Annotated in this window: 49 protein-coding genes and 1 pseudogene; 24 read left to right on the forward strand and 26 right to left on the reverse strand. The window is 74.4% G+C overall.

The annotated features are described in order from the left end of the window. The coding region (locus tag IE219_RS32620) for a biotin carboxylase N-terminal domain-containing protein (protein ID WP_308434054.1) at positions 1-81 on the reverse strand (81 nt) is incomplete at its 3' end. A gap of 373 nt (positions 82-454) precedes the next feature. Here IE219_RS32620 and IE219_RS30615 point away from each other — a divergent pair. After that, positions 455-892 (forward strand): hypothetical protein, encoded by a 438-nt coding sequence (locus IE219_RS30615; RefSeq protein ID WP_189983459.1) that lies wholly within the window; start codon positions 455-457, stop codon positions 890-892. Positions 893-900: 8 nt separating this feature from the next. Here IE219_RS30615 and IE219_RS30620 read toward each other — a convergent pair whose 3' ends face one another. The 4 genes from IE219_RS30620 to IE219_RS30630 all read right to left on the reverse strand — a co-directional run bounded on the left by IE219_RS30620 (position 901) and on the right by IE219_RS30630 (position 3672). After that, positions 901-1521, reverse strand: a complete 621-nt coding sequence (locus IE219_RS30620; protein ID WP_189983461.1) for a nucleoside triphosphate pyrophosphatase — start codon at positions 1519-1521, stop codon at positions 901-903. Between the two features lie 14 nt (positions 1522-1535). After that, on the reverse strand, positions 1536-1664 hold the full coding sequence (gene mmpB, locus IE219_RS32390) for a morphogenic membrane protein MmpB (RefSeq protein ID WP_268256871.1): 129 nt from the start codon (positions 1662-1664) through the stop codon (positions 1536-1538). Positions 1665-1834: 170 nt separating this feature from the next. Next, complete coding sequence (locus tag IE219_RS30625) at positions 1835-2047, reverse strand: acyl-CoA carboxylase epsilon subunit (RefSeq protein WP_189983463.1); 213 nt, start codon at positions 2045-2047, stop codon at positions 1835-1837. 20 nt (positions 2048-2067) lie between these two features. Further along, positions 2068-3672, reverse strand: coding sequence for an acyl-CoA carboxylase subunit beta (locus IE219_RS30630; protein ID WP_189983465.1), 1605 nt, complete (start codon positions 3670-3672; stop codon positions 2068-2070). A 134-nt stretch (positions 3673-3806) separates the two neighbouring features. Between IE219_RS30630 and IE219_RS30635 the strand changes: the two genes are divergently transcribed. The 5 genes from IE219_RS30635 (at position 3807) to hutH (ending at position 9954) form a co-directional block, all read left to right on the forward strand. Continuing rightward, positions 3807-4658, forward strand: coding sequence for a biotin--[acetyl-CoA-carboxylase] ligase (locus IE219_RS30635; protein ID WP_189983467.1), 852 nt, complete (start codon positions 3807-3809; stop codon positions 4656-4658). A gap of 200 nt (positions 4659-4858) precedes the next feature. Then, entirely contained in the window at positions 4859-6037 is a 1179-nt protein-coding gene (locus IE219_RS30640; protein WP_373298917.1) for an adenylate/guanylate cyclase domain-containing protein, read from the forward strand. 221 nt (positions 6038-6258) lie between these two features. Next, on the forward strand, positions 6259-7053 hold the full coding sequence (locus tag IE219_RS30645) for an enoyl-CoA hydratase/isomerase family protein (protein ID WP_189983468.1): 795 nt from the start codon (positions 6259-6261) through the stop codon (positions 7051-7053). Between the two features lie 101 nt (positions 7054-7154). Continuing rightward, positions 7155-8288 (forward strand): GGDEF domain-containing protein, encoded by a 1134-nt coding sequence (locus IE219_RS30650; protein WP_189983470.1) that lies wholly within the window; start codon positions 7155-7157, stop codon positions 8286-8288. 124 nt (positions 8289-8412) lie between these two features. Beyond that, positions 8413-9954: a histidine ammonia-lyase gene (gene hutH, locus IE219_RS30655; protein WP_189983538.1), complete on the forward strand. Its 1542-nt coding sequence runs from the start codon at positions 8413-8415 to the stop codon at positions 9952-9954. 47 nt (positions 9955-10001) lie between these two features. Here hutH and IE219_RS30660 read toward each other — a convergent pair whose 3' ends face one another. After that, the gene (locus tag IE219_RS30660; protein ID WP_189983472.1) at positions 10002-10277 is read right to left on the reverse strand and encodes a hypothetical protein; all 276 of its coding nucleotides are present in this window, start codon (positions 10275-10277) and stop codon (positions 10002-10004) included. Positions 10278-10390: 113 nt separating this feature from the next. Between IE219_RS30660 and IE219_RS30665 the strand changes: the two genes are divergently transcribed. The 3 genes from IE219_RS30665 (at position 10391) to IE219_RS30675 (ending at position 12794) form a co-directional block, all read left to right on the forward strand. Beyond that, a complete protein-coding gene (locus IE219_RS30665; RefSeq protein ID WP_229850236.1) occupies positions 10391-10807 on the forward strand; it encodes a hypothetical protein in 417 nt (138 codons plus the stop codon). Between the two features lie 202 nt (positions 10808-11009). Beyond that, entirely contained in the window at positions 11010-12281 is a 1272-nt protein-coding gene (locus IE219_RS30670) for a L,D-transpeptidase (RefSeq protein WP_189983473.1), read from the forward strand. A 114-nt stretch (positions 12282-12395) separates the two neighbouring features. After that, positions 12396-12794, forward strand: coding sequence for a DUF1330 domain-containing protein (locus IE219_RS30675; RefSeq protein ID WP_189983475.1), 399 nt, complete (start codon positions 12396-12398; stop codon positions 12792-12794). On the opposite strand, the gene msrA is transcribed toward IE219_RS30675, so the two are convergent. Further along, positions 12734-13396, reverse strand: coding sequence for a peptide-methionine (S)-S-oxide reductase MsrA (gene msrA, locus IE219_RS30680; protein ID WP_189983477.1), 663 nt, complete (start codon positions 13394-13396; stop codon positions 12734-12736). The genes IE219_RS30675 and msrA overlap by 61 nt on opposite strands. A gap of 174 nt (positions 13397-13570) precedes the next feature. After that, on the reverse strand, positions 13571-14677 hold the full coding sequence (locus tag IE219_RS30685; protein ID WP_189983479.1) for a hypothetical protein: 1107 nt from the start codon (positions 14675-14677) through the stop codon (positions 13571-13573). A gap of 72 nt (positions 14678-14749) precedes the next feature. On the opposite strand from IE219_RS30685, the gene IE219_RS30690 reads away from it, so the two are divergent. Further along, positions 14750-15904, forward strand: coding sequence for a cystathionine gamma-synthase (locus IE219_RS30690; protein ID WP_189983480.1), 1155 nt, complete (start codon positions 14750-14752; stop codon positions 15902-15904). Positions 15905-16012: 108 nt separating this feature from the next. On the opposite strand, the gene IE219_RS30695 is transcribed toward IE219_RS30690, so the two are convergent. The 4 genes from IE219_RS30695 to IE219_RS30710 all read right to left on the reverse strand — a co-directional run bounded on the left by IE219_RS30695 (position 16013) and on the right by IE219_RS30710 (position 17687). Beyond that, on the reverse strand, positions 16013-16204 hold the full coding sequence (locus tag IE219_RS30695) for a DUF1059 domain-containing protein (protein WP_189983482.1): 192 nt from the start codon (positions 16202-16204) through the stop codon (positions 16013-16015). Between the two features lie 56 nt (positions 16205-16260). Further along, entirely contained in the window at positions 16261-16509 is a 249-nt protein-coding gene (locus tag IE219_RS30700) for a hypothetical protein (protein WP_189983484.1), read from the reverse strand. Next, positions 16506-17027: a sigma factor-like helix-turn-helix DNA-binding protein gene (locus IE219_RS30705; protein WP_189983486.1), complete on the reverse strand. Its 522-nt coding sequence runs from the start codon at positions 17025-17027 to the stop codon at positions 16506-16508. The genes IE219_RS30700 and IE219_RS30705 overlap by 4 nt, the downstream gene beginning before the upstream one ends. A gap of 144 nt (positions 17028-17171) precedes the next feature. Then, positions 17172-17687 carry a MarR family winged helix-turn-helix transcriptional regulator gene (locus IE219_RS30710; RefSeq protein ID WP_189983488.1) on the reverse strand — a complete coding sequence of 172 codons (516 nt, stop codon included), beginning with the start codon at positions 17685-17687 and terminating at the stop codon, positions 17172-17174. Positions 17688-17834: 147 nt separating this feature from the next. Here IE219_RS30710 and ilvA point away from each other — a divergent pair, with 147 nt between their 5' ends. The 3 genes from ilvA to IE219_RS30725 all read left to right on the forward strand — a co-directional run bounded on the left by ilvA (position 17835) and on the right by IE219_RS30725 (position 21113). Beyond that, entirely contained in the window at positions 17835-19064 is a 1230-nt protein-coding gene (gene ilvA / locus IE219_RS30715) for a threonine ammonia-lyase (protein WP_189983489.1), read from the forward strand. A 175-nt stretch (positions 19065-19239) separates the two neighbouring features. After that, complete coding sequence (locus IE219_RS30720; RefSeq protein ID WP_189983492.1) at positions 19240-20268, forward strand: ATP-binding cassette domain-containing protein; 1029 nt, start codon at positions 19240-19242, stop codon at positions 20266-20268. Then, positions 20265-21113: an ABC transporter permease gene (locus IE219_RS30725; protein ID WP_189983494.1), complete on the forward strand. Its 849-nt coding sequence runs from the start codon at positions 20265-20267 to the stop codon at positions 21111-21113. Before IE219_RS30720 ends, IE219_RS30725 begins: the two co-directional genes overlap by 4 nt. A 78-nt stretch (positions 21114-21191) precedes the next feature. Here IE219_RS30725 and greA read toward each other — a convergent pair whose 3' ends face one another. Together greA and IE219_RS30735 are read right to left on the reverse strand one after the other, a co-directional pair. Continuing rightward, positions 21192-21689: a transcription elongation factor GreA gene (gene greA, locus IE219_RS30730; protein ID WP_189983496.1), complete on the reverse strand. Its 498-nt coding sequence runs from the start codon at positions 21687-21689 to the stop codon at positions 21192-21194. 188 nt (positions 21690-21877) lie between these two features. Continuing rightward, positions 21878-22279 (reverse strand): DUF4307 domain-containing protein, encoded by a 402-nt coding sequence (locus IE219_RS30735; RefSeq protein ID WP_189983498.1) that lies wholly within the window; start codon positions 22277-22279, stop codon positions 21878-21880. Between the two features lie 99 nt (positions 22280-22378). On the opposite strand from IE219_RS30735, the gene mca reads away from it, so the two are divergent. The 5 genes from mca (at position 22379) to IE219_RS30760 (ending at position 28035) form a co-directional block, all read left to right on the forward strand. Further along, complete coding sequence (gene mca / locus IE219_RS30740) at positions 22379-23260, forward strand: mycothiol conjugate amidase Mca (protein ID WP_189983500.1); 882 nt, start codon at positions 22379-22381, stop codon at positions 23258-23260. Position 23261: 1 nt separating this feature from the next. Next, positions 23262-23495 carry a hypothetical protein gene (locus IE219_RS30745; protein ID WP_189983502.1) on the forward strand — a complete coding sequence of 78 codons (234 nt, stop codon included), beginning with the start codon at positions 23262-23264 and terminating at the stop codon, positions 23493-23495. A 434-nt stretch (positions 23496-23929) separates the two neighbouring features. Further along, complete coding sequence (locus tag IE219_RS30750; protein WP_189983504.1) at positions 23930-24565, forward strand: ABC transporter ATP-binding protein; 636 nt, start codon at positions 23930-23932, stop codon at positions 24563-24565. Then, positions 24562-25986, forward strand: a complete 1425-nt coding sequence (locus IE219_RS30755) for a hypothetical protein (protein WP_189983506.1) — start codon at positions 24562-24564, stop codon at positions 25984-25986. The genes IE219_RS30750 and IE219_RS30755 overlap by 4 nt, the downstream gene beginning before the upstream one ends. Before the next feature lie 27 nt (positions 25987-26013). Continuing rightward, positions 26014-28035, forward strand: coding sequence for a thioredoxin domain-containing protein (locus IE219_RS30760; protein ID WP_189983508.1), 2022 nt, complete (start codon positions 26014-26016; stop codon positions 28033-28035). A 78-nt stretch (positions 28036-28113) separates the two neighbouring features. Here IE219_RS30760 and IE219_RS30765 read toward each other — a convergent pair whose 3' ends face one another. From IE219_RS30765 to IE219_RS30775, 3 genes are all read right to left on the reverse strand, one after another. After that, positions 28114-28512, reverse strand: a complete 399-nt coding sequence (locus tag IE219_RS30765) for a rodlin (protein ID WP_189983510.1) — start codon at positions 28510-28512, stop codon at positions 28114-28116. Between the two features lie 97 nt (positions 28513-28609). Next, on the reverse strand, positions 28610-29638 hold the full coding sequence (locus tag IE219_RS30770; protein ID WP_189983512.1) for an LCP family protein: 1029 nt from the start codon (positions 29636-29638) through the stop codon (positions 28610-28612). A gap of 422 nt (positions 29639-30060) precedes the next feature. Further along, the gene (locus IE219_RS30775) at positions 30061-30471 is read right to left on the reverse strand and encodes a rodlin (protein ID WP_189983514.1); all 411 of its coding nucleotides are present in this window, start codon (positions 30469-30471) and stop codon (positions 30061-30063) included. 221 nt (positions 30472-30692) lie between these two features. Here IE219_RS30775 and IE219_RS30780 point away from each other — a divergent pair, with 221 nt between their 5' ends. After that, positions 30693-31103, forward strand: a complete 411-nt coding sequence (locus IE219_RS30780; protein WP_189983542.1) for a rodlin — start codon at positions 30693-30695, stop codon at positions 31101-31103. Between the two features lie 197 nt (positions 31104-31300). Then, on the forward strand, positions 31301-31534 hold the full coding sequence (locus IE219_RS30785; protein ID WP_189983516.1) for a chaplin: 234 nt from the start codon (positions 31301-31303) through the stop codon (positions 31532-31534). Positions 31535-31607: 73 nt separating this feature from the next. Here the strand turns inward: IE219_RS30785 and IE219_RS30790 are convergent, their stop codons facing one another. Then, a complete protein-coding gene (locus IE219_RS30790) occupies positions 31608-32915 on the reverse strand; it encodes a carboxylate--amine ligase (protein WP_189983518.1) in 1308 nt (435 codons plus the stop codon). Positions 32916-33114: 199 nt separating this feature from the next. Between IE219_RS30790 and IE219_RS30795 the strand changes: the two genes are divergently transcribed. Further along, the gene (locus IE219_RS30795; protein WP_229850238.1) at positions 33115-34491 is read left to right on the forward strand and encodes a glycoside hydrolase family 26 protein; all 1377 of its coding nucleotides are present in this window, start codon (positions 33115-33117) and stop codon (positions 34489-34491) included. 4 nt (positions 34492-34495) lie between these two features. Here the strand turns inward: IE219_RS30795 and IE219_RS30800 are convergent, their stop codons facing one another. From IE219_RS30800 to IE219_RS30835, 8 genes are all read right to left on the reverse strand, one after another. Beyond that, a complete protein-coding gene (locus IE219_RS30800) occupies positions 34496-35623 on the reverse strand; it encodes a GNAT family N-acetyltransferase (RefSeq protein ID WP_189983520.1) in 1128 nt (375 codons plus the stop codon). Further along, entirely contained in the window at positions 35620-36276 is a 657-nt protein-coding gene (locus IE219_RS30805; protein WP_189983522.1) for a YveK family protein, read from the reverse strand. The genes IE219_RS30800 and IE219_RS30805 overlap by 4 nt, the downstream gene beginning before the upstream one ends. A 140-nt stretch (positions 36277-36416) precedes the next feature. Beyond that, entirely contained in the window at positions 36417-37580 is a 1164-nt protein-coding gene (locus IE219_RS30810; protein ID WP_189983546.1) for a glycosyltransferase, read from the reverse strand. A gap of 5 nt (positions 37581-37585) precedes the next feature. Then, positions 37586-38371, reverse strand: a complete 786-nt coding sequence (locus tag IE219_RS30815; RefSeq protein WP_189983524.1) for a polysaccharide deacetylase family protein — start codon at positions 38369-38371, stop codon at positions 37586-37588. After that, positions 38286-40166: a murein biosynthesis integral membrane protein MurJ gene (gene murJ, locus IE219_RS30820; RefSeq protein ID WP_373298919.1), complete on the reverse strand. Its 1881-nt coding sequence runs from the start codon at positions 40164-40166 to the stop codon at positions 38286-38288. The genes IE219_RS30815 and murJ overlap by 86 nt, the downstream gene beginning before the upstream one ends. Before the next feature lie 94 nt (positions 40167-40260). Then, positions 40261-41664, reverse strand: coding sequence for an O-antigen ligase family protein (locus IE219_RS30825; RefSeq protein WP_189983526.1), 1404 nt, complete (start codon positions 41662-41664; stop codon positions 40261-40263). Positions 41665-41666: 2 nt separating this feature from the next. Continuing rightward, complete coding sequence (locus IE219_RS30830; protein ID WP_189983528.1) at positions 41667-43127, reverse strand: exopolysaccharide biosynthesis polyprenyl glycosylphosphotransferase; 1461 nt, start codon at positions 43125-43127, stop codon at positions 41667-41669. After that, positions 43124-44260: a glycosyltransferase gene (locus IE219_RS30835; protein ID WP_189983530.1), complete on the reverse strand. Its 1137-nt coding sequence runs from the start codon at positions 44258-44260 to the stop codon at positions 43124-43126. Before IE219_RS30835 ends, IE219_RS30830 begins: the two co-directional genes overlap by 4 nt. A gap of 429 nt (positions 44261-44689) precedes the next feature. Between IE219_RS30835 and IE219_RS30840 the strand changes: the two genes are divergently transcribed. The 3 genes and pseudogenes from IE219_RS30840 to IE219_RS32140 all read left to right on the forward strand — a co-directional run. Continuing rightward, positions 44690-44929, forward strand: a complete 240-nt coding sequence (locus IE219_RS30840) for a chaplin (RefSeq protein WP_189983532.1) — start codon at positions 44690-44692, stop codon at positions 44927-44929. Between the two features lie 540 nt (positions 44930-45469). Next, positions 45470-45748 carry a hypothetical protein gene (locus IE219_RS30845; protein WP_189983534.1) on the forward strand — a complete coding sequence of 93 codons (279 nt, stop codon included), beginning with the start codon at positions 45470-45472 and terminating at the stop codon, positions 45746-45748. Positions 45749-45910: 162 nt separating this feature from the next. Continuing rightward, positions 45911-46414, forward strand: a pseudogene (locus tag IE219_RS32140) (hypothetical protein); the annotation flags it as partial.

Here is a 46414-nt window from a genome sequence, read left to right on the forward strand (position 1 = left end):
GCTCGCGATCCCGGCGTCCCGGCAGGCACGGGCGACACGAACAGCGATTTCGCCACGGTTGGCGATGAGCACCTTGCGCACGATGGCTCCCTCCTTGAAACAAGCTGAGTTTAGGGACTGCCGACACGGCGTCTCGACCCGTCCCCAATGGTGAGCTTGCCCACACGGAGTGTGAATCGAGGCTCGCTCGGGTCGTGAAATCCCTTGTCGCACCACGGTACGCAGGGTTCCTTTACGGCACAGTAGCCCCGAGGTGTGGCACAGGTCTCTGTTCGTGGGGCCAGTCGCCGTTCGGGTTTCTTTGTCGGGTCCCTACGAACAGGGTCAAGATTCTTTGCTCCACCAGCGGTCTTGGGGCTTCCCGTGAGAACCCTTGTCCGGCCGTTTACCGACCAGTAGCCTTCCCGCTGTCGACCGTACTGTCGGTAACAAGCGAATCCAGGGGGTGGCCGAGGTGGCCCGCAGACCGATCGCGTTCATCACGGCCGCCGTGCTCCTCGTCGAGGCGCCCGCCGTCGTCGGCCTCAACGCGGTCATGGCCCGCTTCGTGGAGATCCAGTCCATGTCGCTCGACGGCCTCGACCCCGACCACATGGTCACCGGCACCTGGGCGCTCGGCATCGGCTCCGGCGCCGCCCTGCTCCTCTGCTCCCTGGTCGCCCTCGTCACCGGCGTCCGCGACCGCCGCCCCGGCCGGCTGGGCCGGGGCCTGCTGATCGGCTGCGCGATCGTCCACGCCGTCCTCGGCGCGGTCGTCGTCGGCCTGGTCGGCTGGGCCGCCTTCGCCGTCCTGATGACGGTCGTCGGCCTCGTCGTCCTCACCCTGGTGGCGTACGGGAAGGACCCCGAGGCGCCCGAAAAGGCCGAGGAGGCGCGGCCGCTGACGGTCTGAGGACCGGCTCAGACCGTCCAGAGGTCGGTGATCCGCACGTCCAGCCGGGCCAGCAGCCGCCGCAGCAGCGGCAGCGACAGGCCGATCACGTTCCCCGGGTCGCCGTCGATGCCGTCCACGAACGGCGCCGACCGCCCGTCCAGGGTGAAGGCCCCGGCCACGTGCAGCGGTTCGCCGCTGGCGACGTACGCGGCGATCTCCTCGTCCGACGGCTCGCCGAACCGCACCACCGTCGACGCCGTCGCCGACTCGTACCGCTTGGTCTCCGTGTCGTACACGCAGTGACCCGTCTGGAGGATGCCGACCCGGCCGCGCATGTCCTTCCAGCGGGCCGTCGCCTCCGCCGCGTCCGCCGGCTTGCCCAGCGCCCGGCCGTCCAGCTCCAGGACCGAGTCGCAGCCGACGACCAGCGCGCCGGACGCCTCCGGCCGGGCCGCCACGTGCGCCGCCTTGGCCTCCGCGAGGGCCAGCGCCAGCTCCGCCGGGGTCGGCGCGTGGACCTTGTCCTCGTCCACCCCGCTCACGATCACCTCGGGCTCGATCCCGGCCTGCCGGAGCAGGCCCAGGCGGGCGGGGGAGGCGGAGGCGAGGACGAGCCGGCGGGGCGCGGCCGGGTGATCAGCAGTCATGGGGGGCAGCGTACTCAGCGCGCGCCCGCCACGAGCATCAGGACGACCATGGCCAGCGCGAGCAGCACGCCCGACCGCCGCAGCATCTCCTGCGTCTCGCGCAGGAACTTGGGCGTCTTGTTCTCCGGGTCGGACCACAGCATGGTCCCGATGGTGCGCCGGGCGGCCCCCGGGACGCCTGAGTACGCGTACTCAACCGCCCCGTGACTCCCGTGACACCCCGTCCCACCTGCGGTTCCCCGCCCGGACACGGCGGAGGGCCGGACCCCCCGCACACGGGGTCCGGCCCTCGGGACCGCGCCCGTCCGGCCCGTCAGACGGGCCAGGCGGACCGGGCCCAGGCGCGCGGGCCCGGCCGGGGGTGGACCGAGCGGGCGATCCGCGCCGGGTCCGACCAGCCCTCCGGAGCCGCCGGCCCGCCGCCGCCCGCGGCCGCCGCCGCCAGGACCGCGGCCCGTGCCCGCACCACCGCCAGCGCGGCGGCCAGCTCCTCGGGCGTCGGGTTGCCTCGTACGACCTTGATCATCGTGCTGTCCCTCCCGAGGGCTAGAGCGGGATGTTGCCGTGCTTCTTCGGAGGCAGGGATTCCCGCTTGGTCCGCAGTTGGCGCAGGCCCTTCACGATCTGCGACCGGGTCTCCGAGGGCGGGATCACCCCGTCGACGTAACCGCGCTCGGCCGCGATGTACGGGTTGAGCAGGGTGTCCTCGTACTCCTGGATCAGCCGTGCCCGCACCGCCTCGACGTCCTCGCCGTTCGCCTCCGCCTCCGCGATCGTGCGGCGGTGCAGGATGTTGACGGCGCCCTGCGCGCCCATGACGGCGATCTGCGCCGTCGGCCACGCCAGGTTCAGGTCGGCGCCCAGGTGCTTGGAGCCCATGACGTCGTACGCGCCGCCGAACGCCTTGCGGGTGATGACCGTGATCAGCGGGACCGTCGCCTCGGCGTACGCGTAGATCAGCTTCGCGCCGCGCCGGATGATGCCGCCGTACTCCTGGTCCACGCCCGGCAGGAAGCCCGGCACGTCCACGAAGGTCAGGACCGGGATGTTGAAGGCGTCGCAGGTGCGGACGAAGCGCGCGGCCTTCTCGGAGGCGTCGATGTCCAGGCAGCCCGCGAACTGCATCGGCTGGTTGGCGACGACGCCGACCGGGAAGCCCTCCACCCGGCCGAAGCCGGTCAGGATGTTCGGCGCGAAGAGGGCCTGCGTCTCCAGGAAGTCGCCGTCGTCCACGACGTGCTCGATCACCCGGTGCATGTCGTACGGCTGGTTCGCCGAGTCCGGGATCAGCGCGTCGAGCTCCAGGTCGTCGCCCGAGACCCCGGTGTCGGCCTCCTCCGGGAAGGACGGCGGCTCGGAGAGGTTGTTCGACGGCAGGTACGAGAGCAGCTGCTTCACGTACTCGACGGCGTCCTTCTCGTCGCCCGCCATGTGGTGCGCCACGCCCGACGTCGCGTTGTGCGTGCGGGCGCCGCCCAGCTCCTCGAAGCCCACGTCCTCGCCCGTCACCGTCTTGATGACGTCGGGGCCCGTGATGAACATGTGCGAGGTCTGGTCCACCATCACCGTGAAGTCGGTGATCGCGGGGGAGTACACCGCGCCGCCCGCGCACGGGCCGACGACCAGCGAGATCTGCGGGATCACGCCCGACGCGTGGGTGTTGCGGCGGAAGATCTCGCCGTACATGCCGAGCGCGCTCACGCCCTCCTGGATGCGGGCGCCGCCGGAGTCGTTGATGCCGACGACCGGGCAGCCGGTCTTCAGCGCGAAGTCCATGACCTTGATGATCTTCTGGCCGTAGGTCTCGCCCAGCGCGCCGCCGAAGACCGTGAAGTCCTGCGAGAAGACGGCCACCGGGCGGCCGTCCACCGTGCCGTACCCCGTCACGACGCCGTCGCCGTACGGCCGGTTCTTCTCCAGGCCGAAGTTGGTCGACCGGTGCCGGGCCAGCTCGTCCAGTTCCACGAAGGAGCCCTCGTCCAGCAGCAGGGCGATCCGCTCGCGCGCGGTCAGCTTGCCCTTCGCGTGCTGCTTCTCCACCGCCCGTTCCGAACCGGCGTGCGTGGCCTCGTCGACGCGGCGCCTCAGGTCCGCGATCTTGCCCGCGGTCGTGTGAATGTCGATCTCGTACTGCTCTGCCGGCTCGGACATCGGGATGCGGCTCCCTGCCTGGTCACGGGGGGTTCGTGGACTGCGAATGGGCTACTGACGGCCTACTGACCCGTAGCGTATCGGCGCCGGTACGGCGGCGCAGTGCGGTCTATCCCACACCTAGTCTGGCTTGCATGACGTCCTCCCACGGCTCCGGCAGCCCCTGGTCCGACCTCGGCCGGCCCCCGCTCAACGCGCGCGTCCTGCGCCAGGCCCTGCTCCTCCCCGACGGCCTGTGGACCTCGCTCGACGTGGTGCCCCGCACCGGCTCCACCAACTCCGACCTCGCCGCCCGCGCCGCGGAACTCCCCGAGGGCGCCGTCCTCGTCGCCGAGGAGCAGACCGCCGCGCGCGGCCGGCTCGACCGCACCTGGAGCGCCCCCGCCCGCTCCGGCCTCTTCCTCTCCGTCCTCCTCAAGCCGGACGTCCCCGTCCACCGGCTCGGCTGGCTGCCGCTGCTCACCGGCGTCGCCGCCGCCGACGGCCTGGCGAAGGCCGCCGGCGTCGACGTCTCCCTCAAGTGGCCCAACGACCTCCTGGTGAAGGTCGACGGCGAGGAGCGCAAGGCCGGCGGCATCCTCGCCGAGCGCGCCGGGGACGACGGCGTCGTCGTCGGCCTCGGCCTCAACGTCTCCCTCGCCGCCGACGAGCTCCCCGTCCCCGGCGCCGGCTCCCTCCTCCTCGCGGGCGCGGTCTCCACCGACCGCGACACCCTGCTGCGGGCCGTCCTGCGCTCCCTCGCCGACCGGTACGGCGCCTGGGTCCGGGCGGGCGGCGACCCGGAGGCGTCCGGCATCCAGGCCGCCTACACGGACGGCTGCGCCACCCTCGGCCGCCGGGTCCGCGCCGAACTGCCCGGCGAGCGGACCCTGGAGGGCGAGGCGATCGGCGTGGACGGCGACGGCCGCCTGGTCGTCGCCACCGAGGGCGGCGGCACCGAGGCGGTCGGCGCGGGCGACATCGTCCACCTCCGCGCGGCCGGCTGACCGGACCGGCGGGCCGGGCGCACCGGCCGCGGGCGGGGGTGACCCGGCTGTGACCGGGCGTTTCCGGGGCGCGACCGGCCGGGACTCCCCGGGCCGTTCCGGCGTGAGCCAGCCCACACCTGTCGTATCGTGGAGCGCGATCCAGGCGAACAGATCGGCAGGACAGTGGGCAGCGGCAGGGAACGGGCAGGAGGCGGCCGGTGACCGTCGACGACGCGAACACGGGCGACGACCGTCCCGGGAAGCCCGAGCCGTCCGCGGCGGACGGCCCCGCGGAACCCTCGGTGTACCCGACGCCGCACCACGCCGTCGACCACACGGCCGAGCCGACCGACGACCCGCTCGCCATCCGGCTCGAACAGCTCATCCTCGGCGCCGACCGCCGCTACACGCCCTTCCAGGCCGCCCGCACCGCCGGCGTCTCCATGGAGCTCGCCTCCCGCTTCTGGCGGGCGATGGGCTTCGCCGACATCGGCCAGGCCAAGGCGCTCACCGAGGCCGACGTCCTCGCCCTGCGGCGGCTCGCCGGCCTGGTCGAGGCGGGGCTGCTGAGCGAGCCGATGGCGGTCCAGGTCGCCCGGTCCACCGGGCAGACCACCGCCCGGCTGGCCGAATGGCAGATCGACTCCTTCCTGGAGGGGCTCACCGAGCCGCCGGAGCCCGGCATGACCCGCACCGAGGTGACGTATCCGCTGGTCGAACTCCTCCTTCCGGAACTGGAGGAGTTCCTCATCTACGTGTGGCGGCGCCAGCTCGCCGCCGCCACCGGCCGCGTCGTGCAGGCCGCCGACGACGAGGAGATGGTGGACCGCCGCCTCGCCGTCGGCTTCGCCGACCTCGTCGGCTTCACCCGGCTCACCCGCCGCCTGGAGGAGGAGGAGCTCGGCGAACTGGTCGAGGCCTTCGAGACCACCTGCGCCGACCTGGTCGCCGCGCACGGCGGCCGGCTGATCAAGACCCTCGGCGACGAGGTGCTGTACGCGGCGGACGATGCCGGCATCGCCGCCGAGATCGCGCTCCGCCTGATCGAGACCCTCAGCGAGGACGAGACGATGCCCGCGCTGCGCGTCGGCATCGCCTTCGGCACGGTGACGACCCGGATGGGCGACGTCTTCGGCACCACGGTCAACCTGGCGAGCCGGCTCACCTCGATAGCCCCCAAGGACACCGTCCTCGTCGACAGCGCCTTCGCGCAGGAGCTGACCCGCACCGGCGAGGTGCCGGTCTCGGAGGCCCAGGCGGCCGAGGAGGCGGCCCGCGCCGAGAAGGAGGGCCGGACCCCGGACGCGTACCGCTTCGCCCTCCAGCCGATGTGGCAGCGCTCCGTCCGCGGCCTCGGCACGGTCGAACCCTGGCTCCTGGGCCGCCGCCCGACCTAGGGCCTGTCTGACGATTCCCGCTGGGTCCGGCCCGCCCGGCACGCACTCCCCCAGAGGGGGGACCCCCAGCCGCACGGCCGAAACGCCCAAGTAGCTCCGCTACAAGGGCGCCCCGGCCGCACGCCGATCGCACGCACCGAACGACCCGGCCTGATCCGACGCGAATTATCAGACAGGCCCTAGGATCCCGGTGAACAGTCGTTAACCGGGAGGGTCGAGGTATGTCCGAGCAGCGTTTCGGCGAGTTCGTGGCGGTACGCAGGGACGGGGACGGGCACGTCGCCGAGTTCGTCCTCGACCGGCCCAGGGCCATGAACGCGGTCTCCTCCGAGATGGCCCGCTCGCTGGCCGCCGCCTGCGCGGCCCTGGCCGCCGACCCCTCGGTCCGGGTCACCGTCCTGACCTCCTCCCACGACCGGGCCTTCTGCGTCGGCGCCGACCTCAAGGAGCGCAACTCCTTCACCGACGCCGACCTGGTCCGCCAGCGGCCCACCGCCCGCGCCGCCTACACCGGCGTCCTGGAGCTGCCCATGCCGACGGTCGCCGCCGTGCACGGCTTCGCCCTCGGCGGCGGCTACGAGCTGGCGCTCGCCTGTGACCTGATCGTCGCCGACGCCAGCACGGTGGTGGGCCTGCCGGAGGTCTCCGTCGGCGTCATCCCCGGCGGCGGCGGCACCCAGTTGCTGCCGCGCCGGGTGGGCGCGGCGCGCGCCGCCGAACTGGTCTTCACCGCCCGCCGGGTGGAGGCCGCCGAGGCGCACGCCCTGGGCCTGGTGGACGTGGTCGCCGAGGACGCCCGGGAGGCGGCCCTGGAACTGGCCGGCCGGATCGCGGCGAACTCGCCGGTGGGGCTGCGCGCGGCGAAGCGGGCGATGCGGCTGGGCCAGGGCCTGGACCTGCGGGCGGGCCTGGAGGTCGAGGACGCGGCCTGGCGCTCGGTGGCCTTCTCCGGCGACCGCGCGGAGGGCGTGGCGGCCTTCAACGAGAAGCGGAAGCCGCAGTGGCCCGGCGAGTGAGGCACCCGCGCCGCCGTCACCGCGCGTGACGTTCTCACTTTCCGTGAGCTTCGGTGACGTCCCGGAAGGGAAAACGGATCATTCGTATCTAAGCTGGAGGAATGGGAGAGGACGGACGGCTGCGGGCCGTAGTGGCGCTGGCGCAGGGGATGGCCGCGGCGCACACTCCGCGCGAGTTCTGGTGGGCCGCCGCGCTCGGCGCCTGCCGGGGCCTGGACGGGAGCTTCGGCGCCCTGTCGGTCTGGGAGCGGGACCACGGGCGGCTGCGGGTGCTGGTGAACGCCGGGGAGCGGGCCGAGGGGGAGGAGGAGTTCCCGGACGCGGAGACGTATCCGGTGCACCAGTTCCCCGAGATCACCGAGTTCCTGCACGAGCGGTGGGCGGTCGGCGGCGGCCCGAGCGCGTGGGTGGAGAGCGCCGACGCGCCGGTGGCCACCGGCCGCGTCCAGGGCCTGCGGCGGCGCGGCCGGGCCTGCTGCGTGGTCGCCCCGGTGGTCCTGCACGGACGCGCCTGGGGTGAGCTGTACGTCGCCCGGAGGCCGGGGCAGAAACCTTTCCTCCGGGCCGACGCCGAGTTCGCGAACGTCCTCGCGGCGGTCGTCGCCGCCGGCATCGCCCAGGCCGAACGGCTCGAAGAGGTCCGCAAGCTCGCCTTCACCGACCCGCTCACCGGCCTCGCCAACCGCCGCGCGGTCGACGCCCGCCTCGACGAGGCCATCGAGCGCCACCGCGCCGACGGCGCCGTCGTCAGCCTCGTCGTCTGCGACCTCAACGGCCTCAAACGGGTCAACGACACCCACGGCCACGCCGTCGGCGACCGCCTCCTCGAACGCTTCGGCTCCGTCCTCTCCCGCTGCGGCGCCCGCCTCCCCGGGGCCCTCGCCGCCCGCCTCGGCGGCGACGAGTTCTGCCTCCTGGCGGTGGGGCCGCCGGCCGACGAGGTCGTCGCGGTCGCGGAGGAGCTCTGCGTCCGCGCCGCCGCACTCGAACTCGGCGAGGGCGTCGCCTGCGGGGTCGCCTCCACCGGCGACCCCATCGGCCCGCTCCGCTCCGCCCGCCGCCTCTTCCGCCTCGCCGACGCCGCCCAGTACCAGGCCAAGGCCGCCCGCTCCGCGAAACCGGTGGTGGCCGGCCGCGACGGCACCGTCGTCCGCCTCGCCGACGCCCCGCCCGGCACCCGCGACCGCCGCCGCTTCCGGGACGCGCCGCCGGCGGAGCTCCCGCCGGAGCCGTGACGGCGCACCGGGCCGCCGCCGGTGCGCCCCGGTGCTCCCGGTAAGGGGCCCACCACCGCCGGGACGGTGACGGAGTCAGCTAGTGACAGGTTCGTCTTCAATCCGTAGGGTGCTGAATATGGATATGCAGACAGTCGTGCTCGGCACGTCCGGCACCACCCCCCAGGACGTCATCGCCGTCGCCCGCCACGGCGCCCGGGTCGAGCTGTCGACCGAGGCCGTCGAGGCGCTCGCCGCCGCCCGCGCCGTCGTCGAGGCGCTCGCCGCCAAGCCCGAGCCCGTCTACGGCGTCTCCACCGGGTTCGGCGCCCTCGCCACCCGGCACATCGACCACGAGCTGCGCACCCAGCTCCAGCGCAACATCGTCCGCTCGCACGCCGCGGGCATGGGCCCCCGCGTCGAGCGCGAGGTCGTCCGCGCCCTGATGTTCCTGCGGCTCAAGACCGTCGCCTCCGGCCACACCGGCGTCCGCCCCGAGGTCGCGCGGACCATGGCCGACGTCCTCAACGCCGGCATCACCCCGGTCGTCCACGAGTACGGCTCCCTCGGCTGCTCCGGCGACCTCGCCCCGCTCTCCCACTGCGCCCTCGCGCTCATGGGCGAGGGCGACGCCGAGGGCCCCGACGGCACCGTGAGGCCCGCCGGCGAACTGCTCGCCGCCGCCGGCATCGAGCCGGTCGTGCTCCGCGAGAAGGAGGGCCTCGCCCTCCTCAACGGCACCGACGGCATGCTCGGCATGCTGATCATGGCCCTCGCCGACCTCGACACCCTCTACAAGTCGGCCGACGTCACCGCCGCGCTCTCCCTCGAAGCCCTCCTCGGCACCGAGAAGGTCCTCGAACCCGAGCTGCACGCCATCCGCCCCCACCCCGGCCAGGCCGCCTCCGCCGCCAACATGCTGGCCGTCCTCAAGGGCTCCGGCCTCACCGGCCACTTCCAGGCCGGCGAAGCCCCCCGCGTCCAGGACGCCTACTCGATCCGCTGCGCCCCGCAGGTCGCCGGCGCCGGCCGCGACACCATGGCCCACGCCCTCCTCGTCGCCGAGCGCGAACTGGCCGCCGCCGTCGACAACCCCGTCGTGCTGGGCAACGGAGAAGTCCGCTCCAACGGCAACTTCCACGGCGCCCCCGTCGCGTACGTCCTCGACTTCCTCGCCATCGCCGCCGCCGACCTCGGCTCCATCGCCGAGCGCCGCACCGACCGGCTCCTCGACAAGAACCGCAGCCACGGCCTCCCGCCGTTCCTCGCCGACGACGCCGGAGTCGACTCGGGCCTCATGATCGCCCAGTACACGCAGGCCGCCCTGGTCAGCGAGATGAAGCGGCTCGCCGTCCCGGCCTCCGCCGACTCCATCCCGTCCTCCGCCATGCAGGAGGACCACGTCTCCATGGGCTGGTCCGCCGCCCGCAAGCTGCGCACCGCCGTCGGAAACCTCGCCCGGATCATCGCCGTCGAGCTGTACGCCGCCACCCGGGGCATCGAGCTGCGCGAGGGCCTCACCCCCGCCCCCGCCTCGCGGGCCGCCATCGACGCCCTGCGCGCCGCCGGTGTCGAGGGCCCCGGCCCGGACCGCTTCCTCGCCCCCGACCTCGCCGCCGCCGACGCCTTCGTCCGCGAAGGCCGCCTGGTCGCCGCCGTGGAGCCGGTCACCGGCCCGCTCGCCTGACACCCGCGCGGGCCGTCCCCCTCACGAGGAGGGGCGGCCCGCCGCCGTCAGGACGCGCGTCCGTGCCGCCGCAGCGCCAGCGCCACGAAACCCGCGCCGACCCCGAGGAAACCCGTCCCGCCCAGCACGTACGCCGTCGTGTCCGGGCCCCCGGTCTCGGCCAGCCGCCCGTCGTCCGGGTCCGCCGGAGCCGACGTGCCCCCGCCGCGCACGAGGCCGACGCCGGGGCCGTCGGAGGCGTTCGCCGAGGGGACGAACCACAGGGCGCACAGCAGGGTGCCCGCCGCGACGGAGGTCAGCAGGGGGCGTCGGGCGGCGGACACGTGGATCTCGTTCTCCCTAGAAAGGCCCAGCGGGAAGCCCGCGGTGGCCAGATGCTAGTGAACCCAGCGGGTCGTGGGAAAGCCGGACCCCCGCGACCCCTACGCTCCCAGCCATGAGCACCCCCGAATCCGTCCCCGCCGCCGACGGCGCCCCCGCGTCCGAGCCCGGCACCGCCTCCCGCCACGTGCGGCTCCGCGTCGACATCGTCCTTGAGATCGACGACCCCGCCGCGCTGACCGCCGCCGCCGAGCGCCGTATCGACGCCGACGAGTTCATGCCGGCCGAGGAGCGCGCCCACGCCCGCACCGCCGTCCAGGACGACCCCTCCGAGGCCCTGTCCTACCTGGTGGAGCCCTTCGACCTGGTCCGCGACCTGCCCGGCGTCGAGCTCGTCCAGGCGGCCTGGAGCAGCGAGGAGGCCGAGTACGACCCCGAGGCGATGGAGTGGGACCTCGACGGGGAAGATGACGACGAGGAAGACGACGACAGCGACAACGACGGCGACGGCGAGAACGGCGACCGGGTCTAGGGGCGCGCACGCACCCCGCCGACGGGCCCCGGGACGGCGTTCCGGGGCCCTCGTGCGAACAGGGGCGCGACGGCGGGAACCGGACGACTTCGCCAGGCGTGTCGAACAGTGTTGTTCAGTGGTCTTCCCCACAAACCCCCCGCTTCCGGAACCGCAGGGGGTCTCATGGGTGTTCTGATGGATTGACAGGGAATCTGCGACGATGGAGAAGCGTGTGATGACGGTCGGCAAGCACCGCAGGAGCCTGGCCGCGGCGGCGGCGGTGCTCAGTGGCGTACTCGTGCTCTCGGCCTGCAACGACGGGGACAAGAACGAGTCCGCCGGCCCCGGCACCCCCTCCGGCACGTCACAGGCGCAGGTGGACGAGGCGGCCGAGCAGAAGACCTCCAAGGCGCAGATCACCATCTCGCCCGAGAACGGCTCGCAGAACGCCTCCATCAACAACGACGCCAAGGTCGCCGTCAAGGAGGGCAAGCTCACCGCCGTCTCCATGACCTCCGCCGAGGGCGGCGAGGTCAAGGGCGAGATAGCGGCCGACGGGCTGTCCTGGAAGCCGACCGGAGCGCTCCAGCGCGCCACCGTCTACAAGATCGCCGCCACCGCCGTCGACGCCTCCGGCCTGGAGGCGCACGAGAACTCCTCCTTCACCACCGTGTCGAAGGAGAACAGCTTCATCGGCAACTTCACCCCCGAGGACGGCTCGACCGTCGGCGTGGGCATGCCGGTCTCGATCAACTTCAACAAGGCGATCACCGACAAGAAGGCCGTCCAGGCGGGCATCACCGTCTCCTCCAGCTCCGGCCAGGAGGTCGTCGGCCACTGGTTCAGCGGCACCCGCCTCGACTTCCGCCCGGACGACTACTGGCAGGCCGGCTCCACCGTCACCCTGAAGCTGGAGCTGGACGGCGTCGAGGGTGCCAACGGCGTCTTCGGCGTCCAGCAGAAGACCGTCACCTTCAAGATCGGCCGCAGCCAGGTCTCCACCGTGGACGTCGCCGCCAAGACGATGACGGTCAAGCGCGACGGCAAGGTCGTCAAGACCATCCCGATCTCCGCCGGCTCCCCGGACAACACCACCTACAACGGCCAGATGGTGATCTCCGAGAAGTTCAAGGAGACCCGGATGAACGGCGCCACCGTCGGCTTCACCGACTCCGACGGCAAGGGCGAGTACGACATCAAGGACGTGCCGCACGCCATGCGGCTGTCCACCTCGGGCACCTTCATCCACGGCAACTACTGGGGCGCCCGCTCCATCTTCGGCTCGGTCAACACCAGCCACGGCTGCGTCGGCCTCGCCGACGTCAAGGGCGCCGGCGACCCCAACCAGATGGCCGCCTGGTTCTACGACCAGTCGCTCATCGGCGACGTCGTGATCGTCAAGAACTCCAAGGACAAGACGATCGCCCCCGACAACGGCCTCAACGGCTGGAACATGGACTGGTCCACCTGGAAGGCCGGCTCCCAGGGCTGACCCCCGGAACATCCGAAGGGCCCTCCCCGCACCGGAGAGGGCCCTTCGGCCTGTCCCCGGCCCATGACCTCCGGGGTAATCGACCCCGCGCCCGGTCCCCGGCACGCTGGTCCCATGACCGCATACGCCCTCGCCAGACTGCGCCCGGAGCCCGTCCTCGACCCCGAGGTCCTCGACTACATGGACCGCATCCAGACCACCCTCGACCCCTTCGGCGGCCGCTTCCTCGTCCACGGCGCCCCCCGCCGCGAGGTCCTGGAGGGCCGGTGGCCCGAAGCCCTCGTGATCATCGGCTTCCCGACGTACGCACAGGCGAGGGCCTGGTACGACTCCGAGCCGTACCAGGCCCTCCTGCCCCTGCGCACCCGCCACATGCCGGGCGACGTCCTCCTGATCGACGGCACCCCCGACGGCTACGACCCGTCCGTCACGGCGGCCGCGCTGCGGGCCTCCTACTCGGCCGGGACCACGCCCACCGGGCAGGAGACGCCCGTGCCGCCGATGCCGCAGTAGCCGGCCGGGTTCTTGTCCAGGTACTGCTGGTGGTAGCCCTCCGCCGGGTAGAAGGGGCGGGTGCCGTCGGCCGGCAGGACGTGGGTGGTGATCTCGCCGTGGCCGGAGGACGCCAGGGCCTTCTGGTAGGCCGCGCGGGACGCCTCGGCGGTGGCGGCCTGGGCGGCGGAGTGGGTGTAGACGGCGGAGCGGTACTGGGTGCCCACGTCGTTGCCCTGCCGGAAGCCCTGGGTCGGGTCGTGGGACTCCCAGAAGACCTTCAGGAGCGTCTCGTACGACACCTTCGACGGGTCGAAGACGACCCGGACGACCTCGGTGTGCCCGGTCAGGCCCGAGCAGACCTCCTCGTAGGTGGGGTTCGGCGTGTGGCCGCCCTGGTAGCCGACGAGCGTCGTCCAGACGCCGTCGGTCCGCCAGAACTTCCGCTCGGCGCCCCAGAAGCAGCCGAGGCCGAAGTCGGCGGTCTCCAGGCCCTCGGGGTAGGGGCCGGCCAGCGGGTTGCCGAGCACCGTGTGGCGCTCGGGGACGGAGAACTCCGGCTCCGGGCGGCCGCGCAGGGCCTGCTCCGGAGTGGGCAGGACGGGGGTGCGGGACAGGAACATGCGGCATCTCTCCTCGACGCGGTTCGGCAGTCCGCACAACGCCGGGACGGCCGCCGCTGTTCCCCCGCCGCACGGGCCCGCGACGGACCCGCCGCCCCGGCGCACGCCCCCGTCCCGGCCCCGCCGCCCCGGCCCGCGACGGACGCGCCGCCCCGGCCCGGGGGCACGCGGCGGTCAGGGCCGCAGCGTCATCGGGCTCCCGCCGTTCGCCTCGTACCCCGCCACCGCCAGGTTCCGCACGACCGTGTACTCGGCCGCCGGGTCGGGGCTCAGCGTCCACGGCAGCGCGCCCACGTAGCCGTCCACGTGCACCAGCTGGTGCATCGCCTCCGACCAGCGCTCGGCGCTCACCAGGAACGACACCAGCAGGTGGCGTACGTGCGCCAGCATCGGGTCGTCCGGGCGGGCCGAGTGGACCGCGTACAGCGCGCCCTCCATCGCCCGGCCCACCACCGCCGTCCGGTAGAAGTCCCGCACCAGCACCATGTCCGGCACGTGCTCGAAGAGCGCGAACAGCGGCAGCGCCGCCAGCAGCGAGCCCTTCGGGGCGCGGGCCGCGGCCGTCGTCGCGAAGTGGTCGGCCTCCTCGCGCGAACCGTGCCACTTCTCGCACCAGTAGTGCAGCGCCGCCAGGTGCGCGCCCATGTGCTGCGGCGCCCGGTCGATGACCTCCGCCCACACCCGGTCGAACTGCTCGTGCCCGTACCCGAGTCCGCGCGCCACCGCCAGCTTCGTGATGTACGGGACGGGGTCGCCGGGCGCCAGCGGTGCCGCCTCGTCGGCGACCTTGCCGGCCTCCTCCAGGATGATCCGGAAGTCGTCGCTGCCGGCGGCCGAGGAGCGCCACGCCTGCTGCACCAGGAACTCGGCGTGCACCGCCGCGCCGCCCGCGTCCTTCGGGGCGTCGGCGCGCCAGGCCCGCAGCCACGCGCCGCCCTCGCCGGGCCGCTGCGCCAGCTCCAGGGAGGCCGCGCCGGCGAACGCCTGCACCCGCTGCCAGCGGACCTCGCCCTCCTTGCCGGTGCCCGCGAGGAGTTGGGACGCGGCCCGCCAGTCCTGGGTGGCCTGGACGACGCGCAGCACGTCGAGGAGGTCCTCGTCAGGACCCGGCAGCCGCACGTCCAGTTCCTCCTGGCGGGCGAATCCGTACGCCTCCGGGTCGGCGGCGTCGGGCGTGCCGGGCGCGACCTGCCGGATGCCGCCGCCGCGCCGGCGCAGCAGGTAGGGGCCGAGGACACCGAAGAGGAGACCCAGGGCGATCAGGAACCAGAGAACATCCATGCGTCCATTGTCCAGGACGCCGCCCCGGACGAATCGCGGCGTCGGCGGGTGCGCGGCACTACGCTCCTGAGCATGAGCGACCAGCACAGCCACCAGAACTTCGAGACCCGCGCGATCCACGCGGGCAACACCGCCGACCCGCTGACCGGCGCGGTCGTCCCGCCCATCTACCAGGTCTCCACCTACAAGCAGGACGGCGTGGGCGGACTGCGCGGCGGCTACGAGTACAGCCGCAGCGCCAACCCGACCCGCACCGCCCTGGAGGAGAACCTGGCGGCGCTGGAGGGCGGCCGCCGCGGCCTCGCCTTCGCGTCGGGCCTGGCCGCCGAGGACTGCCTGCTGCGCACGCTCCTCGCCCCCGGCGACCACGTCGTCATCCCGAACGACGCCTACGGCGGCACCTTCCGCCTCTTCGCCAAGGTCGTCCAGCGCTGGGGCGTCGACTTCTCGGTCGCGGACACCTCGGACGTCGCGTCGGTGCGGGCCGCGGTCAACGACCGCACCAAGCTGGTCTGGGTCGAGACCCCGTCGAACCCGCTGCTCGGCATCACCGACATCGAGGCCGTCGCGGGCGTGGCCCGCCAGGCCGGCGTGAAGCTGGTCGTGGACAACACCTTCGCCTCGCCCTACCTCCAGCAGCCGCTGGCGCTCGGCGCGGACGTCGTCGTCCACTCCCTCACCAAGTACATGGGCGGCCACTCGGACGTCGTCGGCGGCGCCCTGATCGCGGCCGACGCGGAGCTCGGCGAGGAACTGGCGTACCACCAGAACGCGATGGGCGCGGTGGCCGGCCCGTTCGACTCGTGGATCGTGCTGCGCGGCATCAAGACCCTCGCCGTCCGCATGGACCGCCACAGCGAGAACGCGACGAAGGTCGCCGACTTCCTCTCCCGCCACCCGAAGGTCACCCAGGTCCTCTACCCGGGCCTGTCCGGGCACCCGGGCCACGAGGTCGCGGCGAAGCAGATGCGGTCCTTCGGCGGCATGATCTCCTTCCGCGTCGACGGCGGCGAGGAGGCGGCGGTCGCCGTCTGCGACCGCGCGAAGCTCTTCACCCTGGGCGAGTCCCTGGGCGGCGTCGAGTCCCTCATCGAGCACCCGGGCCGGATGACGCACGCGAGCGTCGCCGGTTCGGCCCTGGAGGTCCCGGCCGACCTGGTCCGCCTCTCGGTCGGCATCGAGAACGTCGACGACCTGATCGAGGACCTGCGCGAGGCGCTGGGCTAGCCCCTGTCCGGCGGATCGCCGCGGGCCCGCGACGCCTGGCACGCGCTCCCGCCGGTACGCCACGGGCCGGGCACCCCGCAGCGGGGTGCCCGGCCCTTCCGCGTGTCCTCAGGTGCCGGGCAGCGCCTCCTTCAGGCTCGCCCGGACGCCGTCCCGCAGCTCCTGTCCGTCGGTGTGCCCGTGGACGGAGACCGCGTGCTCGGCGGCGGCGCGGACGACTTCCTCCTCCTCGCCCGAGATGTAGAGCGAGCAGCCCGAGACGCTCGGGGTGTCCCGGCAGTCGGTGGCTTTCCTGGTCATGCCGGCCTCCTGGTGCTGTCCGACCGACCCCTCTCCCTACCAGGCTAGGCCGCCGTTCACGGCCCGTCGAACGGCGGAGTGGTGGCGGCCGGCGGCGGTTCCCAGGGGCGGGCGTCGGCCGCCCAGAGGGTGAACCAGAGGACGGCGAGCGCGCACAGCGCCCGGAGGGTCCGGCGCAGCAGCCGGCCGCGCCGCCCGAGCCGGGCCCCGCGCGCCGCGGCCCGCCGGCCGAGGTCGCCGGGGACGGGCGGGTGCGCGGTGTCGAGTAGCCGCCGGACGGCCTCCTCCTTCTCGTCGTACCTCACGCGGCCGCCCCCCTGCCCCCGGCACCCCGGGAGGCCGCACCGAGGCCGCTCGGGGCCGGGCCGGGGCCGCGCCGCTCCGCCCGGACACGGGCGACGGCGCGGGCGCAGACGGCCCTGATCCGGGCCTCCGGCAGGCCGAGCAGCGCCCCCACCTGCTCCTCCTCCACGCCCTCGTACAGCCGGAGGACGAGGACGAGCCGCTCGTGCGGGGTGAGGACGGCGAGCGGGCCGCCCCGGCCGCCGTGGTGGCGCCAGGCGGTGCGGGCGAAGCGGAGCGCGAGGTCGTCGCGGGTGAGGGCGTACGGGTCCTCGTCGGCGTTCCGCTCCCGGAGGGCGTACGTGTGGGCGAGGGCGGCGGTCAGCAGCTCCCGGGCGTACGGGTTGCGGGCGCGGGTCTCGGCGGTGAGCAGCGTCGCGGTGTGCAGCAGCCGTCCCGCCGCGCCCGCCACGAAGGTGTCGAACTCCTGGGCGCGGCGGGCGTGTTCGGACCGTCTCCGGTTCTTCCCCTGGTTCCCCACACCTCATCTAGCCGCCGGAGGGGAAGCGGGGTCAACCCCCGTGCGCGACCGGCCGCGCACGGGGCCGGGCCCGGTCGTGTCCGGCCGGCCGCGCACAGGGGGCCGACCGGTCCGCGCGGCCGGTCGCGCACGGCCCCGCCCGGTTCAGCCGCCGTGCGCGGCCCCGGCGGCGCCCGTCTGGTGGGCCGCCGCCTGCCGGGCGGACAGCGCCGCGTTGAAGCGGGTGAGGAGGGTGCGGAAGGAGTCGCGCTCGTCCCGCGTCCACCCGTCGGTGACCTCGGCCATCAGCCGACGGCGCGACTCCCGCACCTCCTCCAGGCGGTCGAGGCCGCGCGGCGAGAGCTGGAGGACGACGGCGCGCCCGTCCTCGGGGTGCGAGGTGCGCTTGACGAGGCCGGAGTCGACGAGCGGGGCGACCTGGCGGGTCACGGTCGAGGAGTCGATCCCCATCCCCGCCGCGAGCGCCTTGACGCCCATCGGCCCCTCCCGGTCGAGCCGGTTGAGGAGCAGGTAGGCGGCCCGGTCCATGGAGTTGCGGAGCTGACCGGTGCCGCCGAGGCGGGTCTGCTCGGCCCGGCGGGCGAAGACGGCCACCTGGTGCTGGAGGGCATCGAGGAGACCGGGGTCGAGCTCGGTCGACATGTCCTGAGAAGTGGGCATGGCTGGGGGCTCTCTCGTGCGGGGGGTGGGCGGTGTGGGGGACAGAGTACGCGGACCGGACGGGCTGCGTACCGGCCCTGCGCAAACCGGTCCCGGGGCCCGCCCGGCGGGCGGCCGGGACCCCGGTGAGCTGCGAGACTTGAGGTCATGACCTTCGGTACGCCTCACCCCTTGCACCGGCTGATGCTGGACGACGTGCGCGGTGCGCAGAAGATGCTCGCGGGGGTGGCCCGGACGACCGTCCTGGAGGGCAGCCGTCACCTGTCGTCGCTGGTGGGGGCGCCGGTCCTGCTCAAGTGCGAGAACCTCCAGCGGACCGGCTCGTTCAAGCTGCGCGGCGCGTACGTGCGGATCGCGGGGCTGCGGCCGGAGGAGCGGGCGGCCGGGGTGGTCGCCGCCTCGGCGGGCAACCACGCGCAGGGTGTGGCGCTCGCCTCACAGCTGCTCGGGGTCCGCGCGACCGTCTTCATGCCGGTCGGGGCGCCGCTGCCGAAGGTCGCGGCGACCCGCGAGTACGGCGCGGACGTCCGCCTCCAGGGGCACGTGGTGGACGAGACGCTGGCCGCCGCGCAGGAGTACGCGGACGAGACGGGCGCGGTCTTCATCCACCCCTTCGACCACCCCGACGTGATCGTCGGCCAGGGCACGGTCGGCCTGGAGATCCTGGAGCAGTGCCCGGAGGTCCGGACGATCGTCGTCGGCATGGGCGGCGGCGGGCTCGCGGCCGGGGTGGGGCTCGCGGTGAAGTCGGTCCGTCCGGACGTGCGGATCGTGGGCGTGCAGGCGGAGGGCGCGGCGGCCTATCCGCCGTCGCTGGCGGCCGGGCACCCGGTGGTGGTCGAGTCGCCGGTGACGATGGCCGACGGGATCAGGGTCGGCCGGCCCGGCGACGTGCCGTTCGGCCTGGTGAGGGAGTACGTGGACGAGGTCCGCACGGTCTCGGAGGACGCCCTCTCCTCGGCGCTGCTGCTCTGCCTGGAGCGGGCGAAGCTGGTGGTGGAGCCGGCCGGGGCGAGCCCGGTGGCCGCCCTGCTGAGCGACCCGGGCTCCTTCCGGGGCCCGGTGGTCGCGGTCCTCTCCGGCGGGAACGTGGACCCGCTGCTGCTCCAGCGGATCCTGCGGCACGGCATGGCGGCCGGGGGCCGCTACCTGAGCCTGCGGGTGCGGGTGACGGACCGGCCGGGGGCGCTGGCGACGCTGCTCGCGGTGCTGACGGTCGCCGACGCGAACGTGCTCGACGTCGGCCACGTCCGCACCGACCCGCGCCTCGGCCTCACGGAGGTGGACGTGGAGCTGCGCCTGGAGACGAAGGGCCCCGACCACTGCCGGGAGGTCGAGGCGGCACTGCGGGACGCGGGGTACACGGTCCTGGACTGAGCACGCGTACGGCCCCGGACCGGGGGCGCCGGGGAGGGGCCGCGCGGACGGCCCCGGACCGGGGTGCGGAGGGAAGCCGCGCGGACGGCCCCGGCCTGGGCGCGCCGTGCCGCGTCCCCTGCCCTAGGATCGTCAGAATCACCCGAAACGATCCTCTATGTCCGGGAGTGTGGGCATGCCAGGCGCGATCCACGCCGAGGGTCTGGTGAAGACCTTCGGCGACGTACGAGCACTGGACGGCGTGGACCTGGACGTGCCGGAGGGCACCGTCCTGGGCCTCCTCGGACCCAACGGCGCGGGGAAGACCACCACCGTGCGGGTCCTCACCACCCTGCTCCGCCCCGACAGCGGCACCGCCACCGTCGCCGGCGTCGACGTCCTGAAGCACCCCGACGCGGTCCGCCGCTCCATCGGCCTCTCCGGCCAGTTCGCGGCCGTCGACGAGTACCTCACCGGCCGCGAGAACCTCCAGATGGTCGGCCGCCTCTACCAGCTGCGGGCCCCCGCCGCGAAGGCCCGCGCCGGCGACCTGCTCGACCGCTTCGGCCTCGCCGACGCCGCCGACCGCCCCGCCAAGACCTACTCCGGCGGCATGCGCCGCCGCCTCGACCTGGCCGCCGCCCTGGTCGTCTCCCCGCCCGTGATGTTCATGGACGAGCCGACCACCGGCCTCGACCCCCGCAACCGGCAGGCCCTGTGGGAGGTCATCAAGGAACTCGTGGCCGGCGGCACGACCCTCCTGCTCACCACCCAGTACCTGGAGGAGGCCGACCACCTCGCCCACGACATCGCGGTGGTCGACCAGGGCCGCGTCATCGCCCGCGGCACCTCCGACCAGCTCAAGGCCCGCACCGGCGGCGAGCGCGTCGAGGTCGTCGTGCACGACCGCGACACCATCGCCGCCGCCCGCGCCGTCCTCGCCCGCTACGGTCCCGAGGGCCGGGGCGGCGACGCCGTCGCGGTCGAGGACCACACCCGCCGGCTGACCGTCCCGGTCACCGGCGGCGCCAAACTGCTCGCCGAGGTCATCCGCGACCTGGACGCCATCGGCGCCGAGATCGACGACATCGGCCTGCGCCGCCCCACCCTCGACGACGTCTTCATCTCCCTCACCGGCCACGCCGCCGCCCCCGGCGAGGGGCGGGAGGAGCCGGGGGAGGGGGACGGCGAGGGCCGCCCGCACCGGAAGGAGCCGGCCGCGTGACCACGCTCATCGACACCGCCCCCGAGGTCCCCGCCCCGCGCGGCGGGCTCGCCCGGTCCGTCGCGGACTCCCTCGTCGTCACCCGGCGGAACCTGATCCGCATGACCCGGATCCCGGAGATGGTCATCTTCGGCCTCATCCAGCCGGTCATGTTCGTGATCCTGTTCAGCTACGTCTTCGGCGGCTCCCTGAACATCGGCGGCACCACCGACGCGGCCGCCTACCGCGAGTTCCTGATGGCCGGCATCTTCGCCCAGACCGTCACCTTCGCCACCGCGGGCGCGGGCGCCGGGATCGCCGACGACATGAGCAAGGGCCTCGTCGACCGCTTCCGCTCGCTGCCGATGGCCCGCGGCGCCGTCCTCACCGGCCGCACCCTCGCCGACCTCGTGCAGACCACGCTCACCGTCGTCGTCCTCGCGGTCGTCGGCCTGCTGGTCGGCTGGCGCATCCACGAGGGCGTGCCCAAGGCGCTCGGCGCCTTCGCCCTGCTGCTGCTCCTCGGCTACGCCTTCTCGTGGATCGGGGCCCTCATCGGCCTCTCGGTCCGCACCCCCGAGGCGGCCACCTCCGGCGGCCTGATCTGGCTCTTCCCGGTCACCTTCGTCTCGAACGCCTTCGTGAACCCGGAGCAGATGGCCTCCTGGATCCGGCCCATCGCCGAGTGGAACCCGTTCAGCGCCACCGTCCAGGCGTGCCGCGAGCTCTTCGGCAACCCCGGCGTCGTCCAGTCCGACGCCTGGCCCATGCAGCACCCCGTCTGGGCCTCGCTGCTCTGGTCGCTGCTGATCATCGCGGTCTTCCGCACCCTCGCCGTCCGCAAGTACCGCTCGGCGACCGCCTGACCCCGTCCGTCCCCCGGACACGACGAAGGGCCGGCCCCCGTCCGGGGGACCGGCCCTTCGTCACGCGCGGGGACCGTCTCACTCGCTGTACGGCTTGGCGCTGAGGATCTTCACCCGGGCCTTCTTGCCGTTCGGCAGCTCGTACTCGGCGTCGTCACCGGCCTTCTTGCCGTTCACGCCGATGCCGAGCGGCGACTGCGGCGAGTAGGTGTCGATCTTGTCGCTGGCGTACTCGCGGGAGGCGAGCAGGAAGGTCACCGTGTCGGACTCGTCGCCGTCGAAGGCGATCGTCACGACCATGCCCGGCTCGACGACGCCGTCGTCCGCCGGGGCCTCGCCGACCTTCGCGTTCTGAAGGAGCTGGGTGAGCTGCCGGACCCGGAGCTCCTGCTTGCCCTGCTCCTCCTTGGCCGCGTGGTACCCGCCGTTCTCGCGCAGGTCCCCCTCTTCGCGCGCCGCGGCGATCTTCGTCGCGATCTCGGTACGCGCGGGACCAGACAGGTACTCAAGCTCGTCCTTGAGCTTGTTGTACGCCTCCTGGGTGAGCCAGGTGACGTTGTCGCTGGTCTGGGTCACAGGTGCTCCTCGTAGGTACTGGGAATACAAAGCATCGCCCTACGCGGGAAGCGGTCGCTCCCGGGTGGGCGAAAGCACGAGCCTAACAATGAGTGGCGGAAAGCGGGAGGACATAAACCATCAGGATGGCGTCGGTCCAGGTCACGACGGTGACCCGCCGGGGCTCGTCCCCCGCTCCCTACCCACCGCTACCGCGTCGTACACCCCAGCAGCTCCGCGCTGGTCGCACGGGCCGTCGTACGGAGGGAGTAGACGCGGTCCACCCGGCCGCCCGGGTCGTCGACCACGACGTCCTTGCGGGCCACCTCGGCGCCGTCCTCGGACCGGGACCGGAGCGTGCACACGCCCTCCAGGCCCTCGTCCTTGCGGATCTCCAGGTGCACCTGGACCTCGGTGTCGCTCACCACGTCGAATTTGATCATCTCGGCGCTGATCTTGTTGTCGACCACGTAGTACCAGCCGAACCAGCCCATCAGCCCGAGGAACAGCACCCCGAGGACCGCGCCCGCGATCCGGAGCTTCCGGTCGGCCCGCTCGTCCGCGGAGCGCCCGTAGCGCCCCTCGGGCGGCTGCTCTCGCACGGCGCTCATCTCTCGGTCCTCTCCGGGGTCGGGGGTCGGAATTTTTCCTCCCCCCGATTCCGTCACTATAGAGACCTGCCTGCGTGCCTAATCACTGAGGATCGAGTCTTGACTGAGCAGCTGCGACTGATGGCCGTGCACGCCCACCCCGACGACGAGTCGAGCAAGGGCGCGGCGACCATGGCCAAGTACGTGTCCGAGGGGGTGGACGTCCTGGTGGTGACGTGCACGGGCGGCGAGCGCGGCTCTGTCCTCAACCCCAAGCTCCAGGGCGACCCCTACGTGGAGGAGAACATCCACGAGGTCCGCCGCAAGGAGATGGACGAGGCCCGCGAGATCCTCGGCGTGAAGCAGGAGTGGCTCGGCTTCGTCGACTCCGGCCTCCCCGAGGGCGACCCGCTGCCCCCGCTCCCGCAGGGCTGCTTCGCCCTGGAGGACGTCGACCACGCGGCCGGCGAGCTGGTCCGCAAGATCCGCGCGTTCCGCCCGCAGGTCATCACGACCTACGACGAGAACGGCGGCTACCCGCACCCCGACCACATCATGACCCACAAGATCACGATGGTGGCCTTCGACGGCGCGGCCGACGCGGAGAAGTACCCCGAGGCCGAGTACGGCCCCGTCTTCCAGGCCCGGAAGCTCTACTACAACCAGGGCTTCAACCGCCCCCGCACCGAGGCCCTCCACAAGGCCCTCCTCGACCGGGGCCTGGAGTCCCCGTACGGCGAGTGGCTGGAGCGCTGGAAGGACTTCGAGCGCAAGGAGCGGACCCTCACCACCTTCGTCCCCTGCGCCGACTTCTTCGAGACCCGCGACCGCGCGCTCATCGCCCACGCCACCCAGATCGACCCCGAGGGCGGCTGGTTCCGCGTCCCGATGGAGATCCAGAAGGAGGTCTGGCCGACGGAGGAGTACGAGCTCAGCAAGTCGCTGGTGTCGACCTCCCTCCCCGAGGAAGATCTCTTCGCGGGCATCCGCGACAATGCCTGACATGAGCGCACACCTCGCACTGACGCAGCTGGTCCCCTTCGCCGCCGAAGAGCTGGACAAGAACAAGGTGACCCCCGGCGTCCTCGGCTTCGTCGTCTTCGCGGTCCTGGCCCTCGCGGTCTGGGCGCTGATGAAGTCGATGAACCGCCACATGAACAGCATCACCTTCGACGAGGCCCCCGCCCCGTCCGACCCCGCCCCGACCCAGGACAAGCAGGCTCCGGCCACGTCCTGACCCGCCCCGCCCCGGCACCGGAGGAACAGCCCACCGGCCCCCCTCCGGCCCGGGGCGGCGTGCACTCCGACACGCCCCTCCGCGGTGAGCACGCACTCGGGTGCGCCCTCGCGGTGGGTCGGCACTACCGGTACGTCCCTCCGGACCCCGAGGTGGACGCGCACTCAGGTGTGTCCTAGCGATCCCCGCGACGGGTACGCACCGCTGCGGGCAGGCCCCTCCGGTCCCTGCGGTCGGCACACCCTCCCGCCCCCTCCGCAGCGGATGCGCACGGCCGGTACGCCCCTCCGGCGCCGGGCGGTACGTACTCCGGTGCGCCGCTCCGGCCCTCGTGGCAGGGCCGTACGCCACCACGCCCCTTCGGCCGCCCGGCGGCCTGTCGGCGCGGCCGCGTACAGTCGGCGTACAGCCGACGCCGGGGGGAGCCGGACCCAGTGAACGACGACACGCCCGTACTCGCCGCGCACGACGCCGAGGTCGTCCTCGACGGCACCGTCCTGCTGGCGCCGACGACCCTCGCCGTCCCGCCCGGCGAGTTCCGGTGCCTCACCGGCGGCAACGGCACCGGCAAGACCACCCTCCTGCGCGCCTTCCAGGGCACCCGGCGGCCCACCGGCGGCACCGTCCTCGTGCGCGGCGAACCCGCCGACCCGGCCCGCCCCCGGCACCGCCGCCTCGTCGCCGCCCTCGTCGACCCCGTCCCGCTCGCCCGGGACCTCACCGTCCGCGAGCAGACCACCCTCGTCGCCGCCTCCTGGTACGGCACCACCGCGGCCACCGCCGACCGCGCCGAGGAGACCCTCGACCGGCTGGGCCTCACCGCCCTGGGCGCGCGCTTCCCCGGCCGGCTCTCCGCGGGCCAGCTCCAGCTGCTGCACCTCGCGCTCACCCTGGTCCGCCCCGCCGACGCCCTCCTCCTCGACGAACCCGAACGGCACCTCGACGCCGACCGCGTCGCCCTCCTCGCCGACCTGCTCGCCGCCCGCGCCCGGCAGGGCGCCGCCCTCCTCGTCGCCACCCACGAACCCGCCCTGACCCGCGCCTGCGACGCCGTCACGGAGCTGGGATGAGCACGGACACCGCCGTCCCCGGGGCCGTCGCCGACGCCGGGGACCGCGTCCGCGCCGTACGCCGCCGGTACGCCCGCCGGGGCGACGCCCCCACCGCCCGGGGCTGGGCCTACCCCGCCTACCTCACCGCCGTCCTCGCCCTCGTCTACGCGGGCCCGGTCGTCGGCCTGGCCGCCACGTCCCGGCCGCTGCTCTCCCCGGACACCCCCGGCGCCACGACCGCCACCGCCTGCCTGCTGACGGCCGCCGCCGTCGCCGCCGCCCAGCTCACCGGCCGCTTCTGGGGACCGCTGATCCTCCCGCCGTTCCTGCTGCACGTCCTGGCCACGACCGACCTGCCCCCGGAGCGGTACCTCGCCCCGATCGCCCGCCGCCGCCTCGCGTACGCCGCCCTCGGCACCCTCACGGCACTGGCCACGGCCGCCCTCCTCACCACCGGCGGCCTGCTGCCCCGGGCCCTCGCGCTCGCGGCGGGCCTCGCCGCCCTCACCCCGGTGGCCTGGCTCTGGGGCCAGCTCCGCACCGTCCGCGCCAACCTCCTCCTCACCCTCGGCACGGCCGCCACCACGGCCGCCGCCGCCCCCCTCGGCCCGGACGCCGCCTGGCTCCTCGCCGGCGCGACGGCCCTCGCCGCCCCCCTCCTCGGCCGCCCGGCCCTCCGCGCCCTGCGCACCGCCGACCTCGCCCGGCTCGCCCGCGAGGCAGCCCGCGCCGCCGACGCCCGGACCTTCGCCGGCACCGGCACCCTCCACCGCGCCCTCGACCTCTACCGCCCCGAACCGCGCGGCCTCGCCACGGCCCTCGCCCGCCCCGACGGCCGCCCGCGCGGCCCCCTCGCCCACGGCGCCGTCCGCGCCCTGCGCACCCCCGGCCGCACCCTCGCCGGCGTCCTCTGCCTGACCGCCGCCGCCGTCCTCCTCGCCCTCGGCCCCGGCCCGGCCGGCGCGGTCCTCCTCTACGCGGGCTCCGGCTGGATCGGCGAGACCTGGCGCGGCCTGCGCGACGAACTGACCCTGACCCCCCTGTACGGCCCGCGCGGCGGCGGCCCCTTCGCCCGCGCCCTCCCCTGGCCGGTCGCCGCCGTCGCCCTCGCGACCGCCCCCGCCGTCCTCCTCCAGCCCCCGCTCCCCGCCCTCCTCACCGCCGCCACGGCCCTCCTCGTCCTGAGCGCCCGCCTCCTGCGCGAGATGAAGAACGACCTCCCCGTCGAACTCCTCCTGCCGATCATCACCCCCTTCGGCGACCTCGCCGCCGCCCGCGTCTTCCTCTGGCAGTTCGACGGCCTCGCCGCGGTCCTGACCGGCACCCTCCTGGCCACCGCCCTCCCCACCACCCCCACCGCCCTCCTCACCACCCTCGCCCTCACCACCTACTGCACCCGAACCGCCCTCCACCGCCCCCACCGCTCCTCCCCCTCCTGACCACCCCCGGCAGGGCAGGATGACCCCATGCCGAACCGACTGACCCATGAGACGTCGCCCTACCTCCTCCAACACGCCGACAACCCGGTCGACTGGTGGCCCTGGTCCCCGGAAGCCTTCGAGGAGGCCCGGCGCAGGAACGTGCCCGTCCTGCTGAGCGTCGGCTACAGCTCCTGTCACTGGTGCCACGTCATGGCGCACGAGTCGTTCGAGGACGAGGCCACGGCCGCGTTCGTCAATGAGCACTTCGTGGCGGTCAAGGTGGACCGGGAGGAGCGGCCCGATGTCGACGCCGTGTACATGGAGGCCGTGCAGGCGGCCACCGGGCAGGGGGGATGGCCGATGACCGTCTTCCTGACGCCCGACGCGGCGCCCTTCTACTTCGGGACGTACTTTCCGCCGGAGCCCCGGCACGGGATGCCGTCGTTCCCGGAGGTGCTGGACGGGGTGCGGGCCGCCTGGGCGGACCGGCGGGACGAGGTGGACCAGGTCGCGGCGCGGATCGTCGAGGACCTCGCGAGCCGCTCGCTGGCGCACGGCGGGAAGGGGCTGCCGGGGGAGGAGGAGCTGGCCGGGGCGCTGCTCGGGCTGACCCGGGAGTACGACGCGGCCCGGGGCGGTTTCGGCGGCGCGCCGAAGTTCCCGCCGTCGATGGTGCTGGAGTTCCTGCTCCGCCACCACGCCCGCACCGGCTCCGAGGGCGCCCTCCAGATGGCCTCCGACACCTGCGAGGCGATGGCCCGGGGCGGCATCTACGACCAGCTCGGCGGCGGCTTCGCCCGGTACTCCGTGGACCGCGCCTGGGTCGTGCCGCACTTCGAGAAGATGCTGTACGACAACGCGCTGCTCTGCCGCGTGTACGCGCACCTCTGGAAGGCCACCGGCAGCGACCTCGCCCGCCGGGTCGCCCTGGAGACCGCCGACTTCATGGTCCGCGAGCTGCGCACCCCGGAGGGCGGCTTCGCCTCCGCGCTCGACGCGGACAGCGACGACGGCACCGGCCGGCACGTCGAGGGCGCCTACTACGCCTGGACCCCCGCCCAGCTGGCCGAGGTCCTCGGCGCGGAGGACGCCGCGCTCGCCGCCGTCCACTACGGCGTCACCGAGGAGGGCACCTTCGAGCACGGCTCCTCGGTGCTCCAGCTCCCGCAGGAGGCGGGCCCGGCCGACGCCGGCCGCATCGCCTCGATCCGGGCCCGGCTGCACGCCGCCCGCGAGCGCCGCGAGCGCCCCGGCCGGGACGACAAGGTCGTCGCCGCCTGGAACGGCCTGGCGGTCGCCGCCCTCGCCGAGACCGGCGCCCTCTTCGACCGGCCCGACCTGGTCGAGCGCGCCACCGAGGCCGCCGACCTGCTGGTCCGGCTCCACCTGGACGAGAGCGCCCGCCTCACCCGTACCTCGAAGGACGGCCGGGCCGGGGGCAACGCGGGCGTCCTGGAGGACTACGCCGACGTCGCCGAGGGGTTCCTCGCCCTCGCCGCCGTCACCGGCGAGGGCGCCTGGCTGGAGTTCGCCGGCTTCCTCCTGGACGGCGTCCTGGCCCGCTTCACCGCCGAGGACGGCGCGCTGTACGACACGGCGCACGACGCCGAGACCCTCATCCGGCGCCCCCAGGACCCGACCGACAACGCCACCCCGTCCGGCTGGACCGCCGCCGCCGGAGCCCTGCTCTCGTACGCGGCCCACACCGGCTCGCAGCCGCACCGGGCCGCCGCCGAGGCCGCCCTCGGCGTGGTGAAGGCGCTCGGCCCGCGCGCGCCCCGCTTCATCGGCTGGGGGCTCGCGGTCGCGGAGGCCCTCCTCGACGGGCCGCGCGAGATCGCCGTGGTCGGCGCCGCCGGCGACCCGGCCTTCCAGGAGCTGCGCCGTACGGCCCTGCGGGCCACGACGCCCGGCGCGGTCGTCGCCGCCGGGGCTCCCGGCAGCGAGGAGTTCCCGCTGCTGCGGGACCGCCCGCTGGTGGCCGGGGCGCCCGCCGCGTACGTCTGCCGTCACTTCACCTGCGACGCGCCGGTCACCGACCCGGCCGAGCTGAGTGCCAGGCTCTGAGCCCCGCCCTCACGGGAACGGCCCCGGCTCCCCTCCGCAGAGGGGCGCCGGGGCCGTACGCACGCCGGGTGGGGTCGCTCAGCTGTTGCCGGCGCCGTTGCCGGAGAGCACCGGGATGTCGCTGAGGATGTGCGACAGCGGCTCGTCGCCCTTGGCCTGGGTCGAGTTCTCGACGCACTGCTGGTTCTGCGGGGAGGACAGGACGTTGATGTCCTGGACCGCGATCGGGACCAGGCCGACGAGCGAACCGGCGTTGACCTTCGCGGGGAGACCCACGCACGGCTTGTTCAGGGAACCCTGGACGAGCGCGAGCTGCGGGCTCATGTTGCCGTAGGTGGCGGAGTTGCCGAACTCCTGGTGCGCGCCGTTGCCGGAGAGCGAGGTGGTGCCACCGTCGTCGGCGATCGCGAGCGCCTGCCCGGCCGTCGCGCCGACGACCGAAACGGCCACCGCTGCGGTCGCGAGGAGCTTCTTCATGGTTCTGGCCTTTCGGATTACTGGCCCGAGCTGAGTGCCGAGCCATGCTGATCAACTGGTCAGGAGGGCCGAGGTTCCGGCATGTCCACCGGACGGCCTACGGGCAGATGAGCGAAGACCCCCGGGCGGGCCGGTACGCGGCGGCGGGGACGTCACCGGGCGCGACGGCCCCGGACGGCGGCAGGGGGCGGTCCGAGGCCAGCCGCCGGAAGACCTCCCGGGCCCCCTCCGGGTCCCAGCCGACCGTCGAACCGGCGCCCTCCACCGGCGGGTTGAACCCCTTCACCGGTACGGTCGCGAATTCGGTCCCGGACGGCTCCAGCCCCTTCAGCCGGCCCGCGAGCGCGACCAGCTCGGCGACGGACAGGCCCCGTTCGGCCGGGGCGGTGCCGCGCAGGACGGCGGCGAACGCCCGCAGCCGCTTCCGGTCGGTCAGGACGTCGTCCGCGCGCAGCCGTTCCAGCGTGTTGGCGACGAACAGCTGCTGCTTGCGGATGCGGCCGAAGTCCATCTCCCCGTCGGCCTTCCGCGAGCGCACGTACTGGAGCCCGGGGCCGCCGGCCAGCCGGGTGGTGCCGGCCGCCAGGTCGAGCCCGGTGGCCGGGTCCTTCAGCGGCTTCGCGGTGCAGACCGGCACCCCGTCCTCGACCCGGTCCACGGAGTCCATGAACCGCCGGAAGTCGATCTCCAGGTAGCGGTGCACCTCCAGGCCGGTCAGCGCCTCGACGGTCTCGGTCGCGAGGGCCGGACCGCCTTCCGAACGCGCGGCGTTGAGCTTGGCCGCGTGGGCCGCGTGGACGGTCCCGGTACGCAGGTCGGTGTGGCCGGCGGGCAGGTGCGCGAGCGAGTCGCGGGGCAGTCCGACCACGCTCACCCGGTCGCCGCGCGCGGAGACGTGCACGAGCATCATCACGTCCGCGCAGTCGCAGCCCTTCCCGCCGAGCCGGAACCGCTCCTTCTCGTCCGGGGTGATCCCGGCCCGGGAGTCGATGCCGACGACGAGCAGGTTCAGCCCCTTCGCGGGGGAGGGGAGTTCGGCGGGTCCCGCGGCGGCCAGGGCCCCGGGGGCGAGCGCGAGGAGCGCCGCAGGGACGGGCAACAGCCGCCGGGAGAGCGGGAGTCTCATGCCCGCACGCTAGGGCGAACCCGCTCGCACACAGATGCGCGACGCGACATTGTCCGGGTGAATCACCCCGCCGCGGGGTTTGTGTAATGATGCGGGAATAGCAGCGGAAGGAGCGAAGAATGGCGCCGCCTGGTCCCGGTAATCCCGGGAAATGGGAACGCATGGCCTTCATTCCGAGGAGCCGGTACGTGGGCGACCCACCGCCCCCCGAAAGAAATCTGACGCCGAACCAATTCCCTGTCTATTCCGCCCTGGCGAGCCAGTGGGCGCAGGCGGGGCGGGCGGTGCCGGGGCTGCCCGACCGGGAGTGGGAGCGCCTGATGTCCGCCCCGGTCTGGCCGCTCTAGGCCGTACGCACGAAGGGGCCGCCCCCGTCCGGGGGCGGCCCCTTCGGCGTGCCGACGGCGCCGGGGAGGCGTCCGTCAGCCGTTGGCCACGCCGTTGCCCGAGAGGATCGGGATGTCCTCCAGCAGGTGGGAGAGCGGCTCGTCGCCCTTGGCCTGGGTCGAGTTCTCGACGCACTGCTGGTTCTGCGGGGAGGACAGGACGTTGACGTCCTGGACCGAGATCGGGATGGCGCCGACCAGCGAACCGGCGTTGAGCTTGGCCGGCAGGCCGATGCAGGGCTTGTTCAGCGAGCCCTGGATGAGCGCCATCTGCGGGCTCATGTTCCCGTAGGTCGCCGAGTTGCCGTACGACTGGCTGGCGAAGTTGCCGCTGTAGGAGGTGGTGCCGCCGTCGTCGGCGAGCGCGAGGGCGGGGGTGGCCGCGGCGGCGGTGGCGCCGACGATCGAGGCGGCGGCAGCCGCGGTGGCCATGACCTTCTTGATCACGGTAGTTCCCTTCTAGAACCTGCCCCGTGCAGGGAGCGCCCTGGACAACTGGGTCCGGACCGGTGAGTTCCGCCCTGTCACTCCGATGGCGGAGCGCGCGCGGCAGCGCTCGGCACGGTTCCCAGTCGATCGGGTGAAGGGCCGGAACCTCCGCCCCCGGTCGCAGTTGTTCCGGTCGCATCAATCACGTCGATTGGTGGGAACAGAACGGATTCACCGTGATCAAGAAGATGATGGCGGCCGCGGCCGTCACCGCTTCGGCCGTCGGCTTCGCCGCCGCGGCCGCCGCCCCCGCGATGGCCATCGCCAACGACGGCGGCACGACCTCCCTCTCCGGGAACGGCGCCCACCAGGAGTTCGGCAACGCCACCACCGTCGGCGACATGAGCCCGCAGGTCTCCGCCGTCCAGGGCTCGCTGAACAAGCTGTGCCTCGGCGTCCCGGTCAAGGGCAACGTCGGCTCGGTCGTCGGCGTCCTCGTCCCGGTCGCGGTCCAGGACGTCAACGTCCTGTCCTCCCCGCAGAACCAGCAGTGCGCGGAGAACTCCACCCAGGCCAAGGGCGACGAGCCGCTCTCGCACGTCCTGGAGGACATCCCGGTGCTCTCGGGCAACGGCATCGGCAACAGCTGATCACCGCACCCCCGCACAGGGCCGGAGGAATTCCTTCCTCCGGCCCTGTGCCGTGTGCGCGTACGGCCCCGTCCCGTGCGCGCAATGGAGTGAAAGCGGGTGTCGCGGCGGAATCACCGGTTTCCCCCGCGAGAGGTTGTCGTTGTCCCTGTGTGCAGCGGAGGCCGATCTTCCGCCGCGGAAAGGAACCAGACGACATGAAGTGCAAGAAGGCTGCCGCCGTCATCGCCGGAGTCATCCTGGCCATGGGAGCGGCCACGCCCGCCTTCGCCGACGCCGAGGCCGAGGGTGTGGCCGTCGGCTCCCCGGGTGTCCTCTCGGGCAACGTCGTGCAGATCCCGATCCACGTGCCGATCAACGCCTGCGGCAACAGCATCAACGTGATCGGCCTGCTGAACCCGGCCTTCGGCAACACCTGCGTCAACGCCTGATCCGGTCCGCCCGGCCAGGGCGGAGCACCACCCGGCCCCGGGGAGCGTCACGCCCCCGGGGCCGGGTCGCGTCTCAGCGCCGGGTGAGTCCGCGCGGGGCGCCGCCGCGCGGGGCCGGCAGCGAGGCCGCCGGCCGGGGCCGCCCGGCCGTGAGCCGCCGCCGCACCGCCGCCAGGGCCCGGCGCGCCAGGTGGGCGAGCCAGGCCCGGCCCATGGCGAGCGCGGGCAGCGGGTCGTCGGCGGCCCACCAGGCGCGCTCGCCCCGCCGCCGGACGGTGCCGGGGGCGGGTCCGGGAGCGGTCCGGGGGCCCGGGGAGGTGAGCAGGGAGAGCGCCGCGTAGTTCTCCACGACGAAGCGGCGGCCGTACGCGGGGGAGAGCGGCGGCACCGGACGGCCGGTGAGGTCCAGGTGCAGAGCCCGTACGACATCGAGGCCCGCGTCGGCGAAGAGGCGGAACTGGGCGCCGGGGCGCGGGTTGAAGTCGAGCAGGTGGTACGCGCCCGTCACCGGGTCCAGCCGGAAGTCGAGGTCGCACACGCCCCGGTGGCCGAGCGCGCCGAGCACCCCGCGCGCGAGCCGGTCGAGTTCCGGGTTGGCGGCCCAGCGGCCCACGGCGGTGAGTCCGGCCGCGTCCGGCCAGGAGCGCTCCTTGCGGCCGGTGGCCCCCACGACGCACCGGCCGGCCGTGTCGACGTATCCGTGGAAGAACCAGTCGAGGCCCCGGCCGGGCGGCAGGAGCTCCTGGAGCAGCAGCCGGCTGCCGGCCTGCGGGGTTCGCGCGTACAGCTCCCTGACCTCGGCGAGCGAGCGCAGGACCGTGGTGCTGCGCAGCCCGCGGCCGGCCGGCAGCAGCCACGGGCGGCTCCACTTGGCGACCACCGGCAGCCCGAGCGACCAGGCCATGGCGGCGGCCTCGTCGGCTCCGGAGGGGAGTTCGGTACGGGGGTGGGGCAGGCCCAGGGCGGCGCAGGTCCCGGCGAGCGCGGCCTTGTCGGCGACCCGCAGCAGCTGCTCCTCGGTCCGCGCGGGCAGCAGGAAGCGGTCCGCCAGTTCGGCGCGGCGGCGGGCCAGGGCCAGCGCGCTGATGTCGTCCATCGGCACGGCGAGCACGGGGGCGGCCGGGTCGCCGGTGATCTCGGCGGCGAGCGCGCCGAGCAGCGCGGCCAGTTCGGTGGCGGCGGCCGAGGCGGGGCGGGGCCGGACGGAGCGGACGTACCGGGAGCGCGCGACGGGGCTGTCGGCCGCCTCGACGACGGCGTGGACGGGGATTCCGGCCCGGCCCAGCGAGCGGGCGGCGCCCAGCGTTCCGTGGTGGAAGGGATTCCGGTCGAGCCGTACGAGAACGGCGGGGACGCGGGTGTCGAAAGGCGGCACGGTCATGGCCCCTTCGTCTCGGGTGCCCCAAGTGGGCGATGAAATCCTCTAATGGACTACACGCCGGAGGGAAGCCGAGTTCACGGTCGGCTCATTAGGAATACTTTCGGAGTATCGGATTGATTGGTCGTCACATGCTGTGCGTGCGGAGGAGTGGCCCGTGGAATCTTTCGGAAGAAAGCCCGGAACGAGAAGATGGCTCGGGGTGGTCACCGCCGGAATCCTCGTCTCGGGAGCGGCCGTCCCGGCCGCCGCCGCGCAGGCGCCCGGACCGGCGGACTCCCCGGCCGGGGCCATGGGGGCCTTCCTCTCCTCCGGCGACCTCGGCGTCTCCCGGATCAACCAGCTCGAACGCTGGCTCGGCGGACGCGAACTGCGTGTCGGCCACACCTATCTGCCCGGCGACCTCTGGTCCAACATCGAGGGACGGCCCGCCTTCCTCGCCGCCTGGGCGGACTGGCGCACCGCCAAGTGGGACCGGATGCTCGTCCTCAACGTCCCCATGCTGGAACGGAACGAGGCCGGCCTCCCCGACGCGGAGGTCCGCCGACAGCTCCAGCTCGGCGCCGCCGGTTACTACGACCACCACTTCCGCACCCTCGCCCGCCGGCTGGTCGCGGCCGGGGCCCTCGACACGGTCGTCGCCCTCGGCTGGGAGATGAACGGCACCACCTACACCTCCCGGTGCGCGCCCGACCCCACCGCCTGGAAGCGGTACTGGAACCGGATCGTCACCGCCATGCGTTCCGTGCCGGGCCAGAAGTTCCGCTTCGACTTCAATCCGAGCCGGGGCCTCGACGCGATTCCGTGGACCGAGTGCTATCCCGGCGACGACGTCGTCGACATCATCGGCATGGACTCCTACGACCAGCCGGCCGGCGCCGATTTCGACCAGCACGTCACGGAGCCGTACGGGCTCCAGAAGCAGGTCGATTTCGCCGCCGAGCACGGAAAGGAGATCTCGTACCCCGAATGGGGCCTCTTCCGGAACGGCGACAATCCCGCGTACATGCGGCGGATGCTGGAATGGATCCGCCGGCAGAAACCGCTGTACCACACCATCACCGACTACTGCCCGCACGGCGTCTGGCAGTGCGACGACAACCCGCGGTCGTCGCGGGTGTTCCGGGAGATGCTGTACGGGGAGGGGACGGAGACGCCGGTGGATCCGGTGGATCCGGTGGACCCGACGATTCCCGAACCGAAGCCGGAACCGAAGCCTGAGCCCAAGCCCAAGCCCGAGCCGAAGCCCGAGCCCAAGCCCAAGCCGGAACCCAAGCCCAAGCCCAAGCCGGAACCCAAGCCCGAGCCGAAGCCGGAACCGAAGCCGGAACCCAAGCCGGAACCGAAGCCGGAACCCAAGCCCGAGCCGAAGCCCGAGCCCAAGCCGGAACCGAAGCCCGAGCCGAAGCCGGAACCGAAACCTGAGCCGAAGCCCGAGCCGGAGCCCGGGTCGGAACCCCAACCCGACTGTTGGAAGGTCGAGTTGGGGGAGTGGGTGGAGAGCTGGATCGGGGGGTCGGTGTGCGTGCCGAAGGAGATCGGGTGGAAGGAGGCGCTGAAGGGGAGCTGGCCGTTCTGACGGGTCAGCCGGGGGCGCCGGGGAGGCGGGCCAGGAGGCGGCCCGCCCAGGGGCGCTCCCGGACCTCCCGGGCGGCCCGGCGGCGGGCGTCGGCCGCGCCCGCGCGCAGCCACAGCAGCGGGGCGGTGGCGGGCCCGGTCAGCAGCAGCCGCCGGTTGCGGACCGGGTCCGGCCGCCAGTGGTGCTTGTACGGTTCGCTGCCCCGCAGCATGCTCAGCGTGGCCCGGCCGTCCGCGCTGGTCTCGCGGGCGCCGTGCCGCAGCAGCATCGCCGCGACGTCCACCTTCCGCTCCCGCAGCACGGGATCGGCGCCGTACAGGTAGCCGCCGGCGAGGCGCGGGGACATCAGGGTGAGGTCGGCGGCGACCACGTCCCCGCCGAGCCGGAACTCGGTGACCATCGCGTCGCCGCGCTCCACCATGGGCCGTACCGCGCGGGCGAGGTGCTGGGCGAAGCGCGCGCTGGTGTGCTCGGCGGTCACCCCGCGCCCGCGCCACTGGAGCCGGTGGAGGGCGAGGAGCCGGTCGAGGGCGGCGGGCACGTCGGGGGCGGCGACGATCCGCGCGTCGATGCCCAGCGCGTCGACCTTGCGCAGTTTGGCCCGCACCCGCTGGGCCTTCCCGGACGGGATGCGCGCGAGCAGCCCCTCCATGGGGACGGCGGGCAGTTCCAGGCAGAGCGAGTCCGGCAGCCGGCGGCACGGCCCGCGCCAGTGGGCGAAGACCCGCTCGGCGGCGGCGCCCGGCCGGACCTCCCGCAGGTCGACCACGGCCCCGCGCGCGGCGCGGGCCACCGCCGAGGCGAGCGCGGCCGCCGCGTCGGGGCGGCCGTCGTCGAGGAGGACGTCGGTGAAGTCGGTGATGGCGCCGCCGAGCTGGGTGAGCACGGGCAGCGGCCCGCGCGCCCGCATCAGGGGCGCCGCCGCCACCAGCGCGCCCCGGCCGTCCCGTACGAGCACCACGCGCAGGGCGCCGGGGCGGCCGTACGAGACCCACCAGGAGTGCAGCCAGGAGTGGGACTGGAACGGGGTGGCCGAGGCGCAGCGCCCGTACAGCGCCGTCCACTCGGACGCCAGCCGCCCGAAGCCCTCGGTGTCACGGCAGACCTCGGTCCGCAGGCTTCCCCCGCTCACACCGACTCCGGTTCCGGCTGGTGGGCGGCGGGCGCGGGCACGGCCGGGCGGGAGTGGCGGCCCTCGGCGCGGGCGGCCGGGCGCTTCGGCCGGACCAGCAGGGCGAGGCCGCCGAGGAGCCCGCCGGCGCAGGCGCCGACCAGGGCGGCGAGCGGCGCCGACGGCGACACCGGGGAGACCGGCTCGGTGGCACGGGAGAACTGCACGACCTTCACGCCCGTGCTGCCCGCCACCTGCGAGGAGTTGGCGACCAGCGAGCGGGCCACGCCGTCCGCGATCGACACGGCCCGCGCGGGCTTCGCGGCGCGGGCCGTGAGGGAGATCATCGGCGCGTCCGGCGAGGTCTCCGCCTGGACGCTCTTGCGCAGGGTGGCGGCGCTGACGCCGGTCCACGCCTTGGCGTCGCCGGTGACCGCGATGTCGGTGGCGACCCGCCCGTACGCCTGGGCGAAGCCGAGCGCCGCCGCCGGGTCGGACTTCTCGCCGGGCACGACGATGACGTAGCTGGTCGCCGCGTACTCCGGGGTCTTCAGGGCCCCGTAGCCGCCGCCGAGCGCGGCCCCGGCGACCACGGCGGCGGGCAGCACCGCCCAGCGGCCGGGGGAGCGCAGGGCGGCGGGCAGGCGGGTGGCGCGGGGTGGGGTGGTGGTCATGGCGGGTTCTCTCGTTTCACGGAACGGCGCGGGACGGTGGGACTCCGTGACCGCGGGACTGCGGGTTACGGGCGGGACGGTGGGTTACGGGGGAGGCGGTGGGTTACGGGAGGGGCTGAGGGTTCGTGGGAGGCGGTGGGTTACGGGTGGGGCGACGGGTCACGGGTGGGGCGCGGGGACGGGAGCGGGCCGTGGACCGCGCGGTCGTACAGCGACATCAGCCGGTCGGCGCTGTGCGCGATGTCGTAGCGGCGGGCGGCCGGCGGCTGCGGCAGCCGGTCCGGCGGGCCGGCGTCGAGGAAGGCCCGTAGCAGCCGGGTCAGTTCGGCCGCCGAGCCGTCGAACCGGCGGGCGCCGGGCGCCTCCTCGGGCGGCAGGTCCTCGATCGCCGGGCAGGCCGCGTACAGCACCGGCAGACCGGCGGCGAGCGCCTCGACGACGGCGAGGCCGAAGGTCTCGTCGGGCGAGGCGGAGACGAGGACGTCCATCGCGGAGAGCAGCTCGGGCAGGGTCGGGCCGCCGGGCGCGAGGACCGGCGGGTCCTCGCAGGCGCCGAAGAACAGCACCCGGTCGGCGGCCCCGCGCTCCCGGGCCAGCGCCCGCAGCTCCTCGCGCCGCTCGCCGTCGCCGACGAGCAGCAGCCGGGCCTCCGGGACGGCGGCGACGGCCCGGACGAGCCGGTCGAAGCGCTTGCCGGGGGCGAGCCGGCCCACCCCGCCGACCACGAACGCGTCGGCGGGCAGCCCGAGCACGCCCCGGACCAGGCGCCGGCCGCGCGGGTCGTAGGCGAAGCGGGCGGTCTCGATGCCGTTCGGCACCACCTCGATCCGCTCCGGGGCCACGCCCCAGTCGGCGAGCCGCCGGGCCACGCTCGCCGAGACCGCGACGGTCGAGGTGCCGAGCCGCTCCGACGCCAGGTAGAGGGCGCGGGTGCCCGCCGACAGCGGGCGGCCCTCGATCTGCGACTCGCCGAGCGAGTGCTCGGTGGCGATGACCCGGCGGACCCCGCCGAGCCGGGCCGCCAGCCGGCCGTACACACAGGCCCGGTAGAGGTGGGTGTGGACCAGGTCGTAGCCGCCCCGGCGGACGATCCCGGCGAGCCGGGGCAGCGCGCCCAGGTCGCGGTTGCCGGTCATGGCGAGGTCGGTGACGGGCACCCCGTCGGCCTCGATGCCGTCGGCGACCGGGCCCGGATTGGTGAGGGTCACCACCCGGCTGTGGACCGGCAGGTGGCGCAGCAGCAGCCGCAGCTGCTGCTCGGCGCCGCCGATGCCGAGACCGGTGATGACGTGCAGGACCTTCAGGCCGCTCATCGCAGCACCGCCGAGGCCGGGCGGGTGCGCAGCGGGAGGAGTGCGGCGGGCCGGCGGCGGCGCAGCGGGTGCAGGGCCAGTTTGGCCGCGAGTCTCCACGCGGTGTCGTTCTCCCCGATGTGCGCGCGGGGCAGGGCGTGGGTGCCGGTCAGCGGGCCGGGGTCGATGCCGCAGGCGTAGCCGTACCCGGCCCCGCGGACGGCCCGCACGGTCCGCGGGTCGACCGCCCCGTACGGATAGCAGAAGCCGTCCACCGGGCCGCCGGTGATCTCCTCCAGGAGGACCCGGGAGGTGCGGGTCTCCTCGGCGAGGACGTCGTCGCCCGCCTCGGTCAGCCGCACGTGGGTCAGGCCGTGCGAGCCGACCTCCATGCCGGCGCGGGCGATGTCCGCGATGCCGTCGGCGTCGAGCAGCCGCTTGCGCGGGCCGTCGGCGTCCCAGGCGTTGGTGCCGCCGAGCCGGCCCGGCAGGACGTACACGGTGGCGGTGAAGCCGTGCCGCCGCAGCAGCGGCAGCGCCGCGTCCGTGAAGTCGGCGTAGCCGTCGTCGAAGCTGAGGCCGACCAGGCCCCGGGCGCGCCCGGCGGCGGTCGCGGCGAGGAGCTCGCGCACCGACACCCCGCGCAGCCCCCGGTCGCGCAGCCAGCTCAGCTGCCGGGCGAAGCGCGCGGGGGAGACGGTCACCCGGTACGGATCGTCAGCGGTGTTTGTGACCGAGTGGTACATCGCCACCCACAGGGGAGGCGTCGGCAGCAGGCGGTGCAGCGCGGTGGGGGCGGCCATGGGCGGTCCTTCGGCGTCGGGTGGAGAGGCGGGGGAGGAGGGGGAGCTCGGGGGCCCGGGGGGAGCAGGCCAGGAAGAGCAGCAGGACGGCGACGGCGGCGAGGGCCGCGACGGCGACGGCGAGCGCGGCGGGGCCGATCGCCACCGAGCAGAGCCAGCCCGCACCGGTCGCCCCGGCGGCCGCCCCGGCGAGCCGCAGCAGGTCCTCGCCGAGCGGGCCGGAGCGGACCGGGACGGTCTGCCGGTGGGCGCCGCGCAGCAGCAGGACGGCGGTCAGGGTGATGCCGGCGGCGTTGGCGGCGGCGATGCCGACGGCGCCCCAGGCGGCCGCGCCGGGGACTCCGGCGGCGGCGGTGGCGGCGAGCCCGGCGGCCATCGCGGCGGCCGGGTACCAGAGGGGGCGGGCGGCGGAGAAGTAGCAGCGGACGAGGGCGCCGACCATGGTCTGGCCGAGCAGCCCGAGCGCGTACACCCGCATGACGGCGGCCGTGGCGACCGTGTCCGCCCGGCCGAACTCACCCCGTTGGAACAGCAGTTCGACGATACGGGGGGCGGTGGCGATCACCACCGCGGCACCCGCCAGCACCACCACCGCCGCCATCAGCAGATCCCGCTCGACCCGCCGCCTGGCCCCCTCCGGATCACCCGCCGCCAGCGCCCGCGCCACCATCGGGAAACTGACCGTGCACAGCATCAGCGACAGGATCATCGGCATCTGCGCGATCTTCTGCGCGTAGTTCAGGTGCGAGATCGCGCCGGACGGCAGCGGCGCCGCCAGGAACCGCTCGATCAGCGTCTGCGACTGGCGGATCAGCGAGAAGGCGACCACCGGGGCGATCAGCCCGACCACCACCAGGCGCCCCTCCCCGCCCGCCCCCGCCGCCGCGCGCTCCGGCCGCCGCACCGGCCCCGGCCGCGTCCGCAGCTCCCGCAGCAGCGCCGGAAGCTGCACCAGCACCATGAACACCCCGCCGACCGCCACCCCGGCGGCCGCCGACCGCACCCCCCACGGCTCCCGCAGCAGCACCATCGCGCCGATGATCCCGACGTTGTACGCCACGTAGATCGTCGCCGGAGGCAGGAAGACGTGGTGCGCCCGCAGCGCCGCCGAGCAGTAGCCGACCAGCGCGAAGGTCAGCACGCAGGTCGCCGTCAGCCGTACGCAGTCCACCGCGAGCGCCCGGTCCGACAGCCCCGGCGCCAGCAGGTCCACCACCGCGGGCGCGGCCGCCACCAGGAACGCGGCCACCACCCCCACCACCAGCGTCAGCCGCGGCAGGGTCCCCCGCACCAGCTCCCGCACCGGGTCCCCGGCGAGCGCCGCCGGACGCCGGGCCAGCGCCCGCGAGAAGGCGGGCACCAGGATCAGCGCCATCGCGTCCTCGATCAGCAGCGTGGACGCGAACTCCGGCACCGTCCACGCCACCAGGAAGGCGTCCGTCTCCGCACCCGCCCCGAAGTACCCCGCCAGGATCTGGTCTCGGACCAGCCCCAGCAGCGCCCCGGCGGCCGTCAGCCCCGCCGTCACCGCGGCGGCACGGGCCAGGAAGCCCCGGCCCTCCCCCCGGACCTTCGCCCGCGCGTGCGCCCGCCGCCCGGTGCGCGGCGGCAGCGGCGGCGCCGGAGCCGTCAGCGTCGCCACCCCGCCGGAACCGCCCGGCAGCACCTCCGCCGGACCCGGCGCCGCCGCCCACACGTCACCCGCCGCCGCCCGCCGCAGCGAGACCCGGCGCGCCCCGCCCGGCAGCACGCCGGCCCCCGGCGCGCACGGCGAGTCCGTGGCGTCCGGAGGCATCGGGGACCAGGGGTCGGCCGGCGGACCGGCGTGCCGGCCCGGCCCCGGGGGCGCGGCGTACGCGTCCGTGGGGTCCGGCGGACCGCCCCACGGGTCACGCACGGCCCACCCCCACCGGCCCCCGGCCCGCCGGGGCCGGCACCGCGGCCACCGGGACGCCCTCCCCGCCGTCACCCGCGGCCTCGTCCTCCGGGGCCAGCGCCCACCAGGCCGCGAGCCCGAACACCACCGACATCAGCACCGTCGAGGGCCCGCCGATGTCCGCGTAGAAGAAGTCCACCAGCTGCCAGATCAGCAGCCCGCCCGCCACCAGCGCGCACCCCGCCCCCGCCCGGCGCCGCCGCAGCGCCGCCACCAGCAGCGCCAGCCAGCTCCCCGCCAGCGCGAGCAGCCCGATCAGCCCCTGCTCGCTGAGGACCAGCAGATACATGTTGTGCGGGGAGAGCAGCGGCTGCCGCCGGAAGCCCGCGCCCGCCCCGGCGGTGTCGCTGCCCGAGGAGAGCGCCACCGAGGCGTTCGAGTCGCGGTACGCCGGGAAGCCCTTGAGCCCCACCCCGGTCAGCGGCTCCGCCCGCCACATCCGGCCCGCCGCCGCCCACATCGTGTACCGGTCCGTCACCGACTGGTCCGGCGCCGCCGCCACCCGGGTGATGCTCGCGACCCGCTCCTCCACCATCGACGAACCGATCCCCAGACCGCCGACCAGCACCACCCCCAGCGCGCCCACCACAAGGGCCACCCGCACCGCCCGCCGGACCCCGCCGAGCAGCAGCTGAGCCCCGCAGGCCAGCACCGTCGCGATCCACGCGCCCCGGCTGAAGGACAGCACCAGCGGCACCACCAGCAGCACCGCGCACACCAGCGCCGCCGTCCGGGCCCGGCCCGCCGGACCGCCCAGCGCCAGCCCGGTCGCCACCACCAGCCCGTACGCGACGACCGTCGCCATCCCCATCACGTCGGTCGCGCCGAAGGTGCCGACCGCCCGGACGTCCGCCCCCTGGTACGAGGCACCCGTCCCGGTCAGGTACTGGACGACGCCCACCGACCCCTGGAGCAGCGCGAACGCCACCAGCGCCCACGCCACCACCGCGAAGTCCCGCCGGTCGCGCACCATCAGCAGCACCGCCGCCGGCACCAGCACGAAGACCTGGAGGTACCGGGCCACGCCCGGCAGACCGGCCGCCGGATCGTGCGCGGTGACCGCCGCCAGGCAGATCCCCGCCACCGGCAGTCCCAGCACCACCGCCGCCGTCCGGGTCAGCGGCCGGAGCCCGCCGCGCAGCAGCCGTACGAGACAGACCACCACCAGCAGACCGGAGGCCGCGTCGGCGACCGTCCCGGTCCCGCCGGTGCCGCCCTCCGCCCCGCCGCCCCCCGGCACCAGCAGCAGCGCGACCACCGCGAGCACCGGCGACAGCGCCGCGATCCGGCGCCCCCACCCCCGGGCCTCCGCCGCTTCCCGCGCCGGGACCCGCACCGTCGTCACGGCCGTCGCCATCCTCAGCTCCCCGTCGGTCGGACCAGCCCGGCCGCCGTGCGGACGAGGATGCAGACGTCCTGCCAGAGCGACCAGTGGTCGATGTAGTGGTTGTCGAAGCGGGCCCGGTCCTCGATCGAGGTGTCCCCGCGCAGCCCGTGCACCTGCGCCAGGCCGGTCAGCCCGACCGGCATCCGGTGCCGGGACGCGTAACCGGTGTGGACCCGGCTGAACTGCGCGACGAAGTACGGCCGCTCCGGACGCGGCCCGACCAGGCTCATGTCCCCGCGCAGCACGTTCCACAGCTGCGGCAGCTCGTCCAGCGAGGTCTTGCGCAGGAAGCTCCCGGCCGCGCTCATCCGCCGGTCCCCCGCCACGTTCCACCGGGTCGCCGACTCCGTCTCGTCCGAGGGCCGCAGCGTCCGGAACTTCAGCAGCGTGAAGTGGCGCCCGTGCTGGCCCACCCGCTCCTGCCGGAACAGCACCCCCGGCCCGTCCGAGAGCCGCACCGCCAGCGCGCACACCGCGAGCACCGGCAGCGCCGCCAGCATCGCGGGCCCGGCCAGCGCCACGTCCAGGACCCGCTTGGCCCGCGCCCCGTGCCGCCCGGCCGCCGCCGGGACGAGCCGACGGCGGGCGTACCCCCACACGTGCTCGCCCATCGGCCCCTCCCGCCGGTCCCCGCCGACCCGCCAGGTCACGCAGCCGTAGTGCTGGAGCAGGGTCACCAGCTCCGGCTCGTCGACCAGGAACACCGCCTCGCGGACCGCGTTCTGGATGACCGCCCGGTGGACCTCCTCCGGCGTCGTCAGCAGCGGCGGGCCCGGCTCCACCGGACGCTGCTCGCCGACCGTGTGCTCCGGCAGCCCCACGATCCCCACCGGCCGCATCCCGTACTCCGGATGCCGCCCGGCCGCCGCCGCGAACCGGCGGGCCGCCGCCGGTGGACCCACCACCAGCGCCGACCTCGGCCGCTCCCGGGCGATCCGCCGCCCGCGCGCCAGCAGCACCGCCCGCAGCACGGCCGCGACGCCGACGTGCACGCCGTACGCCCCGGCCAGCCGCAGCGGGCCCATCGCCAGCGCGGGCGACCAGGCCGCGACGGCCGCCGCCGCCACGCACCACACCACCCCGGCCCGGGAGGCCAGCGCGGGCAGCTCGTCGAGCAGCCGCACGTGCGCGGCCGGCCGGTACAGCCCGCCGCGCCCGTCGAGGACCAGCAGCAGCGCGGCGACCGGCAGCAGCAGCCGGGGATCGCGGTGGACGGGGGCGAGCAGCGCGGCCCCCGCCAGCACCGCCAGGCAGTCGACGGACCGCAGGACCGCGGGACCCGGGAACGGCCGGTCGGCCGCCGCCCGGTGCCGCGGCAGCACGAGCCGGCCGGCCGTCCGCCGCCGGGGGGCGAGGGAGGCGAGCCCGAAGGCCGGGCCGGCGGCCGGCCACGGCCCGGGTGAGGAGGGGACGCTGGTGCTTTCCGTGGTCACTGCGCAATCGGCTCTCTGTGCTCGGTGCCCCGCACTCCGGCCAGTTCGCGGTAGATCTCCGCGACGGCCGCGCCGGTGCGCCGCACGTCGAATCTGCTGAGGACGTGTCCGTGGGCCTCGCGGCCCAGACGGTGCCGCAGCTCCGGCCGGCCGAGGAGGCGGCCGAGGGCGGCGGCGAGGGCGGCCGGGTCCTCGGAGGGGACCAGGCAGGTGGCTTCGTGGCCGGGCGGCAGGCTCTCGCGGGCCCCGGCGACATCGGTGACGACGACCGGCCGGCCCGCCGCCATCGCCTCCAGCGGCGCCAGCGCCATGCCCTCCCAGCGGGACGGCAGGACGACCACGTCCGCCGCCCGGTACCAGGGCGCGGTGTCGCCCACGGCGCCCGCGAAGCGCACCGACGGCCCGGCGGCGGCCCGCAGCCGCTCCCCGTCCGGCCCGTCGCCGACCAGCACCAGCCGGGCGGCCGGCACCTCGGCGAGGACGGCGGACCAGGCGGCGAGCAGCACGTCCTGGCCCTTCTGCCGGCACAGCCGTCCCACGCACACGGCGGTCGGCGCCGGGTTCCCGGCCGGCCCGCCGGTCGCGAAGCGGGCCGTGTCCACCCCGTTGTGGACGACCGACCAGGCCGCCGGCACCCCGGCCGCCTCGCCGGTACGCCGCTCCGCCTCGCTGACGCACAGGACCCGGTCCGCCCAGCGGGCCCCGAACCGCTCCCAGCGGCGCGCGAGTGCGGCGGTGGTGCCGGTGACGGCCTCGAAGGACCAGGCGTGCGGCTGGTAGACGGTCGGGATCCGGCCGCGCACGGCGAGCCGGGCGCACAGCCCCGCCTTGGCCGAGTGCGCGTGGACCAGGGCGGGCCGGACGGCCCGGACCACCCGGGCCAGGTCGCGGGTCTCGCGGACGAGCGCCGGGCCGGGGTCGCGGCCGGCCCGCCAGTCGTGGACCTCCGCCCCTCCGGCGCGCAGTTCGGCGGCGAGGGCGGTGCCGGGCGGGCAGGCGACGACGGGCCGCAGTCCGGCGGAGCGCTGGGCCCGCACCAGGTCGGCGACGACCCGGGCGACCCCGCCGTCGCCGGGCTGGACCGCGTGCAGGACGGTGGCGGACCCCGGGCCCGCCTCGATCGGGGCGCTCATGTCAGCGCCGTACGCTGCGCCGCACAGGGAGAAGCGCTGAATTCCGCATACAGGTTCTCCGCTTTGCTGAGAGAAGGAAGGGAAGACCCGTGAAGACCGGGGGAGAGGAGAGGTGTCGTCCGCACGAAAAGGGTGAACGCGCGGCGGGCCCGGAAGCAACGTTCTGAAACGTTATAACGCCGGAGCCGGGCGATAGTAAGCATTAGACGGCGGGAAAAGCTAACTCCCGTATCTGTGCGGCGGGTTCGTCGTTGAGCGTGTTGCGCCTTTCTTCGGGCCGTCGCTCGAATGGCCCTCCTCCGGGCCAAAGATCGGATCGACGTCACCCGTTCGGGAGAGCAACCGATGAAAAGCCGGAGCGTTGTTGAGGGAGCCGGGCCGAACAGTCCGGGCAGTCCCCGTTGGAAATCGATCGAGGAGAACTTCTCCATGTCCCGTATCGCGAAGGCCGTTGTCCTGACCGTGGGTGCCGCCGCCGCGGTCGCCGGTGCCGCCGGTGCTGCCGCCGCCGACTCCATCGCCGAGGGCGCCGCCGTGAAGTCCCCCGGCGTCGGCTCCGGCAATGTCGTCCAGATCCCGGTGCACGTCCCGGTGAACCTCTGCGGCAACACCGTCAGCGTCATCGGCGCGCTGAACCCGGCCTTCGGCAACACCTGCGTCAACGCCTGACCTCGCACGTCTGATCGGTCCTTCCGAAGCCGGTGCGCCCACCCGACGGTGGGCGCACCGGCTTTTTCCTTGTGGCCCTGGGGCCGACACCCGTTCGGACGCACCCCCGTGCGCCGCCCGGTGCAACGGCGTACGCCCCCGGAAGGGCAGGGGCGGGCCGCTGATTCACCCGAACGAAGGTGTGGCGCTCTGTAGTTCCGTGATCGCTGAGCGCTATATCCGCAGGCACCGCGGAGGGGGCGCGATCCGGCGCGCGAGGAGGCGAACGCGTGTGCGCTCTCCCGCTCCGCCGCGCCCCGCGGCCCCCGGCCCGCCCGCCGCACCGTCGGAGGGGCCGTCGCCGCCGGCGCGTGCGGGGGCGCGTGCGGTCATCCGGAAATCACACCGGTCGCCTTCGATCGGGTGCAGTAGTCGAGAAATCCTCGATCCCGGAGTTTCCGGGGAGCGAACCTCTCGTTACAGAAGACGGAACGTCGTACGGGAATTCTCCAAGAAGCCTGTGCGGAACGTGATTTGAAAGAACAGAGGAAGGAATCCCCCATGAAGCCCACCAAGGCCGCCGCGGTCTTCGCCGGTTCGCTCATGGCCCTCGGCGTCGCCGCCCCCGCCATGGCCCTCAGCCCCGAGGCGCTGACCCCGACCAGCCTCAACGGTGGCCTGGAGACGATCGCCGCCCACGGGCTGAAGTCGGACGCGCTCAGCAGCACCACCGACGGCTCCCCGGTCAAGAGCGTCACGGACGCCGCCACCCAGCTGAACAAGACGGGCAAGGGCCTTCCGCTGATCGGTGGCCTCCCGGTCAACCCGCTCGGCGGCTGATCGAATGATTTTCTGACCGGTGTCCGTGTGGCCTCGCCGCCTCACGGCGTGCCGCTCCTACTGTCTGGTCCGTCCCCACGCGAACGTCAGCGAGGGGACACGGCCGGTCGGAGCGAGGGGGGATCCTCGCCGGTCTCTCCCTTTCTCCCGAGGAAGAGCGGTATGCGGTCCATCATCAGCAGGAAAGTACTCATCGCGGCGGCAGCGACCGGAATGCTCTCGCTGACCGGCGGATTCGCCCTGGCCGCGAACGCCCACCCCGGCACGGGCGATCCCGGCTCCGGCAGGGCCCCGCTCCCGCCGAAGGTCTGCGCCGACCTGAGCGGCTACGCCGCCGCGGCCGTCGCCGACCTCTGCGGGCAGAAGGCCCCGCAGGGCGAGCAGGGCTCCGACGGCTACGGCGAGGAGCCCACGCCTCCGGTCACCCACCCGCCCACCACCCCGCCGGCGACCACGCCCCCGGCCACCCACCCGCCGGGCGACTGCGAGTACGGGGAGGAGGGGCCGGGCTGCCACCCCACCACCCCGCCCGCGACCACCCCGCCGGTCACCACGCCCCCGGTGACCACGCCCCCGGTCACGACGCCCCCCGTCACCACGCCCCCGGTGACGACCCCGCCGGTGACCACGCCCCCCGTCACCACCCCGCCCGTCACCACACCCCCG

Source organism: Streptomyces termitum, assembly GCF_014650175.1.
In the GTDB taxonomy this organism is placed as follows: Bacteria; Actinomycetota; Actinomycetes; order Streptomycetales; family Streptomycetaceae; genus Streptomyces; species Streptomyces termitum.

Excerpts from the sequence above, each read along its gene's own strand:
- IE219_RS30695 (WP_189983482.1), bottom strand. The coding sequence starts at position 16,204 with ATGACCAGGAAAGCCACCGACTGCCGGGACACCCCGAGCGTCTCGGGC.
- hutH (WP_189983538.1), top strand. The coding sequence starts at position 8,413 with ATGCAGACAGTCGTGCTCGGCACGTCCGGCACCACCCCCCAGGACGTC.
- IE219_RS30635 (WP_189983467.1), top strand. The coding sequence starts at position 3,807 with ATGACGTCCTCCCACGGCTCCGGCAGCCCCTGGTCCGACCTCGGCCGG.
- IE219_RS30845 (WP_189983534.1), top strand. The coding sequence starts at position 45,470 with ATGAAGCCCACCAAGGCCGCCGCGGTCTTCGCCGGTTCGCTCATGGCC.
- IE219_RS30840 (WP_189983532.1), top strand. The coding sequence starts at position 44,690 with ATGTCCCGTATCGCGAAGGCCGTTGTCCTGACCGTGGGTGCCGCCGCC.
- IE219_RS30685 (WP_189983479.1), bottom strand. The coding sequence starts at position 14,677 with ATGGATGTTCTCTGGTTCCTGATCGCCCTGGGTCTCCTCTTCGGTGTC.
- IE219_RS30665 (WP_229850236.1), top strand. The coding sequence starts at position 10,391 with ATGAGCACCCCCGAATCCGTCCCCGCCGCCGACGGCGCCCCCGCGTCC.
- IE219_RS30760 (WP_189983508.1), top strand. The coding sequence starts at position 26,014 with ATGCCGAACCGACTGACCCATGAGACGTCGCCCTACCTCCTCCAACAC.
- IE219_RS30755 (WP_189983506.1), top strand. The coding sequence starts at position 24,562 with ATGAGCACGGACACCGCCGTCCCCGGGGCCGTCGCCGACGCCGGGGAC.
- IE219_RS30690 (WP_189983480.1), top strand. The coding sequence starts at position 14,750 with ATGAGCGACCAGCACAGCCACCAGAACTTCGAGACCCGCGCGATCCAC.
- IE219_RS30625 (WP_189983463.1), bottom strand. The coding sequence starts at position 2,047 with ATGATCAAGGTCGTACGAGGCAACCCGACGCCCGAGGAGCTGGCCGCC.
- IE219_RS30645 (WP_189983468.1), top strand. The coding sequence starts at position 6,259 with ATGTCCGAGCAGCGTTTCGGCGAGTTCGTGGCGGTACGCAGGGACGGG.
- IE219_RS30670 (WP_189983473.1), top strand. The coding sequence starts at position 11,010 with ATGGAGAAGCGTGTGATGACGGTCGGCAAGCACCGCAGGAGCCTGGCC.
- msrA (WP_189983477.1), bottom strand. The coding sequence starts at position 13,396 with ATGTTCCTGTCCCGCACCCCCGTCCTGCCCACTCCGGAGCAGGCCCTG.
- IE219_RS30770 (WP_189983512.1), bottom strand. The coding sequence starts at position 29,638 with ATGAGACTCCCGCTCTCCCGGCGGCTGTTGCCCGTCCCTGCGGCGCTC.
- IE219_RS30745 (WP_189983502.1), top strand. The coding sequence starts at position 23,262 with ATGAGCGCACACCTCGCACTGACGCAGCTGGTCCCCTTCGCCGCCGAA.
- IE219_RS30650 (WP_189983470.1), top strand. The coding sequence starts at position 7,155 with ATGGGAGAGGACGGACGGCTGCGGGCCGTAGTGGCGCTGGCGCAGGGG.
- ilvA (WP_189983489.1), top strand. The coding sequence starts at position 17,835 with ATGACCTTCGGTACGCCTCACCCCTTGCACCGGCTGATGCTGGACGAC.
- IE219_RS30720 (WP_189983492.1), top strand. The coding sequence starts at position 19,240 with ATGCCAGGCGCGATCCACGCCGAGGGTCTGGTGAAGACCTTCGGCGAC.
- IE219_RS30675 (WP_189983475.1), top strand. The coding sequence starts at position 12,396 with ATGACCGCATACGCCCTCGCCAGACTGCGCCCGGAGCCCGTCCTCGAC.
- IE219_RS30825 (WP_189983526.1), bottom strand. The coding sequence starts at position 41,664 with ATGGCGACGGCCGTGACGACGGTGCGGGTCCCGGCGCGGGAAGCGGCG.
- IE219_RS30805 (WP_189983522.1), bottom strand. The coding sequence starts at position 36,276 with ATGACCACCACCCCACCCCGCGCCACCCGCCTGCCCGCCGCCCTGCGC.
- IE219_RS30835 (WP_189983530.1), bottom strand. The coding sequence starts at position 44,260 with ATGAGCGCCCCGATCGAGGCGGGCCCGGGGTCCGCCACCGTCCTGCAC.
- IE219_RS30815 (WP_189983524.1), bottom strand. The coding sequence starts at position 38,371 with ATGGCCGCCCCCACCGCGCTGCACCGCCTGCTGCCGACGCCTCCCCTG.
- IE219_RS30790 (WP_189983518.1), bottom strand. The coding sequence starts at position 32,915 with ATGACCGTGCCGCCTTTCGACACCCGCGTCCCCGCCGTTCTCGTACGG.
- IE219_RS30735 (WP_189983498.1), bottom strand. The coding sequence starts at position 22,279 with ATGAGCGCCGTGCGAGAGCAGCCGCCCGAGGGGCGCTACGGGCGCTCC.
- IE219_RS30765 (WP_189983510.1), bottom strand. The coding sequence starts at position 28,512 with ATGAAGAAGCTCCTCGCGACCGCAGCGGTGGCCGTTTCGGTCGTCGGC.
- IE219_RS30785 (WP_189983516.1), top strand. The coding sequence starts at position 31,301 with ATGAAGTGCAAGAAGGCTGCCGCCGTCATCGCCGGAGTCATCCTGGCC.
- IE219_RS30620 (WP_189983461.1), bottom strand. The coding sequence starts at position 1,521 with ATGACTGCTGATCACCCGGCCGCGCCCCGCCGGCTCGTCCTCGCCTCC.
- IE219_RS30710 (WP_189983488.1), bottom strand. The coding sequence starts at position 17,687 with ATGCCCACTTCTCAGGACATGTCGACCGAGCTCGACCCCGGTCTCCTC.
- IE219_RS30630 (WP_189983465.1), bottom strand. The coding sequence starts at position 3,672 with ATGTCCGAGCCGGCAGAGCAGTACGAGATCGACATTCACACGACCGCG.
- murJ (WP_373298919.1), bottom strand. The coding sequence starts at position 40,166 with ATGCCTCCGGACGCCACGGACTCGCCGTGCGCGCCGGGGGCCGGCGTG.
- mmpB (WP_268256871.1), bottom strand. The coding sequence starts at position 1,664 with ATGCTGTGGTCCGACCCGGAGAACAAGACGCCCAAGTTCCTGCGCGAG.